Source organism: Streptomyces sp. 130, from assembly GCF_007096885.1.
Classification (GTDB): domain Bacteria; phylum Actinomycetota; class Actinomycetes; order Streptomycetales; family Streptomycetaceae; genus Streptomyces.
Genome location: NZ_VJNO01000008.1, coordinates 1 through 57,671 on the forward strand (window position 1 = coordinate 1; position 57,671 = coordinate 57,671).

General features: G+C 71.0%; 48 protein-coding genes and 2 pseudogenes (1 of these 50 running past the window's edge). 13 read left to right on the forward strand and 37 right to left on the reverse strand.

The features are described from left to right. The 15 genes from FKN01_RS09330 to FKN01_RS09400 form a co-directional block, all read right to left on the reverse strand. The coding region (locus tag FKN01_RS09330; protein WP_143618446.1) for a dipeptide/oligopeptide/nickel ABC transporter ATP-binding protein at positions 1-633 on the reverse strand (633 nt) is incomplete at its 3' end. Then, a complete protein-coding gene (locus tag FKN01_RS09335) occupies positions 623-1,600 on the reverse strand; it encodes an ABC transporter ATP-binding protein (RefSeq protein WP_143618448.1) in 978 nt (325 codons plus the stop codon). The genes FKN01_RS09330 and FKN01_RS09335, both read right to left, overlap by 11 nt. A 13-nt stretch (positions 1,601-1,613) precedes the next feature. Then, positions 1,614-2,588 carry an ABC transporter permease gene (locus tag FKN01_RS09340; protein ID WP_143618450.1) on the reverse strand — a complete coding sequence of 325 codons (975 nt, stop codon included), beginning with the start codon at positions 2,586-2,588 and terminating at the stop codon, positions 1,614-1,616. Continuing rightward, positions 2,581-3,504 (reverse strand): ABC transporter permease, encoded by a 924-nt coding sequence (locus tag FKN01_RS09345; RefSeq protein WP_143618452.1) that lies wholly within the window; start codon positions 3,502-3,504, stop codon positions 2,581-2,583. The genes FKN01_RS09340 and FKN01_RS09345 overlap by 8 nt, the downstream gene beginning before the upstream one ends. A gap of 99 nt (positions 3,505-3,603) precedes the next feature. After that, a complete protein-coding gene (locus FKN01_RS09350; RefSeq protein WP_143618454.1) occupies positions 3,604-5,235 on the reverse strand; it encodes an ABC transporter substrate-binding protein in 1,632 nt (543 codons plus the stop codon). 177 nt (positions 5,236-5,412) lie between these two features. Then, positions 5,413-6,558, reverse strand: coding sequence for an ABC transporter ATP-binding protein (locus FKN01_RS09355; protein ID WP_143618456.1), 1,146 nt, complete (start codon positions 6,556-6,558; stop codon positions 5,413-5,415). Then, the gene (locus FKN01_RS09360) at positions 6,551-7,609 is read right to left on the reverse strand and encodes an ABC transporter ATP-binding protein (protein WP_143618458.1); all 1,059 of its coding nucleotides are present in this window, start codon (positions 7,607-7,609) and stop codon (positions 6,551-6,553) included. The genes FKN01_RS09355 and FKN01_RS09360 overlap by 8 nt, the downstream gene beginning before the upstream one ends. 10 nt (positions 7,610-7,619) lie before the next feature. After that, a complete protein-coding gene (locus FKN01_RS09365; protein ID WP_143618460.1) occupies positions 7,620-8,567 on the reverse strand; it encodes an ABC transporter permease in 948 nt (315 codons plus the stop codon). After that, entirely contained in the window at positions 8,560-9,492 is a 933-nt protein-coding gene (locus tag FKN01_RS09370) for an ABC transporter permease (protein WP_143618777.1), read from the reverse strand. Before FKN01_RS09370 ends, FKN01_RS09365 begins: the two co-directional genes overlap by 8 nt. A 165-nt stretch (positions 9,493-9,657) precedes the next feature. After that, positions 9,658-11,301 carry an ABC transporter substrate-binding protein gene (locus FKN01_RS09375; protein WP_143618462.1) on the reverse strand — a complete coding sequence of 548 codons (1,644 nt, stop codon included), beginning with the start codon at positions 11,299-11,301 and terminating at the stop codon, positions 9,658-9,660. Between the two features lie 460 nt (positions 11,302-11,761). Continuing rightward, positions 11,762-13,669 carry a translational GTPase TypA gene (gene typA, locus FKN01_RS09380; RefSeq protein ID WP_143618464.1) on the reverse strand — a complete coding sequence of 636 codons (1,908 nt, stop codon included), beginning with the start codon at positions 13,667-13,669 and terminating at the stop codon, positions 11,762-11,764. Positions 13,670-13,891: 222 nt separating this feature from the next. Further along, the gene (locus FKN01_RS09385; protein WP_143618467.1) at positions 13,892-16,213 is read right to left on the reverse strand and encodes an ABC transporter family substrate-binding protein; all 2,322 of its coding nucleotides are present in this window, start codon (positions 16,211-16,213) and stop codon (positions 13,892-13,894) included. Between the two features lie 220 nt (positions 16,214-16,433). Then, on the reverse strand, positions 16,434-16,985 hold the full coding sequence (locus FKN01_RS09390; RefSeq protein ID WP_143618469.1) for an isochorismatase family protein: 552 nt from the start codon (positions 16,983-16,985) through the stop codon (positions 16,434-16,436). Positions 16,986-17,076: 91 nt separating this feature from the next. Further along, complete coding sequence (locus tag FKN01_RS09395) at positions 17,077-18,483, reverse strand: MFS transporter (protein WP_143618779.1); 1,407 nt, start codon at positions 18,481-18,483, stop codon at positions 17,077-17,079. An 11-nt stretch (positions 18,484-18,494) separates the two neighbouring features. After that, positions 18,495-18,947, reverse strand: a complete 453-nt coding sequence (locus tag FKN01_RS09400; protein WP_143618471.1) for a MarR family winged helix-turn-helix transcriptional regulator — start codon at positions 18,945-18,947, stop codon at positions 18,495-18,497. Positions 18,948-19,075: 128 nt separating this feature from the next. Between FKN01_RS09400 and FKN01_RS09405 the strand changes: the two genes are divergently transcribed. Both FKN01_RS09405 and FKN01_RS09410 read left to right on the forward strand, forming a co-directional pair. Further along, positions 19,076-21,172, forward strand: coding sequence for a TPM domain-containing protein (locus FKN01_RS09405; RefSeq protein WP_260696831.1), 2,097 nt, complete (start codon positions 19,076-19,078; stop codon positions 21,170-21,172). Between the two features lie 66 nt (positions 21,173-21,238). After that, on the forward strand, positions 21,239-21,952 hold the full coding sequence (locus tag FKN01_RS09410; protein WP_143618473.1) for a PspA/IM30 family protein: 714 nt from the start codon (positions 21,239-21,241) through the stop codon (positions 21,950-21,952). Positions 21,953-21,956: 4 nt separating this feature from the next. Here FKN01_RS09410 and FKN01_RS09415 read toward each other — a convergent pair whose 3' ends face one another. From FKN01_RS09415 to FKN01_RS33535, 4 genes and pseudogenes are all read right to left on the reverse strand, one after another. Continuing rightward, positions 21,957-24,521: a SpoIIE family protein phosphatase gene (locus FKN01_RS09415; protein WP_143618783.1), complete on the reverse strand. Its 2,565-nt coding sequence runs from the start codon at positions 24,519-24,521 to the stop codon at positions 21,957-21,959. Positions 24,522-24,715: 194 nt separating this feature from the next. Further along, on the reverse strand, positions 24,716-25,144 hold the full coding sequence (locus FKN01_RS09420; RefSeq protein ID WP_143618785.1) for an ATP-binding protein: 429 nt from the start codon (positions 25,142-25,144) through the stop codon (positions 24,716-24,718). A gap of 288 nt (positions 25,145-25,432) precedes the next feature. After that, the gene (locus FKN01_RS33070; RefSeq protein WP_260696840.1) at positions 25,433-25,825 is read right to left on the reverse strand and encodes an NUDIX domain-containing protein; all 393 of its coding nucleotides are present in this window, start codon (positions 25,823-25,825) and stop codon (positions 25,433-25,435) included. A gap of 15 nt (positions 25,826-25,840) precedes the next feature. Next, positions 25,841-26,362: pseudogene (locus tag FKN01_RS33535) on the reverse strand (PadR family transcriptional regulator); the annotation flags it as partial. 109 nt (positions 26,363-26,471) lie between these two features. Here FKN01_RS33535 and FKN01_RS09430 point away from each other — a divergent pair. Continuing rightward, positions 26,472-27,863, forward strand: a complete 1,392-nt coding sequence (locus tag FKN01_RS09430; RefSeq protein ID WP_143618477.1) for an MATE family efflux transporter — start codon at positions 26,472-26,474, stop codon at positions 27,861-27,863. A gap of 16 nt (positions 27,864-27,879) precedes the next feature. Here FKN01_RS09430 and FKN01_RS09435 read toward each other — a convergent pair whose 3' ends face one another. Beyond that, positions 27,880-28,080, reverse strand: a complete 201-nt coding sequence (locus tag FKN01_RS09435) for an SPOR domain-containing protein (protein ID WP_143618479.1) — start codon at positions 28,078-28,080, stop codon at positions 27,880-27,882. A 240-nt stretch (positions 28,081-28,320) separates the two neighbouring features. Beyond that, positions 28,321-29,073 carry a GntR family transcriptional regulator gene (locus FKN01_RS09440; RefSeq protein ID WP_143618481.1) on the reverse strand — a complete coding sequence of 251 codons (753 nt, stop codon included), beginning with the start codon at positions 29,071-29,073 and terminating at the stop codon, positions 28,321-28,323. Between the two features lie 202 nt (positions 29,074-29,275). On the opposite strand from FKN01_RS09440, the gene FKN01_RS09445 reads away from it, so the two are divergent. Further along, on the forward strand, positions 29,276-30,664 hold the full coding sequence (locus FKN01_RS09445; RefSeq protein ID WP_143618484.1) for a glycoside hydrolase family 18 protein: 1,389 nt from the start codon (positions 29,276-29,278) through the stop codon (positions 30,662-30,664). 57 nt (positions 30,665-30,721) lie between these two features. On the opposite strand, the gene FKN01_RS09450 is transcribed toward FKN01_RS09445, so the two are convergent. Further along, complete coding sequence (locus FKN01_RS09450) at positions 30,722-31,048, reverse strand: hypothetical protein (RefSeq protein ID WP_143618486.1); 327 nt, start codon at positions 31,046-31,048, stop codon at positions 30,722-30,724. Between the two features lie 484 nt (positions 31,049-31,532). On the opposite strand from FKN01_RS09450, the gene FKN01_RS09455 reads away from it, so the two are divergent. Continuing rightward, positions 31,533-32,252, forward strand: a complete 720-nt coding sequence (locus FKN01_RS09455) for a lytic polysaccharide monooxygenase (protein ID WP_143618488.1) — start codon at positions 31,533-31,535, stop codon at positions 32,250-32,252. Positions 32,253-32,373: 121 nt separating this feature from the next. On the opposite strand, the gene FKN01_RS09460 is transcribed toward FKN01_RS09455, so the two are convergent. From FKN01_RS09460 to FKN01_RS09470, 3 genes are all read right to left on the reverse strand, one after another. Next, entirely contained in the window at positions 32,374-35,844 is a 3,471-nt protein-coding gene (locus FKN01_RS09460) for a DEAD/DEAH box helicase family protein (RefSeq protein ID WP_143618490.1), read from the reverse strand. A 68-nt stretch (positions 35,845-35,912) separates the two neighbouring features. Next, complete coding sequence (locus FKN01_RS09465; RefSeq protein WP_143618492.1) at positions 35,913-37,151, reverse strand: restriction endonuclease subunit S; 1,239 nt, start codon at positions 37,149-37,151, stop codon at positions 35,913-35,915. Further along, positions 37,148-38,668 carry a class I SAM-dependent DNA methyltransferase gene (locus tag FKN01_RS09470; protein ID WP_143618494.1) on the reverse strand — a complete coding sequence of 507 codons (1,521 nt, stop codon included), beginning with the start codon at positions 38,666-38,668 and terminating at the stop codon, positions 37,148-37,150. The genes FKN01_RS09465 and FKN01_RS09470 overlap by 4 nt, the downstream gene beginning before the upstream one ends. 249 nt (positions 38,669-38,917) lie before the next feature. Between FKN01_RS09470 and FKN01_RS09475 the strand changes: the two genes are divergently transcribed. Next, entirely contained in the window at positions 38,918-39,118 is a 201-nt protein-coding gene (locus FKN01_RS09475) for a type II toxin-antitoxin system prevent-host-death family antitoxin (RefSeq protein ID WP_260696841.1), read from the forward strand. Then, positions 39,111-39,373: pseudogene (locus FKN01_RS33080) on the forward strand (type II toxin-antitoxin system RelE/ParE family toxin). The gene FKN01_RS09475 and the pseudogene FKN01_RS33080 overlap by 8 nt, the downstream one beginning before the upstream one ends. A 135-nt stretch (positions 39,374-39,508) precedes the next feature. Here the strand turns inward: FKN01_RS33080 and ychF are convergent. The 7 genes from ychF to FKN01_RS09515 form a co-directional block, all read right to left on the reverse strand. Further along, positions 39,509-40,597, reverse strand: coding sequence for a redox-regulated ATPase YchF (gene ychF / locus FKN01_RS09485; RefSeq protein ID WP_143618498.1), 1,089 nt, complete (start codon positions 40,595-40,597; stop codon positions 39,509-39,511). Positions 40,598-40,716: 119 nt separating this feature from the next. After that, positions 40,717-41,928 (reverse strand): GNAT family N-acetyltransferase, encoded by a 1,212-nt coding sequence (locus FKN01_RS09490; RefSeq protein WP_143618787.1) that lies wholly within the window; start codon positions 41,926-41,928, stop codon positions 40,717-40,719. Between the two features lie 70 nt (positions 41,929-41,998). Next, complete coding sequence (locus FKN01_RS09495; RefSeq protein ID WP_143618500.1) at positions 41,999-43,048, reverse strand: peptidase C39 family protein; 1,050 nt, start codon at positions 43,046-43,048, stop codon at positions 41,999-42,001. Between the two features lie 46 nt (positions 43,049-43,094). After that, a complete protein-coding gene (locus tag FKN01_RS09500; RefSeq protein WP_143618502.1) occupies positions 43,095-45,191 on the reverse strand; it encodes an iron ABC transporter permease in 2,097 nt (698 codons plus the stop codon). Further along, entirely contained in the window at positions 45,188-46,252 is a 1,065-nt protein-coding gene (locus FKN01_RS09505; protein WP_143618504.1) for an iron-siderophore ABC transporter substrate-binding protein, read from the reverse strand. The genes FKN01_RS09500 and FKN01_RS09505 overlap by 4 nt, the downstream gene beginning before the upstream one ends. Before the next feature lie 78 nt (positions 46,253-46,330). Then, a complete protein-coding gene (locus FKN01_RS09510; protein ID WP_143618506.1) occupies positions 46,331-47,194 on the reverse strand; it encodes an ABC transporter ATP-binding protein in 864 nt (287 codons plus the stop codon). A gap of 180 nt (positions 47,195-47,374) precedes the next feature. After that, positions 47,375-48,262, reverse strand: a complete 888-nt coding sequence (locus FKN01_RS09515) for an AraC family transcriptional regulator (RefSeq protein ID WP_143618508.1) — start codon at positions 48,260-48,262, stop codon at positions 47,375-47,377. 130 nt (positions 48,263-48,392) lie between these two features. Here FKN01_RS09515 and FKN01_RS09520 point away from each other — a divergent pair, with 130 nt between their 5' ends. After that, positions 48,393-49,046, forward strand: a complete 654-nt coding sequence (locus tag FKN01_RS09520) for a DUF6542 domain-containing protein (RefSeq protein WP_185992800.1) — start codon at positions 48,393-48,395, stop codon at positions 49,044-49,046. Between the two features lie 4 nt (positions 49,047-49,050). Here the strand turns inward: FKN01_RS09520 and ppgK are convergent, their stop codons facing one another. Then, positions 49,051-49,797: a polyphosphate--glucose phosphotransferase gene (gene ppgK / locus FKN01_RS09525; RefSeq protein WP_143618510.1), complete on the reverse strand. Its 747-nt coding sequence runs from the start codon at positions 49,795-49,797 to the stop codon at positions 49,051-49,053. 62 nt (positions 49,798-49,859) lie between these two features. After that, entirely contained in the window at positions 49,860-50,849 is a 990-nt protein-coding gene (locus FKN01_RS09530; protein WP_398931669.1) for a 4-hydroxy-3-methylbut-2-enyl diphosphate reductase, read from the reverse strand. A gap of 74 nt (positions 50,850-50,923) precedes the next feature. Here FKN01_RS09530 and FKN01_RS09535 point away from each other — a divergent pair, with 74 nt between their 5' ends. From FKN01_RS09535 to FKN01_RS09550, 4 genes are all read left to right on the forward strand, one after another. Further along, positions 50,924-52,297 carry an APC family permease gene (locus FKN01_RS09535; protein WP_143618514.1) on the forward strand — a complete coding sequence of 458 codons (1,374 nt, stop codon included), beginning with the start codon at positions 50,924-50,926 and terminating at the stop codon, positions 52,295-52,297. A 210-nt stretch (positions 52,298-52,507) separates the two neighbouring features. After that, positions 52,508-53,776 (forward strand): exodeoxyribonuclease VII large subunit, encoded by a 1,269-nt coding sequence (gene xseA / locus FKN01_RS09540; protein ID WP_143618516.1) that lies wholly within the window; start codon positions 52,508-52,510, stop codon positions 53,774-53,776. Between the two features lie 10 nt (positions 53,777-53,786). Further along, positions 53,787-54,023: an exodeoxyribonuclease VII small subunit gene (locus FKN01_RS09545; protein WP_143618518.1), complete on the forward strand. Its 237-nt coding sequence runs from the start codon at positions 53,787-53,789 to the stop codon at positions 54,021-54,023. 148 nt (positions 54,024-54,171) lie between these two features. Continuing rightward, positions 54,172-54,762: a malonic semialdehyde reductase gene (locus tag FKN01_RS09550; protein ID WP_143618520.1), complete on the forward strand. Its 591-nt coding sequence runs from the start codon at positions 54,172-54,174 to the stop codon at positions 54,760-54,762. 112 nt (positions 54,763-54,874) lie between these two features. Here FKN01_RS09550 and FKN01_RS09555 read toward each other — a convergent pair whose 3' ends face one another. Further along, positions 54,875-55,393, reverse strand: a complete 519-nt coding sequence (locus tag FKN01_RS09555) for a DUF4245 domain-containing protein (RefSeq protein ID WP_143618522.1) — start codon at positions 55,391-55,393, stop codon at positions 54,875-54,877. A gap of 144 nt (positions 55,394-55,537) precedes the next feature. On the opposite strand from FKN01_RS09555, the gene glpX reads away from it, so the two are divergent. After that, the gene (glpX, locus tag FKN01_RS09560; RefSeq protein ID WP_073862819.1) at positions 55,538-56,569 is read left to right on the forward strand and encodes a class II fructose-bisphosphatase; all 1,032 of its coding nucleotides are present in this window, start codon (positions 55,538-55,540) and stop codon (positions 56,567-56,569) included. Positions 56,570-56,654: 85 nt separating this feature from the next. Here the strand turns inward: glpX and FKN01_RS09565 are convergent, their stop codons facing one another. Continuing rightward, positions 56,655-56,999 (reverse strand): WhiB family transcriptional regulator, encoded by a 345-nt coding sequence (locus FKN01_RS09565; RefSeq protein ID WP_018519019.1) that lies wholly within the window; start codon positions 56,997-56,999, stop codon positions 56,655-56,657. A 165-nt stretch (positions 57,000-57,164) separates the two neighbouring features. After that, positions 57,165-57,671, reverse strand: the 3' portion of a protein-coding gene (locus FKN01_RS09570) for a DUF1707 domain-containing protein (RefSeq protein WP_143618524.1). The gene runs 162 nt beyond the window's last position; only the last 507 of its 669 coding nucleotides appear in the window; its start codon lies off the right edge, out of view — the gene reads right to left on this strand; it ends in the stop codon at positions 57,165-57,167.

Genomic DNA, 57,671 nt, shown 5'->3' on the forward strand with positions numbered 1-57,671 from the left:
GATGATCTCCGGGTTGAGCGCGAGGCCGCGGGCGATGCCGATGCGCTGGCGCTGGCCGCCGGAGAACTGGTGCGGGTAGCGGTTGATGTACTCCGGATTGAGTCCGACGACGTCGAGCAGCTCCTGCACCTTGCGGCGCCGGCTGCCCTTCGGGGCGACCTCGGGGTGGATCTCGTACGGCTCCCCGATGATGTCGCCGACCGTCATGCGGGGGTTGAGCGAGGTGTACGGGTCCTGGAACACCATCTGGATGTTGCGGCGGACGGCCTTGAGGGCGCGGCCGGACAGCTTGGTGATGTCCTCGCCCTTGTAGCGGATGGAGCCGGCCGTGGGCTTCTCCAGGTGCACGAGCAGCCGGGCGACCGTCGACTTGCCGCAGCCGGACTCCCCCACGACGCCCAGCGTCTCGCCGGCCCCGAGGTCGAAGGTGACCCCGTCGACGGCCTTGACCGCGCCGACCTGCTTCTTGATGAGGATGCCCTGGGTCAGCGGGTAGTGCTTGACGAGGTCGCGCACCTCCAGGATCGGTTCGCCGCCCGCGTAGGCGCTCTCCTGCCGCGACTTGGACAGCAGGGTGCGCGCCGTCTCGCCCTCCTCGCGGGCCTCCTTGCGCCCCGAGTGGTCAGCGTGCATCGAGCGTCTCCTTCCAGAAGTGGCAGGCGCTCTGTCGGTGCTCGGCCACGTCGTACAGCGGCGGCACGTCGGTGCGGCAGACGTCCTGGGCCATCGGGCAGCGCGGGTTGAAGGCGCAGCCGGGCGGGATGTTCAGCAGGTTGGGCGGCAGCCCCTTGATCGCGTACAGCTCCTGGCCCTTCTGGTCCAGGCGCGGGATCGAGGCCAGCAGACCCTTGGTGTACGGGTGGGCGGGTGCCTTGTAGATGTCGTGCACGGGCGAGGTCTCGACGATCCGGCCGGCGTACATCACGGCGATCTTGTCGGCGACGTCCGCGACGACGCCGAGGTCGTGGGTGATGAGGATCAGGCCCATGTTCAGTTCGCGCTGGAGTTCCGCGAGGAGGTCCATCACCTGGGCCTGGACGGTGACGTCGAGGGCGGTGGTCGGCTCGTCGGCGATGATCAGGGAGGGCTCCAGGGCGAGCGCCATGGCGATCATGATGCGCTGGCGCATGCCGCCGGAGAACTGGTGCGGGTAGTTGCCCACCCGCTCCTTGGCCGCCGGGATGCGGACCCGGTCCATCAGCTCGACGGCCTTGGCCTTCGCGTCCTTGCGGGACATCCCGCGGTGCACGACGTACATCTCGCCGAGCTGCTCGCCGACGGTCAGGACGGGGTTGAGGGAGGACAGCGCGTCCTGGAAGATCATGGCCATCTCCTGGCCGCGGATCTTCCGGCGCTCGTCCTTCTTCATCGTCAGCAGGTCGCGGCCCTTGAACAGGATCTCGCCCTGCGGGATCTTCCCCGGGGGCATGTCGAGGATGCCCATGACCGCCTGCGCGGTGACCGACTTGCCGGAGCCCGATTCGCCGAGCACCGCGAGCGTCTCGCCCTCGGCCACCGAGTAGTTGACCCCGTTGACGGCCTTCACGACCCCGTCCCGGGTGTGGAACTCCACGTGCAGATCGCGCACTTCGAGCAACATGGCGGCGGACTCCTCAGCGCAGCTTGGGGTCGAGGGCGTCGCGCACCGCGTCGCCGAGCATGATGAAGGCCAGCACCGTGACCGCCAGCGCGCCGGCGGGCCACAGGAGCATGTGCGGGGCGTTGCGGATGTACTGGGAGGCGGCGGAGATGTCGATGCCCCAGGAGACGGCGGGCGGCTTCAGGCCGACGCCGAGGAACGACAGGGTCGCCTCCAGCGAGATGTACGTGCCCAGCGCGATGGTCGCGACGACGATGACCGGGGCGACGGCGTTCGGCGCGATGTGCCGCAGCATCATCCGGCCGTTGGACGCGCCGAGGGCCCGGGCGGCCTGGACGTAGTCGTTGTGCTTGGCGGTGATGACGGAGCCGCGGGCGATGCGGGCGATCTGCGGCCAGCCGAGCAGGACGATGAAGCCGATCACCGGCCAGACGGTGGAGCTGGTCACCACGGAGAGGAAGACCAGGCCGCCGAGGACGACGGGGATGCCGAAGAAGATGTCGGTGAGCCGGGACAGGATCGCGTCCCACCAGCCGCCGAAGAACCCCGCGAGGCCGCCGAGGACGCTGCCGATCAGGGCGACGCCGAGGGTGGAGCAGATGCCGACGGTGACGGAGTTGCGGGCGCCGTACACGACCCGGGTGTAGACGTCGCAGCCCTGTCCGTCGAAGCCGAAGGGGTGGCCCGGCTGGGAGCCCTCCTGGGCCTTGCCGAGGTCGCAGTCGAGCGGGTCGCCGGACGCGATGAGCTGCGGCCAGATCGAGATGACCACCAGGAACAGGATGATCAGCGCGGAGATGATGAAGACCGGGTTGCGGCGCAGGTCGCGCCAGGCGTCGGACCACAGGCTCTGCGGTTTGGTGCCGGGGCCGGCGTCCCCGGGGCCGCCGGGGGTCTTCTCCAGGCTGTCGCCCTCCGCGAGCGCGAGGTCCGTCGGTCCGCCGGCTCCGGCGGCCGAGATCGCCTCGTCCGGTGTCTGCTCAGGCATAGCGGATCCTCGGGTCGAGTACGGCGTAGAGGAGGTCGACGATCAGGTTGGCCGCCAGGAAGACGAGCACCAGGACGGTGACGAAACCGACGACGGTCTGCGAGTTCTGGCGCAGGATGCCCTGGTAGAGCTGGTAGCCGACGCCGTGGATGTTGAAGATCCGCTCGGTGACGATCGCTCCGCCCATCAGCGCGCCCACGTCCGTACCGATGAAGGTGACGACGGGGATCAGCGAGTTGCGCAGCAGGTGCCGGATGACCACGCGGCGCCGCGGCAGCCCCTTGGCGGTGGCGGTGCGGACGTAGTCGGCGCGGGTGTTCTCGGCGATCGAGGTCCGGGTGAGCCGGGTGACGTACGCCAGCGAGACGGAGGCGACCACCAGGCCCGGGACGATCAGCTCGTCCAGCGGGGCCTCGGGCGAGACGGACGGCTTGATGACGCCCCACTCGACGCCCAGGAGCAGCTGGAGCAGCAGACCGGTGACGAAGGTCGGGACGGAGATCACGATCAGCGTCAGGATGAGGACGGTGGTGTCGACCGGCCGGCCGCGCCGCAGCCCGGTGACGACGCCGAGGCTGATGCCGATGACGATCTCGAAGACGATCGCGACGAGGGTGAGGCGGATGGTGATGGGGAATGCGGTGCCCATCAGCTCGGTGACCTCCTGCCCGTTGAACGCGGTGCCGAAGTCGCCGGTGAAGACGTTGCCCATGTAGGTGAGGTATTGCTGCCACACCGGCTTGTCGAGGCCGAACTCCGTGCGGAGCTGGGCGGCGGTCGCCGGGTCGCACTGGCGGTCGCCGCAGAGACCGGCGATGGGGTCACCCATCACGTTCACCATCAGGAAGATCAGCAGCGTGGTGCCGAAGAAGACCGGGATCATCTGCAGCAGCCGCCGGATCACATAACGTCCCATGCAGGGCTCCGGGGGTCGCGGGGACGGAGGCTTGAGGAGGCGGGGACGGGGAAGCCGGGCGGCCGGTGCGTCACCGCACGGGTCACCCGGCTCCGTCCCTTACTTGACCTTGATCTGCTCGTACACCGGGACGCTGAACTGGTTCAGCGAGACGTTGGTGACGTTGTCCGAGTAGCCGGCGCTGCCGTTCTGGTACCAGAGCGGGATGACGGGCATCTGCTGGACCATGACCTTCTCGGCGTCCTGGAAGGTGGAGACGGCCTTGGCCTTGTCCGACTCGGCGTTGGCCTTGTCCACGAGGTCGTCGAACTTCTTGTTGCTCCACTTGCCGTCGTTGGAGGAGGCGTTGGTGTAGTAGACGGGCTGCAGGAAGTTCTGGATGAGCGGGTAGTCCATCTGCCAGCCCGCGCGCCAGGCGCCGTGCAGCTTCTGCTGGGAGACCTGGCTGCGGAAGTCGGCGAAGGTGCCGACGGGGGCGCCCACGCACGCCTTGTTGTTGCCCATGACCTTGTTGATGCTGTTGCAGACGGCGTCGACCCATTCCTTGTGCGAGCCGGTGTCCGCGTTGTACGAGATCTTGAGCTGGCCGCCGGGGATGCCGCCGCCGTCCTCGATCATCTTCTTGGCCTCGGCGGCGTTGTACGTGCACTCCTTGCCGCAGAGCCCCTTCTTGAAGCCGCCGTCCTCGCCGAGGACCGGGGAGGTCCAGTCGGACGCGGGGGTGCGGGTCTTCTGGAAGATCTGGTCGGTGATCTGCTGGCGGTTGATCGCCATCGACAGGCCCTGGCGGACCTTGACCGCGCCGGGGGTGTCCCAGTTCTTGTCGTAGAACGGGAAGGCGAGGGTCTGGATGATGCCGGCCGGGGTGTTGATGTAGCGGTCGCCGAGGTCCGACGTGACGTTCTTGAGCTGCGAGGCGGGCACGTCGTCCACGAGGTCGAGGTTGCCGGCCGTCAGGTCGGTGTAGGCGGTGTTGTTGTCGGTGTAGACCTTGAGGTCGATGCCGCCGTTCTGCGCCTTGTCGTCCCCGGGGTAGTCGTCCCACTTGCGCAGGCTCATCGAGGAGCCCTTGGTGTACTTCTCGATGGTGTACGGGCCGTTGCCGACGGGCTTGGAGAGCCAGCCGGCGTGGTCGTCGAAGAACGCCTTGGGGAGCGGGGCGAAGGCCGGGTAGCCGAGGGTGTCGGGCCACAGCGAGAACTTCTGCGACAGCTTCACCGTGAAGGTCTTGTCGTCCACCACCTTGAGGCCGGACATGGTGGTGGCGCTCGCCTTGCCGGACTCGGGGTGGACGTCCTCGTAGCCGTCGATGTAGCCGAAGAAGTAGGCGTTCTTCTGGTTGTTCTCCAGCAGGGCGCCGTAGTTCCACGCGTCCACGAAGGACTTGGCGGTGATCTTCTCGCCGTTGCTGAAGGTCCAGCCGTCCTTCACCGTGACGGTGAAGTTCTGGTTGTCCTTGGTCTCGATCTTCTCGGCGAGCATGTTGGTGGCCTCGCCGGTCTTCGGGTCGTACTTCTTCAGGCCCCGGAAGATCATGTCGAGCACCTTGCCGCCCTGCACCTCGTTGGTGTTGGCCGGCTCCAGCGGGTTCTGCGGGTCACCCCAGGAGGAGCTGACGATCCCGTCGGCGCCGCCGCCACCGCCACCGCTGTCGCCCCCGCCGCAGGCCGTCGCCGCCAGCGCGACGGCCGTCGCACATGCGGCCCACTTGACGTGTGTGGCTCGGCGCATGGAGTGCCTCCTCGTTGTGCTCCGGCATACGTGAGGTCAAATATCACCTCATAACGCCATTGCCGCATGCACACACCGGCCATCCGGGGCACTCGTGACGCGCACCCCCGGCGGGGCAGAGCGAGGGGCGCCCCGGAACCGGTCGGTTCCGGGGCGCCCCTCGTCGCGCGCGGCTGGTCACGAGGCCGCGTGCACCACGTCCTTCTCCTCCGCGAAGTGGCAGGCCGACTCGTGGGCGGCCGGCGTCTTCGCGCCCTTGAAGCGCTCGGGGACCGCGAGGAGCGGCACCTCGGTGGCGCACTTGTCCTGGGCCTTCCAGCAGCGGGTGCGGAAGCGGCAGCCCGAGGGCGGGTTGGCCGGGGAGGGGACGTCACCGGAGAGGATGATCCGCTCGCGGCCCTCGCGGGCCTCCGGGTCCGGGACCGGGACGGCCGACAGCAGCGCCTGGGTGTAGGGGTGCGTCGGGTGGTCGTAGATCTCGACGTCCGTACCGATCTCGGCCATCTTGCCGAGGTACATGACGCCGACCCGGTCGGAGATGTGCCGGACGATCGACAGGTCGTGCGCGATGAAGAGGTAGGACAGGTTGAACTCGTCCTGGAGCTTCTCCATCAGGTTGACGACCTGCGCCTGCACCGACACGTCGAGCGCGGAGACCGGCTCGTCGCAGATGATGATCTCCGGGTTGAGCGCGAGGCCGCGGGCGATGCCGATGCGCTGGCGCTGGCCGCCGGAGAACTGGTGCGGGTAGCGGTTGATGTACTCCGGGTTGAGGCCGACGACGTCCAGGAGCTCCTGGACCCTGCGCCGCCGGTCGCCCTTGGGGGCCACCTCCGGGTGGATCTGGAACGTCTCGCCGATGATGTCGCCCACCGTCATACGCGGGTTGAGCGAGGTGTACGGGTCCTGGAACACCATCTGGATGTTGCGGCGCACGGCCTTCAGCGCGCGGCCGGACAGCTTGGTGATGTCCTGGCCCTTGTAGAAGACCTCGCCCGCGGTGGCCCGCTCCAGCGACATCAGCAGCTTGGCCACGGTGGACTTGCCGCAGCCGGACTCGCCCACGATGCCCAGCGTCTCGCCCGCGTACAGGTCGAACGAGATGCCGTCGACGGCCTTGACCGCGCCGACCTGCTTCTGGAACAGGATGCCCTGCGTCAGCGGGAAGTGCTTGACGAGGTTGCGCACCTGGAGGATCGGCTCCCCCTGCGTCACCGGCGCGTCGATGGCGGCTACGGCCTCCGCCTCGGACGCCGCGTCGACGGTCTCCACGTCGGAGACGTTGGGGGTGGCGTCCACGGACTCCTTCGAGATGTCAGCCATGGATCGTCTCCTTCCAGAAGTGACAGGCGCTGCGGCGGCCGGCCAGCTCGGTGCCGTCCTGCTCGGTCACCGGCTGGAGGGCCGGGATGTCCGAACGGCAGATGTCCTGGGCCATGGTGCAGCGCGGGTTGAAGGCGCAGCCCGACGGCACGTGCAGCAGGTTGGGCGGCAGGCCCTTGATCGCGAAGAGCTCCTGGCCCTTCTGGTCCAGGCGCGGGATCGAGGCCAGCAGACCCTTGGTGTACGGGTGCGCGGGGCGCTTGTAGATCTCGTGCACCGGGGCGGTCTCGACGATCCGGCCCGCGTACATCACGGCGATCTTGTCGGCGACGTCCGCGACGACACCCAGGTCGTGGGTGATCAGGATCAGGCCCATGTTGTACTCGCGCTGGAGCTCCGCGAGCAGGTCCATCACCTGGGCCTGGACGGTCACGTCGAGCGCGGTGGTCGGCTCGTCCGCGATGATCAGGTCCGGCTCCAGGGCGAGCGCCATCGCGATCATGATGCGCTGGCGCATACCGCCGGAGAACTGGTGCGGGTAGTCCGAGACCCGGGCCGCGGCGGCCGGGATCTTCACCTGGTCCATCAGCTCGATGGCCTTGGCGCGGGCTTCCTTCTTGGACAGGCCCTGGTGGACCCGGAACATCTCGCCGAGCTGGTAGCCGACGGTGAGGACCGGGTTCAGCGAGGACAGCGCGTCCTGGAAGATCATGGCGATCTTCTGGCCGCGGATCTTCCGGCGCTCCTCGTTGGACATCTTGAGCATGTCCTGGCCGCGGAAGAGGATCTCGCCCTTGGGAATCCTGCCGGGCGGCATGTCGAGGATGCCCATGACGGCCTGGGCCGTCACGGACTTGCCGGAGCCGGACTCACCGAGGACGGCCAGGGTCTCGCCGGCGTCCACGCTGTAGTTGACCCCGTTGACCGCCTTGGCCACACCGTCGCGGGTGTGGAACTCCACGTGCAGGTCACGGACTTCGAGCAGGGGACCGACGTGGTCGTCACCCCGGCGTGCGGACGGGACTTCGGCGGTCTTGTTGATGGTGGCCACGTTCGCCCTCCTATCGCGACTTCGGATCGAGGGCGTTGCGGACGGCTTCGCCGAGCATGATGAACGCCAGAACGGTGATGCTGAGCATGATCGACGGGTAGATCAGGATGTGCTGCGCCACCCGGATCTGGTTCGAACCGGTCGAGATGTCGATGCCCCACGAGATGGTCGGGTCGGCGAGGCCGAGGCCCAGGTACGACAGGGTCGCCTCGGCCGAGATGTACACACCCAGCGAGATGGTGGCGACGACGATCACCGGCGCCATCACGTTCGGCAGGATGTGCCGGAACATGATCCGGGTGGTGCTCGCGCCGAGCGCCCGCGCCGCCTGTACGTAGTCGGACGCCTTGGCGGTGATCACCGCGCCGCGCATGACACGGGCGATCTGCGTCCAGCCCAGGAACGCCAGGGCGAGGACGACGACCCAGACCTTGCGCTCGCTGAAGGACTGGAGCACGACCATCGCGCCGAGCAGGAAGGGCAGGCCCAGGAAGATGTTGGTGAAGCCGGAGAGGATCGCGTCGACCCAGCCGCCGAAGAATCCGGACAGCATGCCGATGAGGCTGCCGAACAGGGTCACCAGCACGGTGACGCACACGCCGACGGTGATCGAGGCGCGGGTGCCGTAGATGACGCGGGCGTAGACGCTGCGGCCCTGCCCGTCGTATCCGAGCCAGCCCTCCGAGCCGATCTTGCTCAGCTCCGGCTTCTTCAGGAAGTGCTTCCCGAGGTCCGCGTGGGTCGCCGAAGCCCCGGTGAACAGGCCGGGGAAGACGGCTATCACCAGGAGGACGACGATGAGGACCGACGACACCAGGAAGTACGGGTTGCGGCGCAGGTCGGCCCAGGCGTCGCCCCACAGGCTGCGCGCCTTGGCGGCCTTCGCGACGGAGGTCGGGTCCGTCACGGGGCCGTGGACGTCCTCGGGCGCGGGTGCGGTCTTGGTCACGTCAGGCATAACGGATCCTCGGGTCCAGGACCGCGTACAGCAGGTCGACGATCAGGGTCATGAACAGGTAGACGAGCACCAGGATGGTGACGAGGCCCACCAGGGTGGTGCCTTCACGCCGGGTGATCGACTCGACGATGGTGCCGCCGACGCCCTTGACGTTGAAGACGGACTCGGTGACGACCGCACCGCCCATCAGGGCGCCCAGGTCGGTGCCCAGGAAGGTGACGACGGGGATCATCGAGTTGCGCATGAGGTGCACACCGATGATGCGGCGCTTGGGGAGGCCCTTGGCGACGGCCGTACGCATGTAGTCGGACCGCAGGTTCTCGGCCATCGTCGTACGGGTCAGCCGGGCCACGTACGCGAGGGAGAGCGATCCGAGCACGATGGCCGGGGTCAGCAGCTCGCCCCAGGTCGTCTCGTTCGAGACGTTGGGGTCGATCCACCCGAGTTGGTCCGCGAAGACGGACTTCACGATGTGCGCCAGCACGAAGACGGGGATCGAGATGATCAGCAGCGTCAGGATCAGGACCACGTTGTCGGCCAGCCGGCCGGCGCGCAGGCCCGCGACCATGCCCAGGCCGATGCCGAGGATGATCTCGATGACGAACGCCATGCCCGCCAGACGCAGGGTCACCGGGAAGGCGTCGCCGAGCACGTCGGTGACGGGGCGCCCGCTGGCGATCTGGTCGCCGAAGTCGAAGTGAAGGAGCATGCCCTTCATGTAGTCCCAGTACTGCACCAGAATCGGCTGGTCCAGTCCGAGCTTGTGCCGCATCGCTTCCAGCGTGGCCGGGTCGGCACCCTTGTCCCCGAAGAGCCCGCGCACGGGGTCGCCGGGCAGCGTGTAGACCATCAGGAAGATCAGCAGCGTTGTCCCGAGGAAGACCGGGATCATCTGGAGCAGTCGTCGTGCGACATAGCGCCCCATCATGCCTCCATGTAATAGGCGGCGGCAGCCGACGGGCCCTCCCCCGCTCCGACTGCCCCTGTGGGTGGGTCGGTTGCGTGGAAGGGCCCCCCGGCCACTGCGAGCGGCAGGCGCGGAACCGTTCTTCTGCGGTCCCGCGCGTGCGCGCGGACTACGTCGGTGTGGTTACTTCTTGACTTCGATCTGCGTCAGGATCGGGTCGCCGTCCTGGGCGTAGTCGACGTTCTGGACCTTCTCCGAGTAGCCGGCGTTGACCTTGTAGTACCAGAGCGGGATGGAGGGCATGAAGTTCACCAGCTCCTTCTCGATCTTCTGGTACGCGGCGACGGACTCCTCCAGGGAGGCGGCGGAGTCGGCCTTCTTGATCTCCGCGTCCAGGCCCTTGTTCGAGAAGTCGCCCTGGTTGCCCGCGGCGCCGGTACGGAACAGGTCCGAGATGAAGTTGGCGTTCACCGGGTAGTCGAGCACCCAGCCGGAGCGGTACAGGGACTTGACCTGCTTGTCGTCACGCGCGTTGGTGTCGGCCTGGAAGTCGGCCTTCGAGTCGCCGGTGCACTTGACGCCGGTCGACTGCGTGATGCTGTTGCAGACCGCCTCGACCCATTCCTTGTGGCCGCCGTCGGCGTTGAACTGGATCGAGATCTTGTTGCCCGGGACGCCGCCACCCTCCTTGATGAGCTTCTTGGCCTTGGCGGGGTCGTACTTGGTGACGTCGCCCGTGGCGTCCTTCTGGAAGCCGAGGACGCCCTGGGCGACCCAGCCGGTGGCCGGCTCACGCGTGCCCTGGAGCACGGTCTTGGTGATGGTGTCGCGGTCGATGCCCATCGACAGGCCCTGGAGGACCTTCGGGTCGATGTTCTTCCACTGGTCGGTGTAGAAGGCGACGGCGATCGTCTGGATGGCCGAGTACGGCTTGTCCACGGCGCGGTCACCGAGGTCGGACCGGTAGACCGGGAGGTCCTTCGGGCCGATCTGGCGCAGCACGTCGACGTTGCCGGACTTCAGGTCCTCGTAGGCGGTCTCGAGGGTGGTGTAGTTCTTGAAGATCACACCGCCGTTCTTCGCCTTGTCGAGACCCTTGTAGTCATCGTTGCGGACGACCTTGATCTGCTTCTTGTGGTCCCAGCTGACGAACTTGTACGCGCCGTTGCCGACCGGCTTCTCACCGGCGGCCTTCGGGTCCGCGTAGAAGGACTCGGGCAGCGGGGAGAAGACCGTGTAGCCGAGCTTGTACGCGAAGTACGGCAGCGGGGCGTTGAGCTCGATGGTGAAGGTGTAGTCGTCCACCTTCTTCAGACCGGACATGACGTCCGACTTCGGCTTGGCCTTGGCGTCCTCCGGGTGGACGTCCGCGTAGCCCTTGATGTCGCCGAACCAGGACGCGTTGGTCTGGTTGTTCTTGATGTTGGCGGCCCAGTTCCAGGCCTTGATGTAGGACTCGGCCGTGACGGGGGTGCCGTCGTGGAACTTCCAGTCCTTCTTGAGCTTGACCGTCCAGAGCTTCGAGTCCTTGGTGTCGACGGACTCGGCGTTGATCATCTCAAGCTTGCCGGACGGGTCGTAGTCCACCAGCTGCGAGAAGATCGCGTCGGTGACGATGCTGCCGTTCGACTCCATCGTGTTGGCCGGCTGCAGCGGGTTCTGCGGCTCGCCGACCTCGACGGAGAAGATGCCGTCCGGGTTCACCGCACCCTTGGCGCTGTTCTTGCTGCCCTTGTCGGCATCGTCGTCGCCGCCACCGCAGGCAGTCGCAGCCAGGGCGATGATGGCCGCTCCCGCGACCCACTTGGCGCTCTTGGCACCACGCATGGGTTTCCTCCTCATGAGTCCACTTTTGACTACAAGAAGGGCACTGGGTTGATCACCGACACCCCTGACGGTGATCGTTTCAGTGCCCTTAGTGTGCTCGTGAGTCGGCGCACTCCCCACAGCGCGTGACCCATTGACCCGAGCTCAATGAAGCCAACTATTAAGTACGACTGGGCCGTAAACCACACTTAAAGGGTCTCGGTTTGACAACATCCGGCCCCCGCAGGGACCAAAATCCGGACAAAGCGATCCCAGACAGACACCCTCGAAACGGACTGTTAACACACGTTTCGGAGAGCAACCTCCGATAATCGGACGAAACTGTCTCGGATGCTGGACAGGCAAGCCGAAAACCGGTTGACCACGGCCGAGGGCCCCCACAGTGTCTGTGAGGGCCCTGGGCTACGGCAATGCCTGGAGCTGACGCATCGTCGGCCGGAAACGGCCTACCGGATACGGATCAGCCGTGCTTGGCGCGCGAGGCGGTGCGGCTGCGCTCCTTCTGGTCGAGGACGACCTTGCGGATGCGGACGGCCTCCGGGGTGACCTCGACGCACTCGTCGTCGCGGCAGAACTCCAGGGACTGCTCCAGCGAGAGCTTGCGCGGCGGGACGATCGCCTCGAACGAGTCGGCCGACGAGGACCGCATGTTCGTGAGCTTCTTCTCCTTGGTGATGTTCACGTCCATGTCGTCGGAGCGCGAGTTCTCGCCGACGATCATGCCCTCGTACACCTCGGTGCCGGGGTCGGTGAACAGCACGCCGCGCTCCTGGAGGTTCGTCATCGCGAAGGCGGTGACGGCACCGGCGCGGTCGGCGACGAGCGAGCCGTTGTTACGGGTCGTCAGGGTGCCGAACCACGGCTCGTGGCCCTCGTGGATGGAGTGCGCGATACCCGTACCGCGGGTGTTCGTCAGGAACTCCGTACGGAAGCCGATGAGGCCGCGCGACGGGACGACGAACTCCATGCGGACCCAGCCGGAGCCGTGGTTCGACATGTTGTCCATGCGGCCCTTGCGGACGCCCATGAGCTGCGTGACGGCGCCCATGTGCTCCTCGGGCACGTCGATCGTCATGCGCTCGACGGGCTCGTACGTCTTGCCCTCGACCTCCTTGGTGACCACCTGCGGCTTGCCGATGGTCATCTCGAAGCCCTCGCGGCGCATCTGCTCGACCAGGATGGCCAGCGCCAGCTCACCGCGGCCCTGCACCTCCCAGGCGTCGGGACGCTCGGTGTCCAGGACGCGCAGCGACACGTTACCGATCAGCTCGCGGTCCAGGCGGTCCTTGACCTGGCGGGCGGTGACCTTGCGGTCCTTGACCGCGGCCTTGGCGTCCGCGCCCTTGCCGGTGCCGCCCCGGCCGACCAGCGGCGAGGTGTTGGTGCCGATGGTCATGGAGATCGCGGGCTCGTCCACCGTGATCAGGGGCAGCGCGACCGGGTTCTCCGGGTCGGCGAGCGTCTCACCGATCATGATCTCCGGGATACCGGCGACGGCGCAGATGTCACCGGGGCCGGCCACCTCGGCGGGCTTGCGGGTGAGCGCCTCGGTCATCATCAGCTCGGTGATGCGCACGTTCTGGATCGAGCCGTCGCGCTTGATCCAGGCGACCGTCTGGCCCTTGCGCAGCTCGCCCTGCTCGACGCGCAGGAGCGCGATGCGGCCGAGGAAGTTGTCGGCGTCGAGGTTGGTGACGTGGGCCTGGAGCGGCGCGCCCTCCTCGTACGTCGGGGCCGGGACGTGCTCCAGGATCGCGGAGAAGAACGGCTCCAGGTTGGTGGAGTCCGCCGGGACGGTGCCGTCCTCCGGCTTGGTCAGCGAGGCGACGCCGTCACGGCCGCAGGCGTAGACGATCGGGAACTCGATCTGCTCCTCGTCCGCGTCCAGGTCGAGGAAGAGGTCGTAGGTCTCGTTGACGACCTCGTCGATGCGGGAGTCCGGGCGGTCCGTCTTGTTGATGCACAGGATGACGGGCAGGCGCTGCTGGAGCGCCTTGCGCAGCACGAAGCGGGTCTGCGGAAGCGGGCCCTCGGAGGCGTCGACCAGGAGCACGACCGCGTCCACCATCGACAGGCCGCGCTCGACCTCGCCGCCGAAGTCGGCGTGGCCGGGGGTGTCGATGATGTTGATGGTGATGACGTCGCCGCCATCCTTGGGGTGGTACTTCACGGCCGTGTTCTTGGCCAGGATCGTGATGCCCTTCTCACGCTCCAGGTCGTTCGAGTCCATCATGCGGTCGTCGAGCGACTCGGCGGCGTGCGCGGCGAACGAACCGGCCTGCTTGAGCATGGCGTCGACGATGGTCGTCTTGCCGTGGTCGACGTGGGCGACGATGGCTACGTTACGGATGTCGTGGCGCGTGGGCATGTGTGGCTTGCGCTTCTCTCGGATCGGGGATTCAGGCGCCTGGGTCGGTCTTGAGTCCTCGTACGCCCGCCGGGCGGACGCGCCACGGCTACTCCCATGGTACGGGGCGGTCGCTGCTGCGGCTTCCCCGGCAAGTTCCCGGGTCGATGGTGCGTACAGCTTTGCCCGCCGGTCTCCCGGCGGGCAAGGGGTCCGAGCTGCGTACGGGCGTGTGCGCCGGCGCTACTTCTTCCGCTGCGCCGGGGCGCCCGCCGCCTGCGGGGCCTTGTAGCCGATGTCCTGGTAGTGCGGCACCCCGAGGCCGAAGGCGCCGACGTTCACGAGCTGCCTGCCGGTGGCGACGAGCTGGGGGCGCTGGAAGAGCGGAATCGATCCGGCGGCGGCCCAGATCCGGGCGTCCGCCTGGCGCACGAGGTCCCGGGCGGCCTTCTCGTCCAGCTCCGAGACCGCCCGGTCGAAGAGCTGGTCGATGTGGTCCGTGCCGACGCGGGTGTAGTTCTGCTCGACGAGCAGCGAGCCGTCGGACGCGGGCAGCGGCTTGGCGAAGATCGGCCGGTCGTCGGTGGCCGGATAGGCGGTGGCGGGCCATGAGTACAGCGCCATGTCGTAGTCGCCGGAGGCCACGTGGTCGCGGAAGTAGCTGTCGTCGGAGACCTTGGTGATCACGGTGCGGATGCCGATCGTGTCCAGCATCGCGGCGATCTTCTCGCCGACGCTGCGCAGTCCCGCCGAGCCGGGCCCGGACGGCAGGACGAAGCGCAGGCTCAGCGGCTTGCCGTTCTTGCCGAGCGGACCGCGCGCGGGGTCGGCCGCCCCGGCGGGCGCCGCGGTGCCCGCCGGGGCGTAGGCTCCGGCGGCGCCTCCGGGCTGCCGGTCCTGGGCCCGGATCGCGTCCCGGACGTCCTCCGAGTTGCCCGTGGCCCCGAGGTGCCCGGCCTGGCGCAGCAGCGCGGCGCTCTGCGCGGCGGCGTCGGGGGCCGGGGCGAGGGCCGGGGTGCCGCCGGGCTTGTCGTCGCCGCCGACGATGTAGAGGCCGTCGTCGGCGGGCTCGCCCGGGGCCGCGCGGTCCGCCTTGCCGTCGTCCGCGTCCTGGCCGGCGTTCCCCTTCTTCTCGTCGGCCTCCTTCTCGCGCCTTTCGCTCTCGCTGCCGGCCTTGGTGCCCTCGGACCGGCTCAGGGCGCCCTCGCGCGTCCAGCCCGCGTCGGCGAGCAGCGCCTGCGCCTGCTCGGTGTCCTGCTTGCCGAGCGCGTCGCTGCCGTCCCGGTACGCGGGCTGCCCGGCGACGGCGAGATGGCTGCCGAGCGGCTGCGCGGGCAGCCCGAGCGGCCCCAGCACGGTGTCGGCCAGCTCCTGGCGGTCCAGGGCGCGGGCCACCGCCCGGCGCACCCGGTCGTCGGCGAGCGGCCCGGTCTCGCCGTTCAGCGCGAGCTGGGTGTAGGCGGGCTCCAGGGACTTGCGGACCACGTAGGCGCGCAGCCCGCTCTGCTCGGCGGCGTACGCCTCGGCGGCCCTGGCCTTGTCGTCCCGCGCCTCCTGCTCCTCCTCGGCCGCCTCCTCGTCGGTGCCGTGCGCCACGGCCCAGGAGCGCAGGGCGTCCGCCGGGCTCTGCGCGGCGCCGGGGCCGTGGGCGGGCGGTGCGCCGGCCGCGCCCTCGCGGGCCGCCTGGGCGATGCGGTGGGCGGTGGTGGCGTCGATGTCGGCGACGTCGACGGTGCCCTCGGCCAGCGCGTCGGTGCGGTCGTCGGGCTTGACGGCCTTGAAGACCAGCGAGTCCAGCTTGGCCCGGCCGCCCCACCAGCGCGGGTCGCGGGTCAGTGTGACGGTCCCGGCCTTCTTGTCCACCTCGCGCAGCCGGAACGGCCCGGCGGTCGCCTTGAGGGTGGTGCGCGCGCCGTCGTTGAAGGCGTCCGGAGAGCCCGTCACCTGCTTCGGGTAGAGCGGCGAGAACAGCGAGCGCCAGTCCGCGTACGGCTTGGCGAAGGTGACCTTGACCTCCAGGTCGTCGTGGCCGCGCTCGATCTTCTCGATGCGCTCGTACCCGGCGTTGCGGGCGGTCCAGAACGCGGAGTCCTTGCCGCTCAGGGCCCGCCACTGGGCGACGAAGTCCGGGGCGCCGATGCCCCGGCCGTCGCTCCAGACGGCCTGCTGGTTGAGCCGGTAGACGACGACCTGACGGGGCTCCGTCTCGGTCACCTTCGCGGATTCGAGGTAGGCCGGATCGAGCTGCGGCCGGCCCTGGGCGTCGAGCGGGAAGAGGGTCGGCAGCAGGGCGCCGGTGATCCGGGTGGTGGCGCTGTCGGCGTCCGCCTGGAAGGCGTTGAAGGTGGCGGGCAGCGCGTCGATCGCCCAGGTCACCCTGCCCCCGTCGGCGACCTGGGCGCGGGCGGCGCGGGCCACGTCCTGCGGTACGGCGGCGACGGCCGCGGTGTCCTCGTCACCGGAGCTGCATCCGGCCAGTACGGGGAGGGTGAGGACGCCTGCGGTCAGGAGGGCGGGGATGCGCCTCTTTCGGGCCGTCCCGCGCGGGACGCCGACGTGGGACATGGCTGATACCTCCGGGGACGGTCCGGCCCGCACCGGGAATGGGCCTGATTGAGCGTTTTTGGTGGCATTTGCAGTTGATCACACTGGTTCCGCCCCTCCACTGAAAACGCCCTCGCGCGGGAACGCCGCGCCGACACGGCGGGTACGCCCCGGAGCCCACCCGTACGGCGGAGCGCCGCGGCCCGGGGGGGCCGCGGCGCTCCGTCCCTTACGGGTCCGGTCAGCCGAGGAGCTTGACGATCTCGTCGGTCGTGCCGGTCTCGCCGAGGCGCGGGAAGATCCGCCGCACGCTGTTGTCGTGGGCCTCGCCGTTCATGTCGGTCATCGCGTCCGTGGCGAGGGTGACGTGGTAGCCGTGCTCGTGCGCGGAGCGGGCGGTGGACTCGACACCGATGCTGGTCGCGATGCCGGCCACCACGACCTGGGTGACGCCCCGGCGGCGCAGCTGGAGGTCGAGGTCGGTGCCGTAGAAGGCGCCCCACTGCTGCTTGGTGACGACGATGTCGCCCTCCGCCGGGCCCATCTCGGGCACGATATCGGCCCAGTCGGCGGCCGGCTGCCCGGAGCGGGCCGGGCCCTCGGTGCGGCCGGGGGCGCCGCCGGTGACGCGGACGAGGACGACGGGCAGGCCCTTGGCCCGGAAGGCGTCGGCGAGGGTCGCGGCGCGCGCGACGACGTCGGCGGCGGGGTGGGCGGTGGGCAGTGCGGTGATGCCCTTCTGGAGGTCGACGACGATGAGCGCGGTGCGGGGGTCGAGGACGGTGGCGGTCATGGTGGTGCTCCTTGAGGTGGTGTGTGCGGGGTGGTGCTGAGGGGGTGGTGCTTGTGGGGGTGGTGCCTGAAGGGATGGTGCTTGTGGGACGTCAGGTGCGCCCGCGCAGGGCGCGGTCGGTGACGGTGAGGACGATGAGCAGGACGCCCAGGACGGCGGCGACGGCGGCCATCAGGTGCAGTCCCCGGTCGCCGGCCGACTGTCCGTAGGCCAGGGCGATGAGGCTGGAGGCGGTGATCGCCCCTATGTACTGGGCGGTGCGCTGGAGGCCGGCGGCCGAGCCGACGGAGGCGGGCGGCGCGTACGCCTGCACGGCCGCCTGGTTGCTGGTGCCGATCAGCCCCTGCGGTACGCCGAAGCAGGCGCCGGCGAGCAGCAGGAGGGCGACCGGTGCGTCGCCGGACAGCAGGAACAGCATTCCGGCTCCGGCGGTGAGCAGGACGCAGGCCAGCACGAGCGGGCCCCGGATGCCCTTCGTACGGGCGCCGAGCAGCGAGCACACCAGCGCGGCGAGGGACATCGGCAGCATCAGGAGTCCGGTGTGCCCGGACGAGTAGCCCCGGGCCTCCTCCAGCCACTGGGTGAATCCGTACATCACGCAGTAGATCAGCAGGTAGCTGATGCCGTGCCGGAGGTACGTGCGCGAGAGCGCGCCGTTGCCCGCGAGCATCCGGAGGTCGATGAAGGGGGCGGGGGCCCGCAGCTGCCACCACACGAGGGCGGCGCCCAGCGCGGCGAAGGGCGCGAGCAGCCACCACATCGGGTGCGCGAGGTCGAGCAGGAAGAAGACCAGGACGGTGAGCGCGGTCGCGAACAGGCCGATGCCGAGCGGGTCGAGCCCCAGCCGGGGCGCCGGGCCGCCGGCCGCGCGGGCGCGGGGCGGGTCGGCGGGAATCCAGAGCAGGGCCGCGCCGAGGGCGATCAGCGCCACGGGCACGTTGACGGCGAAGATCCCGCGCCAGCCGGCCGTCATGACGAGCAGTCCGCCGAGCGTGGGCCCGACCGCCGCGCTGCCGAGCGCGGCGAAGGAGAGCCGGGCCAGCACCGGACGCGGGGCCGCCCGGCCGATCCGGGCCGACTCGTCGCGCAGCACCGCCATCGCGGCCGGGTAGGCCGCCGACGTACCGATGCCGAGCAGCAGCCGCGACACGATCAGCTCGCCGAATCCCTGCGCGAAGGTGCCGACCAGGCCGGAGGCGACGACCACGACGAGGCCGGCGAGGAAGACCCGGCGCGGCCCCAGGACGTCGGCGAGCCGGCCCAGCACGGGCTGGGCGACGGCGCTGGCGAGGTAGAGGACGGAGATCAGCCAGGCGGTGTCGGCGGCGCCCACGGAGAAGTGGTGCCCGATCGCCACCAGCGCGGTGGAGATCATGGTGGTGTTCAGCGGGTTGAGCAGCGAGCCCAGCAGCAGCGGAGCGGTGAGCCGGGCGCTGAAGCCGGGGTCGGGCACCGTCCGGTCCGGGCGGGCCGCCGCGCGTACCGCCCCGGGGAGCACCTCGCGAGCGGTCACGAACCGACCAGGCGTTCGATGAGGGCCACGGCCTCGGCGACCGTCCGCCGCTCGTGCCCGTCCAGCTCGGCGGCGACGGCCTCGGCCAGCCAGTTCCGCTTGGCGGCCCGGACCCGGGCGAGCGTGGTGCGCCCGGCGTCGGTGACCGACATGACGGACTTCCGGCCGTCGGCCGGGTCCGGCGCCCGCTCGACCAGCCCCTGCGCCTCCAGCGCACCCAGGGTCAGCCGCATGGACTGCGGGCGCACGAACTCGGCGCGGGCCAGGTCCGCGGTGGTCGCGGCACCCCCGTCGTCCAGCCGGGCCAGCACCGAGCGCTGGGTCGGCGTCAGCAGCGACTCCGCCGACGAGGAACGCAGCCGTCGCAGCAGCCGGCCGACCACGGCGGCCAGCTGGTCCGCCACCTCGTCGGCCGTGGGCTCGGGGACCGTCCCGGATGAGTGCGTCATACATTCACCGTACGAGAACAACAGGCCACCTTGCAAGGCAACCTGTCATTCTCCGGCGGCCTCCCCGCCCCACCCCTCGCGAACACCTCGTGTCGCGGTCATCCAGAGCTGGACATAACCTCACAAACGTGACGCCGCCCGTGAGCCGACACCTGATACCGGGCCGGGCCCTGCTCGCCGTCCTCCTGACGGTGTGCTGGCTGGCCCTGGCCCCCGCGCCGGCCGCCCGCGCCGACGACCCGGTCACGCTGTCCCGCGACGGGCAGATCACCGACAAGGTGGGCGCCCTGGGCGACCGCCGCCCCGAGGTGGTCACGGCCCTCGACCGGCTCTACGCCGGACACCGCCTCCAGCTCTTCGTGGTGTACGTGCGCGACTTCTCCGGGAACTCCGCGCGGGACTGGGCCGACGCGACCGCAGACCGCAACGGCCTCGGCCGCGACGACGTCCTGCTCGCCGTCGCCACCCATGCCCGGCAGTACGCCTACTCCGCCGACCAGGACGCCCCCCTCTCCGACGCGCGGCTCCGGGACGTGGCGAACACCGCGATCGAGCCGGCGCTGAAGGAGAACGACTGGGCGGGCGCCGCGATCGGCGCCGCCGACGGCTACGCCGCCGTCCTGTCCGGCGAGCCCGTGCCCACCCCGGCGATCACCCCCGGCGCCGCCGACCCGGGCGCCGGCTCGGGCGGCACCAGCACCGGCGACCTGCTCCTGCCCGTCGTCCTGCTCTGCGCCGTGGCGGCCGTCGCCGCGTACGCCTTCCTGCGGCGCAAGCGGCGCGCCACCACCCGCACGACACCCGGCACGGCCGGCTGGGGCGGCGGCGGCCCGGCGCCCGCCCCGCTGCCGGAGCTCGACGCGAAGGCGAAGGAGACGCTGGTCGCCACCGACGACGCGGTCCGCACCAGCGAGGAGGAGCTGGGGTTCGCCACCGCCCAGTTCGGGGAAGAGGCCGCCGCGCCGTTCGCCGAGGCGGTGGCCTACGCCAAGGGCGAGCTGACCACCGCGTTCCGGCTGCGTCAGCAGCTGGACGACGCGTTCCCGGAGGACGACGCGACGCGCCGGCGGATGCTGGACGAGATCCTCAGCCGCTGCGCGGACGCCGACGGCCGCCTCGACGCGGTCTCCGAGGACTTCGACCGGCTGCGCGAGCTGGAGCGCGAGGCGCCGCAGGCCCTGGCCGCCGCCGGGACCGCGCTCGGGGAGCTGACCGGCCGGGTCCCGGCCGCCGAGGCCGCGCTCGCCTCGATGCGCGAGCGGTACGCGGACCAGGCATCGGCCCCCGTCGCCGGTGACGCCGAAGAGGCCGGGGACCGGCTCGCCTTCGCGACCTCGTCCCTCGACCGGGCCCGGCAGGCGGTGGACGGCGGCGACCACGCGGCGGCGGCCGTCTACGTCCGGGCCGCCGAGGGGGCGCTCGACCAGGCGGGCACCCTCGTCGACGGCGTGGAGCGGCGCGCCCGCGAGCTGGACGAGGCGGCGGACCGGCTGACCGCCGCGCTGACCGAGCTGGACACCGACCTGGCCGACGCGGGCGGGCTGCTCGACGGCACGGCGCGGGGGACGTCCACCGCCGACCTGCGCGGCCGGATCGCCCGCGCCCGTGCGGTGGCCGGCGATGTGCGCGCGGAGCGGGGCGGCCGGTACGACCCGATCGACGCGCTGCGCCGGGTGGAGGAGGCGGACCGGGCGCTGGACGAGGCGCTGGCCGGGGCCCGCGAGCGGGAACGGGGCGACACCCGGGCGCGCTCGCTGCTCGACGGGGCGCTGCTCACCGCGCGCTCCTCGGTCGCCGCCGCCGCGGACTTCGTCACGACGCACCGGGGCGCGGTCGGCAGCACCGCCCGGACCCGGCTCGCCGAGGCGCAGCGCCGGCTGGAGCGGGCCGCCGCGCTCGCGGACACCGGCGACGCGCAGGCCGCCCTGGCCGAGGCGAACCGCGCGGACGCGCTGGCCGGCGAGGCGCGGAGCCTGGCCGAGCAGGACGTACACGGGTACGGGTACGGGTACGGCGGCCCCGGCGGCCTGGCGGGCGGAGGCGGCGGAGGCATGGGCGGCGCGGTGCTGGGCGGGATTCTCCTCGGCGGCCTGATGGGCGGGGGCGGCGGGCGCGGCGGCTTCCGGGGCGGCTTCGGGGGCGGCGGCTTCGGCGGGGGCGGCGGGCCCGGCAGCTTCGGCGGCGGGGGCACACGGGGCCGCCGGGGCGGCGGCGGACGCTTCTGACGCGGAGGGCTTCCCGTACAGCCGTACGCGTAACCCCACGAGCAGCACAACCCCACAGGAGACCCCATGAGCAAGCAGACCATCCTCGGCCGTGTCACCCAGCTGGCGAAGGCCAACATCAACGCGCTGCTCGACCAGGCCGAGGACCCGCAGAAGATGCTGGACCAGCTGATCCGCGACTACACCGCCAACATCGCGGAGGCGGAGCAGGCCGTGGCCGCCACCATCGGCAATCTCCGCCTGATGGAGCAGGACCACCGGGAGGACGTCGAGGCGGCCCGCGAGTGGGGCGGCAAGGCGCTCGCCGCGAGCCGCAAGGCGGACGAGCTGCGGGCGGGCGGCTCGGGACCCGAGGCGGACAAGTTCGACAACCTGGCGAAGGTCGCGCTGGGCCGGCAGCTCCAGGCCGAGAAGGAGGCCGGGACCGCGGAGCCGGCCATCGCCGCGCAGACCGAGGTGGTCGACAAGCTCAAGGCGGGCCTGGACCGGATGAAGGCGAAGCTCTCGGAGCTGAAGGCCAAGCGGGACGAACTGGTGGCGCGCGCCAAGTCGGCGCAGGCGCAGAACCGGATGATGGACGCGGTGAAGAGCATCGACGTCCTGGACCCGACCAGCGAGCTGAGCCGGTTCGAGGACAAGGTGCGGCGCGAGGAGGCACGGGCCCTGGGCAAGCAGGAGCTGGCGGCCTCCTCGCTGGACGCGCAGTTCGAGGAGCTGGACGCGCTGGGCGACAGCGCCGAGGTGGAGGCCCGCCTCGCCGCGCTGAAGACCACGAAGTGACGTCCTAGAACATGCTGAGCAGTTCCTCCACCGAGCGCTCGGCGGGCGGGCGCCCGTCCGGCAGCGGCAGCTCGAACCAGACGGTCTTGCCGCGCGGAGTCCGCCTGGCCCCCCAGGCCGCGCTGAGCAGCCCCACCAGCTGCAGACCCCGGCCGCCCTCGTCCGTGTCCCGGGCGCGTCGGCGCCTCGGCTGGACGAGACCGGCGTCCCACACCTCGCAGACCAGGGTGCGGTCGCGCAGCAGGCGGAGCCGGATCTCGCCCTCGCCGTAGCGCAGGGCGTTGGTGACCAGCTCGCTGACCAGGAGCTCCGTGGTGTCCACCAGGTCGTCGAGGCCCCAGCTGGTGAGCTGGCCCCTGGCCAGTTCGCGGGCGCGGCCGACCGAGCGGGGCTCGCGGGGCAGCCGCCAGTCGCCGACGGCCTCGGTGGGCAGGCCCTGGATGCGGGCCATCAGGAGCGCGATGTCGTCCTCGCCGTGCCGGGTGTGCAGCGAGCCGAGGACCCGGTCGCAGACGTCCTCCAGCGGCTGGGCCGGTTCGGTCAGGGCCTTGCGGAGGGCGGCAAGGCCCTCGTCCAGCGGGTGGTCGCGGGACTCGACGAGGCCGTCGGTGTAGAGGGCGAGGAGCGCGCCCTCCTTCAGCTCGACCTCGACCTCCTCGAAGGGTTCGCCGCCGACGCCCAGCGGCATCCCGGGGGGTACGTCGAGGAGCAGCGCGGCCTCGCCCGGCTCGACCACGGCGGGCGGCAGATGGCCCGCGTTGGCGAAGGTGCAGCGCCGGGTGACCGGGTCGTAGACCGCGTAGACGCAGGTCGCCAGATACACCTCGGAGAGGTCGGCCTCCCGCGACTTGTGCGCGGCGCGGGCGGGCCACTGGGCGCCCCCGCCGCCGGCCGCGGAGGCGGCGCCGGGGGCGCCGAGCCCCCGGGCGATCTCGTCCAGCGCGGACAGCACCTCGGCGGGTTCCAGGTCGAGCAGGGCCAGCGTGCGCACGGCGGTGCGCAGTTCGCCCATGGCCACGGCGGCGCGCAGGCCGCGCCCCATCACGTCGCCGACGACGAGCGCGGTGCGGTGCCCGGGCAGCTCGATCACGTCGAACCAGTCGCCGCCGACCTCGTTGGCGGTGTTGCCCGGCAGGTAGCGGCAGGCGATGTCGAGCCCGGCGGCCTCCGGATCGCCGGGGGGCAGCAGGCTGCGCTGGAGGATCAGGGCGCGTTCGTGCTCGCGGCGGTAGAGGCGGGCGTTGTCGATACAGACGGCGGCGCGGGCGGCCAGCTCGGTCGCGAGGGCCCGGTCCCGGTCGTCGAACGGCTCGCTGCCCTTCGTACGGGAGAAGCGGACGAGGCCCACCACGTTGTCGTGGGCGACCATCGGCACGGCCAGCGTGGACTGCACGAAGCCCCGGTCGTCGCCGGGCACGTCCTTCACCCGGCCGGTGCGCAGCGCCGCGGCGCACGGCGAGCCGAAGGGGTAGCGGTGGACGGAGCCGAGGGCTGGGGGCGCGGACGCGTCGCCCGGTGGTCCGGAGTCGGAGGCGCCGGGGGCCGGGTGGGGCAGGGCGTCGGACACGGCGCTGGCGAAGGCGACGCGGCGCAGTTCGGCGGAGCCGCCGACCGCCTCCTGGCTGAACGGGCTCCAGCCGCCGGGCGCCGCCTCGTCCCCGGTGAGCAGGGCCTGGTAGAGGTCGACGGAGGCCAGGTCGCAGAAGACGGGGACGGCGACGTCGAGGAGTTCGCGGGCGGTGGTCTCCAGATCCAGGGAGTTGCCGATGCGGGCGCCGGCCTCGTTGAGCAGGGCGAGGTTGCGGCGGGCGCTGGCGGCCTCGCGGGCGGCGGTGTGACGCCGGGTCACGTCGGTGGCGAGTCCGGCGATGCCGATGGGGCGGCCCGATCCGCTGTGCACCCGGTAGAGGTTCATCGACCAGTGGCGGCGCTCGGTGTCACCGGGGGCCGTACCGACGAGCTGGAGGTCGGTGACGGAGTTGCCCGTCGCCAGGACGCGTTCGAGCGTGGCGGTCAGGCGGTCGGCCTCGGCGCCGGTGAGGTAGTCGCCGACGGTGCGGCCCCGGTGGTCGTCGGCCCGGCCGCCGAAGACGGTGGCGAAGCGCTCGTTGGCCCGGACGACGGTGAGGTCGGTGCCGAAGAGGACGAACCCGAAGGGAGATTGGCCGAAAATCGCCTGCGAGGCGGCGAGGTCCGTCTCGATGCGGCGCAGGGCGCGGACGTCCACGACGATGCAGACCGCCGCCCGTTCGCCGGTGGCCGTCTCGCTGGGCATCACATAGATCTCGGCGAGCCCGTGCGCCCCGCCCTCCCCGGGCATCCGGAACGGGACGAGGCCCGTCCACTCCTTGCCGTCGAGCACCTCGCCCACCCTGCGGTGGCCCTCACCGCGGACCTCGCCGGGCAGGAACGCCTCGACGGGGTCCTTGCCCACGGCCTCGTGGGCGGCCACGCCGAAGAGACCGGCGGCCCGGCGGCTCCACTGCTCGATCAGCCCATCGGGCCCGATCGAGAAGGAGGCGACTCTGATGTAGTCGTAGATCGAGCCAGGCGGACTGCTCTGCCACACGACGTCGCCCGCTGTCCCAGGTATCTCGCTCACGCGACCGTCCCCTCCAGCTCACACACCGGACCGGTCATGCCCGCAGTATTCAGCACTACGGCCCCGTCCGGCACGGCGTTCACGATCACAGCACGGTCTCAGTCCCTTTCAGCCAGGTTCGGCCCCGACCTCCGGTGATCGCTGTGCGTCCCACCTCACTCCTAACCAGGCAGAGCCAGCTCGAACCACACCGTCTTGCCGGTCTTTCCCCGCCGGGTCCCCCAGCGCCGGGCCGCGCAGGCCACGAGCTGCAGTCCCCGACCGCTCTCCGCGTCGGGCCCCGCCGTACGTTCGGTGGGCGGATCGGGGAGGGGATCGGAGACTTCGACGAGGAGGCCGGACCGGGCGGCGGAGCGGTCCCCGTCCGGCTGGGGGCGCAGCAGCCGCACCCCGATGGGGCCGGGGGTGTAGCGCATGGAGTTGGTGACCAGCTCACTGACCAGCAGCATCGCTTCGTCACCGACGACGGCGTCGAGGCCCCAGTCGCGCAGGGTGTCGTGGACGGCGTGCCGGGCGGTGCGCACGGCACCGGGCACAGCCGGAAAGCTCCACTCGGCGCGATCGCCTTCGGTATCGGTCACGCCGATCACTCCCAGAGCCGGCAACGGTGACGCCCTGTCTGTGCGGGACAAACACCACATACCCGATATTCAGGAGCGAATACCGTCGGCCTCGACACGCGGGGCGTACGGGTGTACGGCGGCGCGCACGTACGGGTGCCCGGGAAGCGGGGGCGCACACCCCCGCCCCCACGCGCCGCATCTTGATCCGCCCCCGCCCGCCGCCATCTTGATCCGCCCCCGCGCGCCGCGCCTTGACCCGCTCCCGCGCCGCGCCTTGTTCCGCTCCCGCGCCGCGCCTTGACCCGCCCGCGCCGCTCAGGCGAGGTCGCCCGAGGCCCTGAGGTCGTCGAAGAGCAGCTGGTCGACGGGCGGCACGCGGTCGCGGTCGGCGTACGAGAACCACGCCACGTCCTCGATCTCGCTGCTGGCCCTCAGCTCGCCGCTGAACCCGGCGGTGTAGCAGGCCATCCGGACCACCGTGCCGTCCGGGAGACCGGGCCCGCCGGCCTCGTACGTCCCCACGTGCACGACGGACTCCGCGTCGATGCGGACCGTCAGCTCCTCCTCGATCTCGCGCACCAGCGTGTCGAGGTCGCTCTCGGCACCCTCCCGCTTGCCGCCCGGGATGTAGAAGACGTCCTTTCCGCGCGGGCGCGCGCACAGGATGCGGCCGTCCTCGATCCGCACCCACGCCACCGTGTCGATCAGCCCCGGTGCGCCCCCGCCCTCCAGTTCGCCGATCGCCTCGGCCAGCCACTTCTTCTCCTCGGTGCCCGTGGCGCGGGCGATGCGCAGCATTCCCTGCCGGAAGAGCGTGGGCGCCTCCTCGGCCCGCATCGGCTCGCCGTCCCGGTAGAAGAAGCTCGCGGGGGCGTCGAGGAACGCCTGCCGCCGGCGCAGGACCGCCGCCTGCCCGGCGCGGTCGGGGAGGTGGTGCAGGAAGGCGAGCAGCGTGAAGAAGCGCTGCCCGTCGGTGATCTCGGCCTCCTTGGGGTGCCCGAGCCGGGCGTGCAGCTCCTCGCGTCCGGCCTCGGTGAGGGAGAGGACCCGGCGGGGTGCGGACCCGGTGCCGGGTTCGGTGCGCTGGTCGACCAGGCCCGCCTTCACGAGGCGGGAAATGGCCGGATAGAGCGCCCCGTCACTGACCGCGCGGATGTGGCCGCTGAGGGCCTGGATGCGGGCCTTCAGCTCGTATCCGTGCAGGGGCTCCTCGGAGAGGAATCCCAGAATCGACAGCTCCAGCACGCGCCGAGCTCCTTGTTTCGTCCGTCACCCTGCTTGCCCGTCCGGCGCGCTCATGCTATCTCTTTCCGCTGCACCTCGATTCGAGGTACAGCGGAAAGAGGGGGCGGTCATGGAGGCGGTGGAGCACCGGCGCACGCTGGTGGCACTCGCGGGCCCGGTCTACGTCGAGCTCCTCGCGGGGGTCGCGGCCGGGATCATCAACATGGTCTGGGTGGCCCGGCTGGGCGGGGCGGCGGTCGCCGCGGTCGCCGCCGCCACCAACGTGGAGAACCTGCTGCTCGGCGTCATCCTGGTCGCCGGCTCGGGTACGACCGTGCTCGTCGCGCGGGCCAGGGGCGCGGACGACCCGGCGGCGCTGCGCTCGGCGGTGCGGGGCGGCTGGGCGCTATGGGCCCTGGTCACGCCGGTGGCCGCCGTGGGCGGATACCTCTGCCGCGCCCCGCTGGCCCGGCTCGTTCTCGGGACCGGCGAGGGCGGCGCACCGGCCCTGGCCGCCGGCTACTTCGCGATCGCGCTGCCGGGCATCGCGGTGTTCTTCGCGTCCCACGTGGTCGACGGCATCCTGAAGGGCGCGGGCGACACCCGCACCCCGATGCGGCTCGCGCTCCTCGCGAACGGCCTGATCCTCGGTCTGGACCCGTTGCTCATCCTGGGGTTCGGGCTCGGGGTGCGCGGCGCGGCGGTCGCCACGGTGCTGGGCCGGGCCGCCGCGCTCACCTGCGGTCTCGTGGCGCTGCGCCGCAACGGCGTGCTGCGGTGGGCCGCCGCCGCCCCGGCCGGTGCGGGCGGCGTGCGCGGGAGCCTGGCCGCGGACGCGCGCGGGACCGCCGCCACGGGCCTGCCCATGTCGGCGGAGTTCACCGCGCGGATGGCGGGGGCGCTCGCGCTCGTCGCCGTCGTCGCCCGGATCGGGGTGGACGAGGTCGCCGCGTACGGGATCGCGACGAAGGCGATGTACGTCGCGACGATGGCCTTCTACGCGGTGCGCCAGGCCGCCGCCATCCGCACCGCCCATCTGCTCGGCGCCGGACGCGACGCTCGGCGGGCCATCGGGCGGCAGGCCGTGCTGGTGGCCGGGGCGCTCGGCCTCACCGCCGCGACGGCGCTCCTCGTGGCCGCCCCCTGGATCATGCGGGCCTTCGGCAGCGAGGGGGCGGTGGCCGGGGCCGGGGCGCTCTATCTGCGCTGCGTGGGACCGTATCTGCTGCTGCTCGCCTGCTTCATCGCGCTCGGCGGTGTCTTCGAGGGCAGCGGCGCGAGCCCGGCCCTCGCCCGCGTCACCGCCTGCGGGGTCGCCGCCCAACTCGCGCTCGCGTACGCCATGTCGGGGTGGGGGCTGCCGGGCATCTGCCTGGCCATGGGCCTCTCGACGGCCTCGCAGTGCGCCGCCGTCGCCGCCATGTACCGGCGCACGGCGCGTCCGGGAGCCCCCCGGACTCCCGCCCCGGCAGCCGACGGGCCCTCACCCCGGAACGATTCGGGGAGCGCACCGGCGCATTAGCCCGTGCGCCGGGCCCCTACGACTGGGCGGCCTGCCCGACGCGCTCCACCCAGTACAGCTGTTTGTGCCCCCGGTCCTGCAACTTGTCGGCCGTCCGCTGGGCCTCGCCCTGCGTGGCGTACCTGCCCACGCGGTAGCGGTTGCCGTTGTCGTCCTGCCGTATCACCAGCCAGGGAAGCACGGCACCGCTGTCACTCATCGTGTTTCTCCCGAGCATCGCGCCCCTCCCCTGAACGATGTGCACGCTTCTAAGAAACTCCAGGAAACCCCGGTACGCATATGCCTGACCCTACGCCTGACCTTCACGCAACGGATACGTCTTTACACAAAGAGGCACGGATCCGGCCAGGAACGGACCAACGCCCCGGGGGCGCATTCTCGCGAATGCGCCCCCGGGGCGTTGCGGCGGGAGTGAGAGCGGGACATGACAATCAGGAAGCGGCGGGCCCGCCCCCGGTCACCTCACGGGGAGCCGGTACCCCACCCGGTAGCGGTCGGCCGGCACCACCACGTCGGCGGTTTCGACGGGCCGCCCCGAGGCGTAGAAGGTCCGCTCGACCACCATCACCACATGTCCGGGGACCCCGCCCAGCGCCAGGAGCTCCTCCGCGAGCCCCGGGCGCGCGCCCACCCGCTCGGCCACGTTGTCCACGATCACGTCGATGGCGGCCATCCGCTCGACGACCCCGCAGCCGCCCAGCGGGCCCTCCTCCGGCAGCATCACCGGCGTGCGCCCCGTGATGGCCAGGGGCTCCCAGGAGGTGGAGAGCATCACCGGCTCGCCCGCCTCCCGGAACACGTAATGCGTACGCATGACGCGGTCGTCCGGTTCGATCCCGAGGCGGGCGGCGATCTCGGCGCTCGCGCCCTCCTGCTCGCTGCGCGACTCCCAGGTCCCGCGCACCCCGTCCGCCGCCTGCTCCTGGCGGAACGGGCCCGCCCCCGCCTCGGGCCGGAAGCCGGAGCGCTCGACCATGCGGGGCACCGGCCGCTCGCGGACGTACGTCCCCGAACCGGAACGCCCCTCGACCAGGCCCTCAGCCATCAGGACTTTGCGCGCCTCCAGCGCGACGGTGTCCGAGACCCCGTACTCCTCGCGGATGCGCGCCTGCGACGGCAGGCGCGTATGCGGCGGCAGCGAACCGTTGACGATCTTCTCTCTCAGATCGCTCGCCACGCGCAGATAGGCGGGCTGCTCACCGAAAGCCACAGGCCACTCCCCAAGAGGTTGACGGACTGCGACAGCGTCGCAACCGTGGGTTCCGAATCGCAAGCGCAGGCCACAGTTTCACTCGAAGTGATGACATTCGGCGGGCCCGCGCATGGCTCGCGGCACCTCGGCCAGAACCCCTTTAAACCGCCTTTGCCAAACCCTTGACCATGTTTGGTCCAGACCAATAACTTCTGGCCTCATGCGTCGAAGAACCCTGTCTTCACTCGCCATCGCCGCCTGCGCTCTCACGCTCGCGGCCTCCCTCTCCCCCGCCGCCAACGCCTCCTCCGGGCACGGCAGTCACGGCGGCGACCGCAACCACCATGGCCCGTCCGCCGACTACAAGCGCGTCGGCTACTTCACCCAGTGGGGTGTCTACGGGCGCGACTTCCAGGTCAACGACCTGGAGACGAGCGGCACCGCGGCCAAACTCACCCACGTCAACTACTCGTTCGGCAACATCAGCGCGGACGGCAAGTGCTTCACCGGCAATGTGCCCGGCGAGGCCGACGCCTGGGCGGACTACGTCCGTCCGCTCGACGCGGCCAACTCCGTGGACGGGGTCGCCGACACCGACGACCAGAGGCTCGCGGGCAACTTCAACCAGCTGCGGGAGCTCAAGGCGAAGCACCCCGGCCTCAAGGTGATGATCTCGCTCGGCGGCTGGAGCTGGTCGACCCACTTCTCCGACGCGGCCCGCACCGCGGCGTCGCGCAAGGCGCTCGTCTCCTCCTGCATCGACCTGTACATCAAGGGCGACCTGCCGGTGGACGGGACACGCGGCGGTAAGGGCGCGGCGGCCGGGCTCTTCGACGGCATCGACATCGACTGGGAATGGCCGGGATCCGCCGGTGACACCGACACGGTGTACCGCCCGGAGGACAAGCGGAACTTCACCGCCCTGGTCCACGAGTTCCGCACCCAGCTCGACGCGTACGCGAAGAAGGCCGCCAAGGAACGCAAGGGCCGGCACCACGGCGCGAAGCCGAAGCACTACGAGCTCTCGGCGTTCGTCCCGGCGTCCCCCGAGAAGATCGACGCGGGCTTCGACGTGCCCCGCATCATGCGGGACTTCGACTTCGTGAACCTCCAGGGCTACGACTTCCACGTCTCCGGCGAGGCGAAGACGGCCCAGCAGTCCGCCTTGTACGCGAAGGGCGACTACAGCGTCGACCGGACCGTGCGGGACTGGCTGAAGCGGGGCGCGCCGGCGCGCAAGCTGGTGGTCGGCATGCCCTTCTACGGCCAGGGCTGGACGGGCGTCACCGGCGGCGGCGACGGCCTCGGACAGCCGGCGGCGGGCCCCGCCCCGGCGACCTGGGCGGCCGGTTACGAGGACTACAAGGCCCTGCGGAAACTGGCCGAATCCGGTACGTACAAGGTGCACCGCAACGTCCGCGACGGCAGCGCCTGGCTGTTCGACGGCACCACGCTGTGGACGTACGACGACCCCCAGGTGCTGCGCACCAAGACCGCTTACATCCGCGACCACCGGCTCGGCGGCGCGATGTTCTGGTCGCTGGACGGTGACACGGAGGACGGCGAGCTGATCACGGCCGTCGACCGCGGGCTCACCTCCCGCCGGTAGGAACACCTCATGAGGGGCGGCTGCCGGTGCGCGGCCGCCCCTCGGCCGTGCGTACGGTCACCAGTCGACGGTCTCCGTCCAGATGGACTGGATGTAGCCCGAGCCCCACGGGTTGGTGGCGACGGACGCCTGGCCGACCGGGGCCCAGTCGCCGAGGACGATCCGCTGCGGAAGGCGCGGGTCCAGGGCGTTGAGCACCGCGTGGACGCGGTGGTGGCCGGTGCCGCCCGTGCACAGGCTGGACATCGTGCTGCCGGCACCGCCTCCGTAGGAGACCGTGCAGCCGGTAGGTGCCGCCTGGGCGGAGGGGGCCGTCGTCAGCAGCGCGCCGACTGCGGTCATGGCGACGGCCGCGCCGCCCATCACACTGCGCTTCCCGAACATGAGACTCCTTGGGTCCGGTGGAGGGGTCCAGTGATGAGGATTCCGCCGAACGCTGCCCAGATTTGGTCCAGTCCAATCCCGGCGACGGGGCGCGGGTCCGGGTCCGGGCCACACGGGGTACGGGCGGAGCGCGACCGGACCGAGGGAGCGGCGCTCACCCGTACCCCTCGCACACCGGGCGCGAAGTGCCGGGCGGGGCCGCGCGGATCGCGATGACCCGACCGCAGACATGACACGCCGCCAAGATCCTTGTGTACAAGCCCTATTGACGACCACCCACCCTTGAGTATGGTCTAGACCTAAGGTGAGCCGCGGTCGCCCTGGGCGGCCGGCGGCGCGCGTGGGGCTGCGGGCGGCGCCCCCTCGCCACCGGCCGTACCCCTGCCCCCACCGTGCCGGCACCCCCCTCACGAGGCCGCTGCCCGGTGCGGGCGTGTCCGACCGCTGCCGTCACCCCGCGGCAGTCCCCAGCGAAGGAGTTGGCATGAACGCGAAGCGAAAACTGGCCCTCGTGCTCGGTGCGGGAGTCGCCCCCCTGCTCGCGGTGGTCCTGCCGGCCACCACGGCCAGTGCGCACGGCTACGTGTCCTCGCCGCCGAGCCGCCAGGCGCAGTGCGCCTCCGGCGTGGTCGACTGCGGCCAGATCAAGTACGAGCCGCAGAGCGTCGAGGGCCCCAAGGGCCTGAAGAGCTGCAGCGGAGGCAACGCGCAGTTCGCCGAGCTGGACAACGACAGCAAGGGCTGGAAGGCCACCCCGGTCGGCAGCTCCGCGGACTTCTCCTGGACGCTGACGGCCCGGCACGCGACGAGCACCTGGCAGTACTACATCGGCGGCTCGAAGATCGCGGAGTTCAACGACAACGGCGCCCAGCCCGGCGCCACCAAGACCCACCACGTGAACCTCAGCGGCTACAGCGGCCGCCAGAAGGTGCTGGCCGTCTGGAACATCGCGGACACCGCCAACGCGTTCTACGCCTGCATCGACCTCCAGATCGGCGGGGGCGGCACCCCCGGTGACGGCGGCGGTGACGGCGGGGACCCGGGCGACTGCACCGCCTCGGCGTGGGAGGCCGGCCGCGTCTACAACGGCGGTGACACGGTCTCGTACAACGGGCACACCTGGCGCGCCAAGTGGTGGGTCCAGGGCGACCAGCCCGGCACGACGGGCGAGTGGGGCGTCTGGGAGGACCTCGGCACCTGCTGACCCACACCTCTCCGCGGGGCCGGGGCCCCGCGGAGAGGTCGGTGCGGAACCTGCCGGGGCGGCTGGCACCGGGACCTTGCCGCCCCGGACCTCATGACAGCGAGGCGCTCGCCACCTGGTTCTATGCGGCGACGGCGGTGGCCCGGATGGACGTGATGACCGCCGCGATGGTGTCGATGTCCGCCTCCGTGAACAGGTCCTCCGGACCGCGCGGGGCAAGGGCACTGAACGGCGGGTCGTACAGCACAGCAACGTCGGCCATGCCGTTGCGGGCCACGTAGTCGACGAGCAGATCCACGTAGCGGAGTTGGGCGCCGGAAAAGGTCCGTCCCCGCCGGAACTCTTCGAAAGCGCTCCAGGCGGCCTCTCGCTCCAGGCCGGTCAGGGAGCGGAGGAAGATGCCGAGCCCTCCCTCGGAGTTACGCGTGCGATCGAGGTCGGCCTCGGTGCCGATGCCGGCTTCGAGGAAGATCCGTTCCAACTCCCTCAGGTCGGAGGTGGTGATCTGCCGGTTCCGGCGGATCTTCCGGATCGCCGGATGGTCTTCGTGCGCGCGCAGGTAAATCCTGAGTTTCTGCTCGAACCGGGTCAGGTCGGTGCCGATGACCGTGCCCTGCAACCGCGCGACCGTCAGCTCGCCCAGCTCGTCCTCGAAATCCGTGTAGACGATGTTTCGGCGGGTCTTCTCGATCAGCTTGACCAGACTGCGCAGCCGTCGCCGCATCGCCTCCAGCATCGGCGGGGTCACGTCATCCCACCAGTCGTCGCCGACGAGCTCGTCGATCAGCCCCTGCTGAGCCCGTACCGCCGGAATCGTGTACTGGTCCTGGAGCGCAGAGGCGATCTCCTGCACCTGTGCGCGCAGCCGGTCGTAGCCGGGGTTCGCGTTCACGACCGCGAGCTGCAAGCGCAGAGCGAGCAGGTCGAAGCGCTTGGCTTCCTCGGTGCTGTCGTCGTCGCGGAACGCCGTGGGAAGCCCGGCGAGGTGGTCCACGACCTGGGCGTGCGTCTCCTGCGTGAGCGCGAGCCAGGCGTCCAAGCCGGAGAAGGCATCGACGTACTCCCGCTCAGGACGCACCAGGAAGTTGTCCGGGTTCATGGCCGTGACTTCCTGGTGCAGCCGCTCGGCCAGCTCCTGCCGCAACCCTGCGGGGCTGTTCGTGCCGTCAGCGGCAGGCGGCCGCCCCTCAGCATGCCCGCCTTGGTCGGGCTGCTCCTCGCCGACGGCCCGCGGTGCGGGGTCCTTCGCGTCCAGGGCGAACAGCAGGTCCGCACGGCTGGTGAAGATGCGCTGCGCCAGAGACGGCCCAAGCTTCCCTTCGGCCTTCATCAGGCTCTGGTTGAAGAACTCGATGTTCCGGCAGAGGTCGAAGACGAGGAACCCGTCCTTGTCCCGGTTCGGGCCGAACAAGTTCGGGCACAGGCGTGTGCCGCGGCCTATCATCTGCCAGAACTTGGTCTGGGAACGCACCAGCTTGAAGAAGACCAGGTTCACGACCTCCGGCACGTCCACGCCCGTGTCGAGCATGTCGACCGAGATCGCTATGTGCGGCGCCTTCGCCGGATCGGAGAACTGGTCGATCAGGCTCTGCGCATACTCCTTGCGGTACGTGATGACCTGGGCGAACTCTCCCCGCAGGTGGGGGTAGTTGACATCGAATCGCTCGGCGATGAACTCGGCGTGGGCATGGTTCGCCGCGAAGATGATGGTCTTGCCGAGACGGTCTCCGCCCGCCACTCGGACGCCCTGCTCCATCAGGGTCGCGAGGGCCTTGTCCACCGTGTCGGCATTGAACAGGTACTTGTTGAGCTCCTCGGAGCTGATTTCGTCCGGGACGCTGCCGTCCTCGGCCCAGTCGAGTTCGTCCCAGCGCTCCTTCTCCTCGTCGGAGAGATCGGCGTACCTGATGCCGCCGCGCTGGAATTTCAGCGGCACCTCCACGGCCCGGGGTGGTACGAGGTAACCGTCGCCGACGGCCTCCTCAAGGCTGTACACGTCAGTCGGAACACCGTCCTCCAGCTGGAAGCGCCGATACGTGTTCCGGTCGATCTCGTCCTTCGGTGTCGCGGTCAGACCGACGAGCAGGGCATCGAAGTAGTCGAAGATCGCTCCGTACTTCTGGTAGATCGACCGGTGTGCCTCGTCCACCACGATCAGATCGAAGTACCCCGGCCCGAAGCGGCGCATCCCCGATTCGTCCACCTCGTTGATGAGGTTCATCAGCGTCGGGTACGTCGAGACGTACACCCGGGCGTTGGTGTTCTTCTCATCCAGAAGGTTCACGACGGGCGCGCCCGGCATCTGGTTCTTGAAGGCGTTCGCGGCCTGCTTGACCAGCACCTTGCGGTCGGCAAGGAAGAGCACACGCTTGACCCAGTTCGCCCGCATCATCAGGTCGGACAGCGCGATCACGGTCCGGGTCTTGCCCGAGCCGGTGGCCATCACGAGCAGGGCGTGCCGAGCCGCGTCGGACTCGAACGCTTCGGCCACCCGGCGAATCGCATGCGACTGGTAGGCGCGGCCGGCGATCTGGTCGTTGATCGGAAGCTTCGCCAGACTCTGCCGCCCGGCCCTGCGCTGCACCAGGAGCCGCAGCTCCTCCTTGGTGTAGAAGCCCTGGACCTCGCGCGGGGGGTAGTTCAGGTCATCCCAGATATAGGTGTGGTAGCCGTTGGTGTAGAAGATGACCGGGCGCTGCCCGAACTGCTTCTCCAGCGCGTCCGCGTAGAGCTTGGCCTGGTGCTGCCCCACCCTCGCGTCCTTCGTGGTGCGCTTGGCCTCCACGACCGCCAGAGGCTTCCCGTCGTTGTCCCACAGGACGTAGTCGACCCTGCCTCTGCCCGTCTTGGACACCGACTCCGGCAGGCCCGTGACCGGGAACTCCCGGTCGCTGGGCTGGTCCAACGCCCAGCCGGCCTCCTTCAGGAGCAGGTCGATGATCAGCGTGCGGGTCTCGGACTCGTTGTAGTCGTGCGTGTCGACGCGCGCCTCGTTGGCCGCCTTCGCGGCCTTGATCTCCGCGCGGAGGGTCCGCAACTCTGCGTCGAGGTCCTGGCTCTTCCGCCGCTCGGCCGCCAGCTCCTCCTGCTGCGCTGCGAACTGCTCCGCCATCTTCTTCAGCTCGGCCTGCTTCGCCAGTCGGACGCCGGCCGGCTCCGGTCGCGGTACCAGCGTCGGGGCAAAGGCCAGCCCGGGGGCGGGAAGGTGCGCCTGGTCCGTGGCGTAGGTGCGCGCCAGCCAGTACATGACGTGAAACAGCTCACCTACGACCCCCATCGCGTCGTTCGCCGACACCGGGGCCTTACGGTGGACGGCGGCGTTTCCCTGGCGCCGGATGACGGTCATCTTCGTCCGGATCGCTGGGCCCACGACCCGGACGAAGGTCGGCTCCGAGAGCATCGCCGCCAGGTCGTCCCGGTACGGGCGTCGCAACGCCTCGTCCACCTCGAACATCCAGGTCACCGCGAGCTCCACGACGCGCCGGGCATAGAACACCGCCGCCCTCGGATCCGCCACGGCCAGCCGCTCTGCGCGCATCGCCTCGCCGCAGAGATCAGGCCACTCGGCCTTGAGGAACCCGAAGTTGCTCACGTGGTGCCCTTTCCTGGTGCGGACGGAGTGTGGTGCCGGGCTGTGCAAGGGGGACGGCTCGGCAGCCGTCAGGTGGCGGGAACGGTGGCCTGCGACCACGGCTCGCCACGGAAGGCGCGCTGCCGGAGCGAGGCGAACAAGGCGTCGAGTTCGGCGAGATGATTCTGGTGCAGAAGTTTCATCGAGTCGATCTTTTTGACCTTCTCGGCGAATTCTTCCTGCACCGCGATGGGCGGCAAGGAAATCTTCAGTTCCTTCAGGTGACTGGGGCCGAAATTCAGCTGGGCAGACCCGGTGACCCGCCGGGTGATCTGACTCCGGAACTCCACGCCGTTCAGCCAAGACCGCAAGTAGTAGAGGTCGGAAACCCCGGGGATCGACTTGAACCGGATGGTGCTGGTATTCATGCACAGCGGAAGCAGCGCACCGTCAACGAAGGACCCGCGGGTGCGCAGCAGTCCGTCATCGTCGATGGAGATACCGGAGCTGGCGATGACCAGGTCGCCCGCATCCACGAGAAAATGGGAGTATCGCCCGTGCGCCTCCTCGGCAGAGATGTACCGATGAGTCTTGCCGAGGTTCAACTCCCCGTTCTTCTCGATGTTCCCGACGTTCAGCAGCTTGACGCCGCTCTCGACGAACTGCCACTTCCGGATCCCGGGACCCTCTTGAAACCAGAAGGCTTCGGGCAGCTCCATCTGGCGGCAGCCGGGGAGATCGGCGTGGAAGACGTCGAGGAAGATCGAGTGGGCAAGGCTGTCGAGGAGAGCGACGGCCTTGCGGCGCTTGGCGCGCAGCGCATCCACCTGGTCGAGCACCTGCACGATCCGCTTCTGCGCGGCGATCGGCGGCACCGCGACCTTCAAGCCGAGCAGCGCCTCCCGGCCGACAGTCGCCTGGTTCACCCACTGCCGGCACATTGATTTGAAGTGGCCCGCTTCGAAGCGACTCTGCAACCAGCGCGCGAGGAAACGCGGTTCCAGTCTCTCGCTCTCCACCCTGAGGCGAATGAAGTGATTACTGAAGGCGACGGGCTCTTCCAAGCCAGGGAAGTGAAGAGTTTTCCCCACCAGATCCGGGCTGTTCGTCGCATTGAACAGCACATCCCCCGCCGACAAGGTCGAGGAGGGCAACGCCGCATGATCCCGTGGAACGTACCGCTTGCGCGAGAGGTCGATTTCCCCCGTCCGCGTTACGTTGTTCATCCGCAGCTGGAAGACACCGTCGGGGTCTTCCTCACCGCAGGCGAATCCCGGCTTCGCCTCGGTGACCAGATCGGAGAGCGGCACTACTGGATAGGCGCTCATACCAGCAGCCCCTTCAGCTCGCTCATGCCCTGCTGGATCTCGGCCTCAAGGCTCGCCAGTTCGTCAAGGATCTCGGCCGGCGCTCGGTGCTCGGCCTCCTCGTAGACGATCTCCTTGTATCGGTTCAGGCTCAGGTCGTAGCCCTGCGCGGCGATGTCTGCCTTCGGGACGCAGAAGCTCTGCTCGGTGCGGTCACGCTGTTGCTCGCTGCCGTTGCGGAGCTGCCAGCGGCGCAGCACGTCGGGAAGGTTGTTCTTCTCGTGCTCCGCGTCGATCAGCCTGCCCGCCGCCGGGACGGGGCCGAGTTTGTCCTCGGACAGCATCGGCGAGCGCTTGTCGTCCAGACTCCAGCCATCGGCTGTGACCTCGTAGAACCAGACGTTGTCCGTGCCGCCGCTATTCGTCTTGGTGAAGAAGAGAATCGCCGTCGACACACCCGCGTACGGCTTGAAGACACCGCTCGGCAGCTTCACCACGGCGTCGAGCTTATGATCTTCGACGAGAATCTTCCGGAGTTCCTTGTGTGCCTTGGTGGAGCCGAACAGCACACCATCGGGCACGATCACCGCGGCACGGCCGCCCGGCTTGAGCAGGCGCAGGAACAGAGCCAGGAACAGCAACTCGGTCTTCTTCGTCTTGACGACCGCCTGCAGGTCCTTCGCCGTCGCGTCGTAGTCGAGGCTGCCCGCGAAGGGCGGATTGGCCAGGATCAGCGAGTACCGCTCAGCCTCTCCTGCCGCGCTCTCCGCGAGCGAGTCACGGTAGCGAATGTCCGGGTTCTCCACCTCGTGCTGGAGCATGTTCATCGAGCCGATCCGCAGCATGGTGCTGTCGAAGTCGAAGCCGTGGAACATGCTCTCGTTGAAGTGCTGACGCTGCGCCGGCTCCAGCAGAGCCTCGTGATGGGTCCGGCTGACGTACTCCGCCGAGGCGACGAGGAAGCCCGCCGTCCCGCAGGCCGGGTCACAGATCTCGTCCTTCGGCCCCGGGGCCGTCATCTCCACCATCAGGCGGATGATGTGGCGCGGCGTACGGAACTGCCCGTTGTGCCCCGCCGTCGCGATCTTCCCGAGCATGTACTCGTACAGGTCGCCCTTGACGTCCCGGTCACCGAGCGGGATCTCGTCGAGCATGTCGACGACCTTCGCCAACAGGTTCGGCGTCGTGATCGTGAACCGCGCGTCCCGCATGTGGTGGGAGTACGTCGAGCCCTCGCCGCCCAGGTGGCGCAGCCACGGGAACACTCCGTCTCGCACCAGGGTGAGCATGTTCTCCGGTGCCTCGTTGGTGAAACGGGACCAGCGCAGCCGGTCGGTCTCGGCGGTGTAGACCGGGTTCTCGATCGACCGGCCTGTGCGGTTGGCCTTGTTCTCCTTCGCCGTCTGGAGGTCGTCCAGGCGGCGGATGAACATCAGGTAGGTGATCTGCTCGATCACCTCCAGGGGATTCGAGATCCCACCCGACCAGAAGGCGTCCCAGACTCGGTCGATCTTGCTCTTCAACTCACCCGTAATCACAGCCGAAGGCTAACCGACCCCACTGACACGGCCCACAAAGTGCCGCTCCGCGACCGGGCCGGCACGGTCGGTGGCCCTCTCCCCCGGTGCAGCCGAAATCCACAGGTGGGTGACGGGCGAAGGCAGCGAGGGGACGGACATCGGAACGCCTCCCCCGGCCAGTGATCAACGAGCGTCCTTCACGGGCCCCCCGACTCTCACCTTCCGCATGCTGTCAGCGCAGCCCGGTGATACAGCGAAGCCTTCCCCATACTCTGCCGAGCCCCGCCCACGGTGATCACCCGCCGGGGCGAGCAGGTCGCCGCCGTCGTCTCCATCGAGGTGCTGCGCAACTACCAGAAGCGGGAAGAGCGCGAGATCAACCGGATCATCGACGAGCGCATGGCCAACCCGGCGCCCGGCATCCCGGTCGAGGATGTCACGAGGGAGACGCCGGCACGCGGTGAGTGAGTACGGAACCGTCTTCCGCCCCGAGGTGCAGTCCGAACTCCGGTTGATCCCGCGCGACATGGCGCAGCGCATCCTGGCCAAGCCGACCGGGCTGGAGGCCGACCCCCTCGGCTGCCACACCACCGCACTCGCGTCCCAGCCCGAACGGCGCCCCTGCGCGTCGACGACCACCACGTCGTCTACACCATCGACAACGGTGGACCGGTGGTCGGGGTCGTCCATATGGAACACCGCTCTACGGTTTACGACACCTGAGTGGTGCTGACCACCCGTCAGGACATCCATCACCCCCATCCGGCACGGTGACGGCGAAGGGGCCGGACTCGACAGAGCCCGACCCCTTCCGGCTTCGGCGTTTGACTCAACACCTCACGTGCGGCAATCGCACGACTACACGTTGAAGCGGAACTCCACCACGTCGCCGTCCTGCATCACGTATTCCTTGCCCTCCATGCGGGCCTTGCCCGCTGCGCGGGCTTCGGCCACCGAGCCGGCTTCCACCAGGTCTTCGAAGGAGATGACCTCCGCCTTGATGAAGCCCTTCTGGAAGTCGGTGTGGATGACGCCGGCCGCCTCGGGGGCCGTGGCGCCCTTCTTGATGGTCCAGGCGCGGGTTTCCTTCGGGCCTGCCGTCAGGTACGTCTGGAGGCCCAGGGTGTCGAAGCCGACGCGGCCGAGGGTGGCGAGGCCGGGTTCTTCCTGGCCCATGGACTGGAGGAGTTCCAGGGCCTCGTCGTCGTCCAGCTCGATCAGCTCGGACTCGATCTTGGCGTTCAGGAAGATGGCCTCGGCGGGGGCGACCAGGGCGCGCTGTTCGTTCTTGAAGTCCTCGTCCACCAGCTCGTCCTCGTCCACGTTGAACACGTAGATGAACGGCTTGGTGGTGAGGAGGTGGAGCTCGTGGAGGAGGCGGCCCTTCTCGGTGGAGGCTGTGATGCCCGCGTGGAAGAGGGTGTCGCCGGCTTCGAGGATCTTCTGCGCCTCCTCGACCGCGGCCAGGACCGCGACCTTCTCCTTCTGGAGGCGGGACTCCTTCTGGAGGCGCGGGATCGCCTTCTCGACCGACTGGAGGTCCGCGAGGATCAGCTCCGTGTTGATCGTCTCGATGTCGTCCTTCGGCGAGACCTTGCCGTCGACGTGGACGACGTTCTCGTCCTTGAACGCGCGGATGACCTGGCAGATCGCGTCCGACTCGCGGATGTTCGCGAGGAACTTGTTGCCCAGGCCCTCGCCCTCGCTCGCGCCCCGGACGATCCCCGCGATGTCCACGAAGTCCACGGTCGCCGGCAGGATCTTCTGCGAGTCGAAGATCTTCGCCAGGACGTCCAGACGGCGGTCCGGGACGCCGACCACGCCGACGTTCGGCTCGATCGTGGCGAACGGGTAGTTGGCCGCCAGCACGTCGTTCTTGGTCAGGGCGTTGAACAGGGTCGACTTGCCGACATTCGGCAGTCCGACGATTCCGATACTAGTACTCATGCCACAAACGTCCGCTCAGGATCAAGAAGGGTGGGGTCGGCCGCGGCGGCAGCCCAGGCGCGCCATCGTCCACGTGCGCGTATCACGGTACAGGGACCGGAGCGCGTAGCTCTCCTTGGTCAGAACCAGTGCAGGCAGTGCGGGGCGGGGTCGCTCGCGAACAGCGCGTCGGCGCGGGCGGCGGCGGCCGGGTCGTGGGACCGGATGTGGCCGGCCCGTACGAGTGTGCTCGGGCGGGTGCCGCCGAGGTAGACCGCGCCCAGGTCCCGTACGTCCAGCGACAGGTCGGGCCGCCGGTCCGTGGGCACGCACTCCGCCTCGCCGTCCCGGACGGTCAGCAGGTAGCGGCCGTGCTCGCCCAGGAAGGGGTCGTCGACGTCCAGGACGAGCTCCCCGTCCGTGCACCACCCGCGCTCCGTCAGCGCACGCGGTACGTCGAGGATGCGCACCCAGAGCCAGTCGGTGACGCCGCCGACCTCGCCGGCCCGGAGGTCCGCGAGCCGCCAGCGCAGCGGGTGCTCGGCCGGGACGTGCCGGAACACCACCTGGGAGACCAGGTCGTGGCCGAGGGCGTACCGGGCGAGGGCGGTGAAGGCCGCGTCGTCGGCGGCGATGGTCTCGTCCACCGTCAGGGTGCCGGAGTCCGTCGAGTAGCTCGCGTACCCGTCCGGCGTACCGTCCGCGTCCCGGTGTACGGCCACGTAGCGAGGTGCCCGGGAGACCGGCGGCTGGCCGGCGCCGAGGTCCCACCAGCGGTGCGGCCGGGACAGCGCGCCGGGCTGCGCGCGGCGGTACCGGTCGTAGACCGCTTCGAGGATGTCGCCGCAGTCGGCCCGCCGCAGGACCTCGACGGTGCCGGTGCCGTCCTCGGCCGCTCCGCCCCGCGGCTCCGCCCAGTCCGCCCGGTGCCGCGGCACCGTCAGCCGCGCCGTGGACGTCGCGGGGCCGTATCCGAAGCGGCCGTAGATCCCCGCCTCCGAGGCCAGCAGCACCGACAGGAACTCGCCCCGCTCCCGCACATCGGCGAGCTGGTGGCGCATCATCGCGCCGAGCACGCCGCGTCGCCGGTGCGAGGGCACGACGCCGACGGCGGTCACTCCGGCGGCCGGGACGGGTTTCCCGCCGGGCAGGGTGAGCTCGAAGGAGTACGCGGCGGCGGTGCCCACGGGCCTTCCGTCCGGTGCGACGGCGAACAGGCCGCGGTCCATCTCCAGCGCCGACCACCAGCGTCCGCCGTCCGCGACCGGGGTCTCCGGGAACTGCCCGAAGGCCGTGTGGACGGTCTCGACGAAGGCCTCGAAGTCCTCGTCGGTGGTGGGGCGGATCTCTATCACTGCCGCGTCTCCTCGGGTTACGGAAAGGGGCCAGGCTACGGGTGGTCCCGCGCCGGGCGCACCGGGATTACTCGTGGGCGGAGCGCAGCGTCACGGCCCCGCGAAAGCCCCCGGGCGCCATCCTCGACATCGCGTCCAGCGACGCGTCCGGCACCGGCAGGAGATGGGCGTCGACCCAGGTGTCCCCGGTCGCGCCGTTGGCCCAGGGGTCGTCGATCACCACGGCACCGGGCACGGTGCCGTGGCAGAGCACCCAGTGCGGCACCTCGAAGCCGTGCATCGCGGCGAGCGAGAGGAGCAGGAGCACGTGCTCCCGCCGGCCGATCGCCTCCCGGACCGCGCTCAGGGAGAGGTGGTCCGGGTCGACCGGGACGCCGATGCGCTCGGCCTCCGTACGGGACACCCGCTGGAGCAGCGCGCGCCACTCCTGGTCGCCCGGCGCGAGGTGGTCGAGCATGACCGGCCGGTCCGTGTCGAGGTGGACCGTCACCTGGGACGACGGCTGTGCCCGGCGCAGGGCGACGCCCAGGCCGACGGGCTCGCAGGCCATGAAGTTGGTCGCGTCGCGCCACAGCGTCAGCTCCGCCCGGCGGTCCAGCGCCTCGCGCGGCAGGAGGCCGGCGTGCGCCTGCGCGACGAGGGCGGCGACGGCCCCGCAGCTGAAGTGGGTGGTCTGCCCGTAGTACGGAGGCGGGGTCACCGTCCCGTCGTTCAGCCAGCGGACGTAACCGGCGGCCGGCCCGTTCGCCCCCTCCGACTGCGAGAGCGGCGGGCCGAGGGGCGTGAAGCCCGCGGCGGCGGCCTCCTGCGGTGTGACCGTCCACCCCTCCCACTTCAGCTGCACGAGCCCCCGGTCGCGCGCGTGGGCGGCGACGGCCTCGACGACGGCCGGTACGTCGCCCACGGCGTCCACGATCTTCAGGTACGCCGTGCCCGGGCGGGCGGTCACGAGCGCGGCGCCCGTCCACTCCGCGCCGTCACCGGGAACGGCGACGAGGCGCGGGGCGTGGGCGGAGCGGTCGACGGCGGCCCAGCGCTCGGCCACCTCCGCGGGTCCGGGCGGGGCCGGTGCGGCGCCGGGCTCGTACGGCATGACGATGCTGTTCACGGACGGCATGAACCCTTCTCGTAGGGACGACGGCATTCGAGTGCTCCGGAGGACGTCACGCGCGGGACTGCTTCAGCACCCACACGAAGTACGGCGCACCGACCAGCGCGATCATCAGCCCGGCCGGTACCTGGGAAGGGGCCGCGACGGTGCGCCCGAGCGCGTCCGCCACGCACACCAGCACCCCGCCGAGCAGCATCGCGACCGGGATCGCCCGGGCCTGCCGGGCGCCCACCAGGGAACGGGCGAGGTGCGGGGCGACGAGCCCGACGAAGCCGACGACACCGATGGCGATCACGCTGAGCGCGGCGAGCACCGCGGCGATCGCCAGGGCGGTGAACCGGGTGCGCTCCACCCTGACGCCGACGATGCGCGGGGTGTCCTCGTCGACGGCGAGCAGGTCGAGCCGTTCGCGCATGGCCAGCAGTACGGGGAGGGCGAGGGCCAGGGCGACGGCGACCGGGACGGTGTCGGCGAACGTACGGCCGTAGGTCGTGCCGGAGAGCCAGGTGAAGATGCGGGGGGTGTCGTACGGGTCGGCGCGCAGCAGCAGGAACGTGGTCACGGCGCTGAGGCCGTAGCCCACGCCGATGCCGATCAGGACGAATCGGTCGGGCAGGAAGCCCCCGCGCCAGGCCAGCAGGGCGATCACCGCGAAGGTGGCCAGCCCGGCCGCGACGGCGACCGCGACGAGCACCGTCCGTCCGCCGCCGAGCCCCGAGGTGACGACGCCCGCGGCGCCGAGACCGGCGCCCGCCGTGATGCCGAGGATGCCCGGCTCGGCGAGCGGGTTGCGTACGGTGCCCTGCACCACGCATCCGGCGAGTCCGAGCGCCATGCCGGCGAGGACGGCGGCGGTGACCCGGGGCACCCGGTCGTCGAGGGCGGCCCCGATCAGGTCGGGGGCGGTGCCCTGGAGCCAGAGGGCGAGGTCCCCGGTCTTCAGCCAGAGGCTTCCCGCCAGGGTGCCGACGAGAGCGGCCGCGGCCAGCAGGACCGCCGCGCCGGTCACGACGAGGAGGTAGGCGCGCCCAGACCGTGCGGCGACCCGGGCCCTCGGGGGCTGCTGGGCGCGGCCCGTGTCGCGCAGCCGGAGCGCGAGGACCACGATCACGACGGAGCCGAGCAGGGCGGTCGGCACCCCGGTCGGGATGGAGGCCGCCCCGTCCGCCCCCTGCACCGCGCGCAGGACCGCGTCCGCGAGCAGGATGAGCAGTGCGCCGAGCAGGCCGGCCGCGGGGATCAGGAGCAGGTGGCGGCGGAGCGCGCGGACGCGCCCGGCGATCAGGCGGGCCAGGACGGGGGCGCCGAGGCCGACGAACGCCATCGGGCCCGCCAGGGTCACCGCGGTGCTGGTCAGGAGGACCGCGCAGCCCACGGCGAGCAGCCGGGTGCTCCGGATCGGCACGCCGAAGGTGGCGGCGGTGTCGTCGCCCAGGTTCATCACGTCCAGCCGCCGGGACAGTGCCAGGGCGGCGCCGAGGACCACGACCACGAGGGGGATGGCGCGTACCGAGGCGTCGATGTTGAGCTGCGTGAGCGAGCCGCTGCCCCAGGCGTAGAGGCCGGTGGTGTTCTCCTTGAACAGGATGAGGAGCATCCCGGTCGCGGAGTCCAGGGCCATCGCCAGGGCCGATCCGGCGAGGATGAGGCGGGTGCCCGTGGTGCCCGCCGCCCGGCCCGCGAGGAGCAGGACGAGCACCGCCGCGACCAGGCCGCCGGCGAAGGCGACGACGCCCGAGGCCCACAGCGGTACGGAGAGGCCGAAGGCGGCGACGAGCGAGACGGCGAAGTAGGACCCGGCCGAGACCGCGAGGGTGTCGGGCGAGGCCAGCGCGTTGTGCGTGACGGACTGGAGGAGGGTGCCGGCGCAGCCGAGGGCGAAGCCCACCGCGACGCCCGCGAAGAGGCGCGGCAGCCGGGAGCCGGTGAGGATCTCGCCGACCGGCGCGCCGTCGGCGCTGTCCTGCTGCCCGGCGAGGTGGCGGATCAGGTCGCCGACGCCGACGCCCGACGTGCCCTGGGTCAGGTGCCACAGGCCCACCAGGACGGTCGCGGCGAGGAGGGCGGCCAGGACGGCCGCCCCGGCGGGAGCGCCGCCGCGGTCCTCGGGGGGACGGGCGGACGCTCCCTGTGCGCGTACGGCGCTCACTGCTTGTCGAGTACGTCGACGTAGGCGTCGATCGCCTGCTCGTTGGAGCGGGGACCGCCGGCGCCCCAGACCCGTGCCGGGAACGAGTGGGCGCGGCCTTCCTCGACGGCCGGGAGCTTCTTCCAGATCGGGTTCTTCCGCAGCGCGGCGACATAGCCGCCGGCGCCCTCGTCGTTGGCGTAGAAGAGGTTGGCGTCGCCCACCGCGACGAGGCCCTCGACGTCCGTCTGCGCGAGGCCGTAGGCGGGGTCGACTCCGCCGTCGCCGTGCTCCTTGTTGACGCTGCTGGTCCAGGCGGGCTTCAGGCCGAGTTCCTTGCCCAGCTCGGTGAAGAGGGCGCCGTCGCTGTAGGGGCGGACGGTGAGGTTGTTGCCCTCCAGCCAGCCGTCGAAGAACACGAAGTCCTTCGTCGGCAGGTCGGCGTCGGTGACCTGCTGCTTCGCCTTCGCGAGGTGGTCGTCGAACTCCTTGAGGACCTGGTCGGCGCGCTCGGTGCGGCCCGTGGCCTCGCCGATCATGCTGAAGACCTGGCGCATGTTCCCGATGGGGTCCTTCGGGTTCGCGCCGCGCGTGGCGAGCACGGGGACGCCCCGCTTCTCCAGCTTCTTGATCATCTCGTCCTTGGCGTCGAACGCCTCTACGACGATGAGATCGGGATCGGCCGCGTACAGGGTGTCCAGGTCGGGTTCCTCACGGGTGCCGATGTCGGTCACCCCGCCGGGCAGCTTCTCCGCGCTGACCCAGGTGCGGTAGCCCTTCGCGTCGGAGACGGCGGCGGGGGTGACGCAGAGGGTCAGCGCGTCCTCGACCTGCTGCCACTCCAGCACCGCGATGCGCTTGGCGGGCTTGTCGAGCTCCACCTGCCGGCCGACGCCGTCGGTGAGGGAGACCGGCCCGGTCGAGGTGGTGGTGGTGTCGTCGGCGCAGCTCTTCGACGCGGGGGCGGCACTGGCGCTGCTCTTGGCCGTGACGTCGTCGGCTTCGGTCGTACCGCAGGAGGCGAGGGCGAACAGGGCGAGCCCGGTCGTGGCTGCGGCCGTGAGGCGGCTGGCGCGGTGCATGGAGGGTCCTACTTTCTTGCATTTTCGAAGGGTGCGCCGGAGCGCCGCACGGCTGCTCCGGTCGGGGTGGCGGCCTCGTCAGGAGAGGTGGCGCCCGAGGGGGTCGATGCGCAGCCGTCCCGTACGCGGGTCGAGGGCGACGTCGACGCGGATGTCGTAGACCAGGCCGATGTTCTCGGCGGTGAGCACGTCGGCGGGGGCGCCCGCCGCGTGGATGCGGCCGGCGTGCATGAGGACCAGCGTGTCGGCGACCCGGGACGCCTGGTCGAGGTCGTGGAGCACGATGCCGACGGCGAGGCCGTGCCGCTCCACGAGGTCCCGGACCAGGTCGAGCGTCTCGAACTGGTAGCGCAGGTCCAGGTGGTTGGTCGGTTCGTCCAGCAGCACGACGCCGGTCTCCTGGGCGAGGCAGGCCGCGAGCCAGACGCGCTGCATCTCCCCGCCGGAGAGCTCCCCGACCTGCCGGTCCGCCATGTCCCGGACGCCGGTGACGCCCATGGCGCGGTCGACCGCGGCGCCGTCCTCGGGGGTGGGTCCGGCGAAGCCGCGCCGGTAGGGGTGGCGCCCGAAGGCCACGACCTCGGCGACCGTCAGCCCCTGGGGGGCGGGCCGTGACTGGGAGAACAGGGTGACCTCGCGGGCGAACCCGCGGGGGCTGAGCAGGGCCGCGTCGCGCTCGGCCGCTTCCCCGGGGCCGCCGAGGGTGACCCGGCCGCCGTCCACCTGGTGCAGCCGGGAGAGCGCGCGCAGCAGCGTGGACTTCCCGCTGCCGTTCGGCCCCACAAGGGCGGTCGCGCGGCCCGGCTCCAAGGTGACCGAGACGCCGTGGACGACCGGCTCGCCGCCGTAGCGCAGGACCAGGTCGCGCCCGTGGAGCGCGGCGGCCGGTGCGGCGGGGCCGTCCGGGAGACTTCCGGCACGGCGGAAGGGGCTTGTGAACATGAGGAGGTCCGGGGGATCGGAGGGGCGCGGAGTGGGGCACCCCCCGCCCGGCCCACACGGGCCGGGCCGCACGCTCGCCGGTGCGCGGGCAGCACCGTATACGGGCGTACGCGGGCAGCACCGGGCACGGCGAGCAACAACTAAGGGTTACCTAACTCGAAGAAGACTATATTCCGCTTGTCAGGCAGACAATCCGGTGTTCTCGCCACCCGATACGGAATTCCGGACATCCCGGGAGGCCGCGGCCACCGTCCCGGAGAACGCGCCGGGCGTGGTGCCCATGACGCGCCGGAAGGCGGCGATGAAGGAGCTGGGCTGCGCGTAGCCGAGCCGCTCGGAGACGGACATCACGTCGACGCCGTCGGACAGCAGCGTCAGCGCCCGGTGCACCCGCAGCATCTGCCGCCACTGCGCGAACGAGAGCCCGGTCGACCGGCGGAACGCGCGGGTGATCGTGCGGTCGCTGGTCCCCAGCCACCGCGCCCACTCCTCCAGTGAGCGGCCGTCGGCGGGATCGTCCAGCAGGGCTTCGGCGATGGCGTCGATCCGGGGGTCGCCGGGCAGCCGCAGCGCGAGCTGGTGCCGCGACGGCTCGATCACGTCGAACACGACGGCCTCCGCCCGCAGCCGGGCCGCCTCGTCGAGGTCCGTGCGCGACAGGTGGGTCAGCAGCGACACCAGGAGCGGGGTCATCGCGATCGCCTTCGGCTCCTCGAACGCGAACGGCGTGCGGTCGGGGGCGAAGAAGGCGCTGTGGAACCGCGCGCCCTCCGTCGCCCGGCCCACGTGCACCACTCCGGCGGGCATCCAGAGCCCGTGGCCCTCGAACACGGTGAAGACCCGGTCGCCCACCCGGGAGGTCAGCGTCCCGCCGCGCACCCAGACGAGCTCGTGCAGCCGGTGCGCGTGCTGGGCCCACTCCGTGGGGGCGGGGACGATCCGGAACTCCGCGACGACGGCGCCCGGGGCCGGCGCCCGCTCCGGGAGCGCCCCGGCCCGGCGCGTCACCGTGCCCGCCTCGCGCCGCCACAGCCCCGGGCTCACCTCGGGGGACGACGGCCGGACCATACGAGCGAGTCTAAGCGGCTGCCCCGGACCGGTTCCCGTTGCGCCGTGTGGCATCGAACTCATCGCCAAGGTCGGCCAAAGCGCGTGTCCCGCACCTGGTTCCGGCCTCCCCGCGACCTACGTTGTCCCGGTGGAGCAGCACAGGACACGTCCCCCGAAGCGCAGGCAGCCCCGGCAGGCCCCGTCGTCCCCGCTCGGGGCGGCCAAGGGAGCCAGGAAGGCCGGTGGCACGGGGGCCCTCGGTCACCGGGTGATCAGCGCGCCCGCCGGGCGGCCGGTCTCCCCCGTCGTGGCCGTCCTGCGCCGGCTGCCCAATCCCCGGCTCACCGGGATCGGCGCCGGGCTCTTCGCGGCCGCCGCGATGTTCCTGGTCGGGTGCCTGGACCGGCTGCTGTTCGGCGAGTCCCCGGTCGTGTTCGGCCTGCTGTTCCTGCCGGTCAGCGCGCTGACCGCGCTCTGGGTGCGGCCCGCGGACCTGGTGACCGCGCCGATCAGTGTGCCGATCGCCTTCGCGCTCGGCATCGTCCCCATCTCCGGCGGCACCGGCGGACTCGGCGGGCAGACGATGGCCGTCGTCACCGCGCTCGCCGTGCACGCGGGCTGGCTGTACGGCGGCACCCTCGTCGCGGGCCTCATCGCCTCCGTGCGCAAGGTGCGGCTCATGCGGGCCCGGCAGCGGCGCATGCTGCTGGCCGCGCAGACCGCGCGCCCGGCCGCGGCCGGGCCGTCGCCGGCCTCCCGCGCCGCGACGGCCCGTGCCCCGCGCAGGCCGTCGCAGCGCTGAGCGGTCACCCCGAGACCGCGGCCTTGGCGGCCATCGCCGCCCCCACGATCCCCGCGTTGTTCTGGAGCTCCGCCGGGACCATCTCCGCCCGTACGTGTTCGATCAGGGGCAGGAACTTGTCGGCCTTGCGGCTGATTCCGCCGCCGATGATGAACAGTTCGGGCGAGAACAGCATCTCGACGTGGGCCAGGTACTTCTGGACCCGGCGGGCCCAGTGGTGCCAGCCCAGGTCCTCGTCCTCCTTGGCCTTCGTGGAGGCGTGCTTCTCGGCGTCGTGGCCGCCCAGCTCCAGGTGGCCCAGCTCCGTGTTGGGGACGAGCCCGCCGTCGATGAAGAGCGCGCTGCCGATCCCCGTACCGAAGGTCAGCATGATCACCGTGCCCTTGCGGCCCCGGCCCGCGCCGAACGTCATCTCGGCGACGCCCGCCGCGTCCGCGTCGTTGAGCACGGTGACGGGGAGGCCCAGCCTGTCGCCGAGGAGCGTGCGGGCGTCCTGGCCGATCCAGCCCTTGTCGACGTTGGCCGCGGTGCGGGTGAAGCCGCCCGTGACGACGCCCGGGAAGGTGATCCCCACCGGGCCCTTCCAGTCGAAGTGGCCGACGACCTCGGCCACGCACCCGGCCACGTCCTCGGGCGTCGCCGGGTGCGGTGTCAGTACTTTGTGGCGCTCCCGCGCCAGGTCTCCGCGGTCCAGGTCCACGGGAGCGCCCTTGATCCCGGATCCGCCGATGTCCACGCCGAAGATCTCCATGTGATCCACGGTACGGGCACCGGCGCGCGCTCACTCCCGGAACGGCACGCGCAGGCCCCGGACTACTCGCCCTTCAGGGCCGCCGCCTCCGCGCGCAGGTCGCGGCGCAGCTCCTTGGGCAGCGAGAAGACGATCGACTCCTCGGCGGCCTTCACGATCTCGACGTCCTCAAAACCCCGCTCGGCCAGCCACGCCAGCACGCCGTCGACCAGCACCTCGGGCACGGAGGCCCCGGAGGTGACGCCGACCGTGGAGACGCCGTCCAGCCACGCCTCGTCGATCTCGTCGGCGCCGTCGACCAGGTGGGAGGCGCCCGCGCCCGCGCCGAGGGCGACCTCGACCAGGCGGACCGAGTTGGAGGAGTTCTTCGAGCCGACGACGATCACCAGGTCCGCGTCGGCGCCCATCTGCTTCACCGCGGTCTGGCGGTTCTGCGTGGCGTAGCAGATGTCGTCGCTCGGCGGCGAGATCAGCAGCGGGAACTTCTCCTTGAGCGCGCCGACCGTCTCCATGGTCTCGTCCACGGAGAGGGTGGTCTGGGAGAGCCAGACGACCTTCGACGGGTCGCGCACCTCGACGTTGGCGACGTCCTCGGGGCCGTCGACCAGGGTGATGTGGTCGGGGGCCTCGCCGGAGGTGCCGATGACCTCCTCGTGGCCCTCGTGGCCGATCAGGAGGATGTCGAAGTCCTCCTGGGCGAAGCGCACGGCCTCCTTGTGGACCTTGGTGACCAGCGGGCAGGTCGCGTCGATCGTGGCGAGCTTCCGCTCGGCGGCCTCCTGGTGCACGGTCGGGGCGACGCCGTGCGCGGAGAACATCACGATCGAGCCCTCGGGGACCTCCGCCGTCTCGTCGACGAAGATCGCCCCCTTCTTCTCCAGGGTCTGTACGACGTACTTGTTGTGGACGATCTCGTGGCGCACGTAGACCGGGGAGCCGTACTGCTCCAGGGCCTTCTCCACGGCGATCACGGCACGGTCCACGCCCGCGCAGTAGCCACGGGGAGCGGCGAGGAGGACGCGTCGGGGGGTCGTAGCAGTCATGCGTCCCATCGTAAGGCCGTATCGGACGGGCGCGGGGGGCAGCAGGTCGGGAGACTGATCTTGACGCGACCGATGGAGGGCTCATGGCCGACGGCGGTACGGCACCCCGCAGCGAAGGTTCCACGGAGAGGGCCCGGCTCCGGCGGACCCTCGGGTTCCGGGATCTGGTGGTCTACGGGCTGCTCTTCATCGCTCCCATGGCCCCCGTCGGCGTGTTCGGGACGCTGGACGCGAAGTCGGACGGGGCGGTCGCGCTGGTGTACGTCGCCGCGACCGTCGTGATGGCGTTCACCGCGTTCAGTTACGCGCAGATGGTGCGGGTCGCCCCGATGGCCGGGTCGGTGTTCGCGTACGCCCGCAAGGGGCTCGGCGAGGGGCCGGGGTTCATCGCCGGGTGGATGGCGATGCTGGACTACCTGCTGATCCCGGCGGTGGCGTACCTCTTCTCGGGGATCGCGATGAACTCGCTGGTCCCGGGTGTCTCGCGGTGGGTGTGGACGGCGCTCGCGGTGGTCGTGACGACGCTGCTCAACCTGTGGGGCGTGCGGGCCGCCGCCCGGGTCGGTTTCGCGGTGCTGGCGATGGAGATCGTGGTGCTGCTGGTGTTCGTGGTGTCCGCCGTGGTGGTGCTCGTACGGGACGGGGCGCAGCGCGGCTGGCTGTCGCCGCTCACCGGGGACTCCGGGTTCTCCACGACGGCGGTGCTGGGCGCGGTGTCGGTGGCGGTGCTGTCGTATCTGGGGTTCGACGCCATCGCGTCGTTCGCCGAGGAGGTGACGGGCGGCTCGGCGCAGGTGGCGCGGGCGGTGCTGTTCTGCCTGGTGCTCGCGGGGACGCTGTTCGTGGCGCAGGCGTATCTGGCCGCCCTGCTGGAGCCGATGACCTCGGCGCAGCTGACCGCCGATCCGGGGGCGCAGGGCTCGGCGTTCTACGACACGGTGGACGCCGCCGTGGGGACCTGGCTGCACGATCTGGTGGCGGTGAGCAAGGCGGTCGGGGCGGCGTTCGCGGCGCTGGCGGGGCAGGCGGCGGCCGGCCGGCTGCTGTTCGCGATGGCCCGTGAGCGGCGGCTGCCGGGGCTGCTGGCGCGGGTCGATCCGCGTTCCGGGGTGCCGAGGACGGCGATCCTGATCGCGGCCGTGGTGACGCTGGTGGCGGCGGTGTGGGCGGCGCGGCGCGACGACGGGCTCGACCACCTGGTCTCGATCGTGGACATCGGGGCGCTGACGGCGTTCGTGCTGCTGCACGCGTCGGTGGTCGGCTGGTTCGTGGTGCGGCGGATGGAGGGGGAGCCGAGCTGGTGGCGGCATCTGGTGGTGCCGGTGGTGGGCGCGGGGGTGCTGGTCGCGGTGATCGTGGAGGCGACGGGAAGCGCCCAGGTGGTGGGCGCCTGCTGGCTGGCCGTGGGTCTCGTGGTGGTCCTGGCACAGCGGGGACGACGGGGCGTGGCCGCGTAGGGCCTGGACGGGGTCTGGGGTCAGCGGGGCGGGGCCGCGTAGGGCCTGGACGGGGTCTGGGGTCAGCCGCGCGGGGCCGCGTAGGGCCTGGACGGGGTCTGGGGTCAGCCGCGCGGGGCCGCGTAGGGCCTGGCGTCAGCGGTCAGCGGGGCGGGGCCGCGTGTGCCGGGGCGGGTTCCGTTGTCGGTGCCGGCCGTTACGCTCGCTCGCATGGCTCTGAACACTTCTCCGGAAGCCCCGCTGCCCGTCGGTGACGTGTCGCGGCTCATCGGCGGCTGGATCGACCGGCTCGGTTCGGTCTGGGTCGAGGGCCAGATCACTCAGCTGTCCCGGCGGCCCGGGGCCGGGGTGGTGTTCCTGACGCTGCGCGACCCGTCGCACGACGTGTCGGTGAGCGTGACGTGCTTCCGGCAGGTCTTCGACCGGATCGCCGACGTCGTCTCGGAGGGCGCGCGGGTCGTCGTCCTCGCCAAGCCCGAGTGGTACGCCCCCCGGGGGCAGCTGTCGCTGCGGGCGACGGAGATACGGCCGGTCGGCATCGGCGAGCTGCTGGTCCGGCTGGAGCAGCTGAAGAAGTCGCTGGCCGCCGAGGGGCTCTTCGCCCTGGACCGGAAGAGGCCGCTGCCCTTCCTGCCCCAGCTGATCGGCCTGGTCTGCGGCCGGGCCTCGGCGGCCGAGCGCGACGTCCTGGAGAACGCCCGCCGCCGGTGGCCCGCCGTCCGCTTCGAGGTCCGCAACACCGCCGTGCAGGGGGTGCACGCGGTGAACCAGGTCGTGCGGGCGGTCAAGGAGCTGGACGGCATCCCGGACGTGGACGTGATCGTCGTGGCGCGCGGCGGCGGCAGCGTCGAGGACCTGCTGCCGTTCTCGGACGAGGAGCTGATCCGTACGGTCGCGGCCTGTCGTACGCCGGTGGTCTCGGCGATCGGGCACGAGCCGGACTCCCCGCTGCTCGACCTCGTCGCGGACGTGCGGGCGTCGACGCCCACGGACGCGGCGAAGAAGGTCGTCCCGGACGTGGGCGAGGAGCTGGACCGGGTGCGGCAGCTGCGCGACCGGTCGCTGCGCACGGTGCGCGGGCTGCTCGACCGGGAGGAGCGCGGCCTGGCCCACGCCCTGGGGCGGCCCTGCATGGAGCACCCCCAGCGGATGGTGGACGAGCGCGAGGCGGACGTCGACGCGCTGGCCGGGCGCGCCCGGCGGGTGCTGGGCCATCTGCTGGACCGGGCCGATTCGGAGCTGGCCCACACCCGGGCCCGGGTGCTCGCGCTGTCGCCCGCCGCGACCCTGGAGCGTGGTTACGCGGTGCTCCAGCGCGCCGACGGGCACGTGGTCCGGGAGCCCTCGGACGCGGGCGGGGCCGGGGAGACGCTGCGGGCCCGGGTGTCGGGGGGCGAGTTCGCGGTGCGGGTCGCGGAACAGCGGCCCCCGGGGTCTGCGCACAGGCCGGACGGGGGCCGGACGGATGACGACGCATAAGGTGGAGGACATGACGGACGACGGGACGGCGCCCGCCGCCGCGACGGGCCCGCTGGGCTACGAGCAGGCGCGCGACGAGCTGATCGAGGTGGTGCGCCGGCTGGAGGCGGGCGGGACCTCGCTGGAGGAGTCCCTCGCGCTCTGGGAGCGCGGCGAGGAGCTGGCGAAGGTGTGCCGGCACTGGCTGGAGGGCGCCCGCGCCCGGCTCGACGCCGCGCTGGCGGGCCCGGCACAGGACGAGGAGTAGCCGCTTGTTCCGGCTCTCCGGGTGAGCCTCCCCACTCCCGGTTTAGTTGAACATTAATGCACTTTCGCCGTACGGTGATCGTCGTGGCCGGACCGTCCGCGTCCGTGGCCCGATCCCCCCCGTGTACGTCCGGAAGGTAATACGCCCGATGTCCCTCGTTCTTGACCCCGCCGCCCAGGACCTCCTCTTCCGCGAGGCCCGCACCGCCAACACGTTCACCGACGAGCCGGTGACGGACGAGCAGGTCCAGGCCATCTACGACCTGGTCAAGTACGGCCCGACCGCCTTCAACCAGTCGCCGCTGCGCGTCGTGCTGGTGCGCTCCGACGAGGCCCGCGCGCGCCTGGTCCAGCACATGGCCGAGGGCAACCAGCCCAAGACCTCGACCGCGCCGCTGGTCGCGATCCTGGCCGCGGACAACGAGTTCCACGAGGAGCTGCCGGCCCTGCTGCCGCACTTCCCGCAGGCCAAGGAGATGTTCTTCTCGGAGCGCCCGGTCCGCGAGTCCGCCGCCTCGCTGAACGCCGCCCTGCAGGCCGCGTACTTCATCATCGGCGTCCGCGCCGCCGGCCTGGCCGCCGGCCCGATGACCGGTTACGACGCCGCGGGCATCGAGAAGGAGTTCCTGGACGGCGACCACAGCGTCCTGATGGTCGTCAACATCGGCAAGCCGGGCGAGGACGCCTGGTTCCCGCGCCTGCCGCGCCTGGCGTTCGACGAGGTCGTCAAGACCGTCTGAGCCGTCAGGACCGTCTGAGCCGCGGCCGTCGCGCACGGCCGGCCTGTACACGGGGAAGGCCCCGGAGCACTCGCTCCGGGGCCTTCCCCGTATCCGTGGCACCACCCGGCGGTCAGGACGTCTTCAGCGCCGCCGCCATCTCCGCCAGCCGCTCCGGCGGGGCCGAGCCGGTCACCACCGTCGTGGCGCCCTTCTCCTCGCGCACCAGCGCGTCGTACTTCGGGCCCTCCCAGCGCTGCCAGGTCCGCCCGGCGACCTCCTGGGTGCGCCCGGTGTCCTCGGCCTCCTGGCTCACCTGGGTGATGTAGGACTTCGCCGGGGCGGTGGACTGCTCCACCGCGACGTACTTGCCGTCCGGGTCGAGGAAGCCCAGGTGCCAGCTGTTGCCCTCGTCCCGCTCGTACGTGACCGAGGTGGGCTTCCAGCCCGCGGGCAGGCCGTCGGGGGCCGCCACCGGGTACGGGGCGGCGCGCCGCGCGGTCAGGAGCTCGACGCGGTAGTCGACCGCCTTGACCGGGTCGGCCTTGTCGTCGTGCGGGATGAAGACGTAGACGACACCCGCCACGGCGGCGATCGCCAACAACGACAGGATCATGTCCCGCACGGTCTGCTTGCCTTGCTTGCTTGCCACACCCCCATCGTCGCATCAGCCTCCATGCGTCCGAACCGGGGGCCACCCCCGCTCAAACGTGACCCGCTCTGCTCATTTTATCGGCCTGCGGTTAGAGTCAGATCACCCTCATCCGGTCGTCGCCGTACAGAAAGGTGCGCTCCGATGTCCGAACATCATCTGCCGTCCCAGCTGGAGGTCTCCCCGGAGGCCCCCGACCGCAACCTAGCCCTGGAGCTGGTCCGGGTCACCGAGGCCGCCGCCATGGCCGCCGGGCGCTGGGTCGGCCGCGGGGACAAGATCGGGGCCGACGGCGCCGCCGTGAACGCCATGCGGACCCTCGTGTCCACGGTGTCCATGAACGGCGTGGTCGTCATCGGTGAGGGCGAGAAGGACGAGGCGCCCATGCTGTTCAACGGCGAGCACGTCGGGGACGGCACCGGGCCCGAGGTGGACATCGCCGTCGACCCCATCGACGGCACGACCCTCAACGCCAAGGGCATGCCGAACGCGATCGCCGTCCTGGCCGCCGCGGACCGGGGCGCGATGTTCGACCCGTCCGCCGTCTTCTACATGGACAAGCTGGTCACCGGCCCGGAGGCGGCCGACTTCGTGGACATCAACGCCCCCGTCTCGGCGAACATCCGCCGGGTCGCCCGGGCGAAGAACTCCACGCCCGAGGACGTCACCGTCGTCGTCCTGGACCGCCCGCGCCACGACGGCATCGTCAAGGAGATCCGGGAGACCGGCGCCCGCATCAAGTTCATCTCCGACGGCGACGTGGCCGGCTCGATCATGGCCGCCCGCGAGGGCACCGGCGTGGACCTGCTCATGGGCATCGGCGGCACGCCCGAGGGGATCATCTCGGCCTGCGCCATAAAGTGCCTCGGCGGCGTCATCCAGGGCAAGCTCTGGCCGAAGGACGAGGCCGAGCGGCGGCGCGCCCTGGACGCCGGACACGACCTGGACCGTGTGCTGTCCACGGACGACCTGGTCAGCGGGGACAACGTGTTCTTCGTGGCGACCGGGATCACCGACGGCGAGCTGATGCGCGGGGTGCGCTACCGCTCGGAGACGGCGACCACGGAGTCCATCGTCATGCGGTCCAAGTCCGGCACCATCCGGACGATCAACTCCACCCACCGGCTGTCGAAGCTGCGGGCGTACAGCGCCATCGACTTCGACCGCGCGAAGTAGCACCGCGCACCCGACGGAAGAGGCGCCCCCCATGTGCGGTGGGGGCGCCTCTTCGTACGTACGGACACGGGGTCCGGCGGCCGGCTCAGCCCGCGGCCTTCAGCTCCACGTCGCGCCGTCTGCGCCGGGCCAGCGCCACGCGGCGCTCGGCGGCCGTGAGACCGCCCCACACCCCGTAGGGCTCGGGCTGCATCAGGGCGTGCTCGCGGCACTCCACCATCACGGGACAGCGCGCGCAGACCCGCTTCGCGGACTCCTCGCGCGAGAGCCGGGCGGCGGTCGGCTCCTTCGACGGGGCGAAGAACAGCCCGGCCTCGTCCCGGCGGCACACCGCCTCCGAATGCCAGGGCCCTGCCTGGTCCTCCCGAGCGGGGACCCGCTGCGGGGGGACGGCGGCGACCTGCAGGGGCTGATGCGGCAGTTGCAGCACGGTCCACTCCTGACGACGGCTTCGCGAGCGAGAGACGATGCAGCAGTCCCTACCCGCTGTGCGTGCGCCTATGCACTGAGTGGCACTCAGGTCCGTTCCGCGCATTTGCGGTCGAGTCCCTTTTCGGCCCGGGCGAATATGCCGCGCGCCGGGGCCGAAAGAGCGTCAGTGGCCGAGGTGTTTGCGCAGCCGGTCCTGCAGGTCCGCGATGAACTTGCCGCGTTTCGGCTTCGCCTCGACGCTGCCGAACACCGAATACCCGTTGACGACGACCACCGGCGCCTCCGGGTCGGCCGATTCCAGCGTGCGGACTTCGAAACTGCCGAAAACGCCCGTCCCGCTGCCGCGCATCGAAATGTTCTCGGGGACCCGGATCTCCACGCTGCCGAAGACCGATGTCGCGTTGATGACGGTGAGACGCTGTCCGAAAAGCGCCTCCGTCAGGTCGATTTCCACACTGCCGAACAGTGAGAAGGCGTTCGTGCGGGCGCCCACCCGCCACCGGCCCTTGCGGGTCGAGCTGCTGAAGATCGCGACGAGGTTGTCGGCGGGGCCGGCCGCGGGCCCGGGGTCGTGCGCGTAAGGCGTGCCCGCGGCGGCCCTGGGGGCGCCGCCCGGCGCCGGGAGGTCCCGTACGAGCGGTTCGAGCTCGCCGACGGTCTTGGCGCGGTA

What these genes read in the sequence shown, in the direction of transcription:
- FKN01_RS09340 (WP_143618450.1), bottom strand. Translation starts at nt 2,588, where the DNA reads ATGCCTGAGCAGACACCGGACGAGGCGATCTCGGCCGCCGGAGCCGGC.
- FKN01_RS09335 (WP_143618448.1), bottom strand. Translation starts at nt 1,600, where the DNA reads ATGTTGCTCGAAGTGCGCGATCTGCACGTGGAGTTCCACACCCGGGAC.
- FKN01_RS09510 (WP_143618506.1), bottom strand. Translation starts at nt 47,194, where the DNA reads ATGTTCACAAGCCCCTTCCGCCGTGCCGGAAGTCTCCCGGACGGCCCC.
- FKN01_RS09550 (WP_143618520.1), top strand. Translation starts at nt 54,172, where the DNA reads ATGTCCCTCGTTCTTGACCCCGCCGCCCAGGACCTCCTCTTCCGCGAG.
- xseA (WP_143618516.1), top strand. Translation starts at nt 52,508, where the DNA reads ATGGCTCTGAACACTTCTCCGGAAGCCCCGCTGCCCGTCGGTGACGTG.
- FKN01_RS09430 (WP_143618477.1), top strand. Translation starts at nt 26,472, where the DNA reads ATGGAGGCGGTGGAGCACCGGCGCACGCTGGTGGCACTCGCGGGCCCG.
- typA (WP_143618464.1), bottom strand. Translation starts at nt 13,669, where the DNA reads ATGCCCACGCGCCACGACATCCGTAACGTAGCCATCGTCGCCCACGTC.
- FKN01_RS09445 (WP_143618484.1), top strand. Translation starts at nt 29,276, where the DNA reads ATGCGTCGAAGAACCCTGTCTTCACTCGCCATCGCCGCCTGCGCTCTC.
- FKN01_RS09535 (WP_143618514.1), top strand. Translation starts at nt 50,924, where the DNA reads ATGGCCGACGGCGGTACGGCACCCCGCAGCGAAGGTTCCACGGAGAGG.
- FKN01_RS09530 (WP_398931669.1), bottom strand. Translation starts at nt 50,849, where the DNA reads ATGGGACGCATGACTGCTACGACCCCCCGACGCGTCCTCCTCGCCGCT.
- ppgK (WP_143618510.1), bottom strand. Translation starts at nt 49,797, where the DNA reads ATGGAGATCTTCGGCGTGGACATCGGCGGATCCGGGATCAAGGGCGCT.
- FKN01_RS09350 (WP_143618454.1), bottom strand. Translation starts at nt 5,235, where the DNA reads ATGCGCCGAGCCACACACGTCAAGTGGGCCGCATGTGCGACGGCCGTC.
- FKN01_RS09370 (WP_143618777.1), bottom strand. Translation starts at nt 9,492, where the DNA reads ATGGGGCGCTATGTCGCACGACGACTGCTCCAGATGATCCCGGTCTTC.
- FKN01_RS09455 (WP_143618488.1), top strand. Translation starts at nt 31,533, where the DNA reads ATGAACGCGAAGCGAAAACTGGCCCTCGTGCTCGGTGCGGGAGTCGCC.
- FKN01_RS09435 (WP_143618479.1), bottom strand. Translation starts at nt 28,080, where the DNA reads ATGCTCGGGAGAAACACGATGAGTGACAGCGGTGCCGTGCTTCCCTGG.
- ychF (WP_143618498.1), bottom strand. Translation starts at nt 40,597, where the DNA reads ATGAGTACTAGTATCGGAATCGTCGGACTGCCGAATGTCGGCAAGTCG.
- FKN01_RS09345 (WP_143618452.1), bottom strand. Translation starts at nt 3,504, where the DNA reads ATGGGACGTTATGTGATCCGGCGGCTGCTGCAGATGATCCCGGTCTTC.
- FKN01_RS09545 (WP_143618518.1), top strand. Translation starts at nt 53,787, where the DNA reads ATGACGGACGACGGGACGGCGCCCGCCGCCGCGACGGGCCCGCTGGGC.
- FKN01_RS09355 (WP_143618456.1), bottom strand. Translation starts at nt 6,558, where the DNA reads ATGGCTGACATCTCGAAGGAGTCCGTGGACGCCACCCCCAACGTCTCC.
- FKN01_RS09390 (WP_143618469.1), bottom strand. Translation starts at nt 16,985, where the DNA reads ATGACCGCCACCGTCCTCGACCCCCGCACCGCGCTCATCGTCGTCGAC.
- FKN01_RS09410 (WP_143618473.1), top strand. Translation starts at nt 21,239, where the DNA reads ATGAGCAAGCAGACCATCCTCGGCCGTGTCACCCAGCTGGCGAAGGCC.
- FKN01_RS09505 (WP_143618504.1), bottom strand. Translation starts at nt 46,252, where the DNA reads ATGCACCGCGCCAGCCGCCTCACGGCCGCAGCCACGACCGGGCTCGCC.
- FKN01_RS09375 (WP_143618462.1), bottom strand. Translation starts at nt 11,301, where the DNA reads ATGCGTGGTGCCAAGAGCGCCAAGTGGGTCGCGGGAGCGGCCATCATC.
- FKN01_RS09400 (WP_143618471.1), bottom strand. Translation starts at nt 18,947, where the DNA reads ATGACGCACTCATCCGGGACGGTCCCCGAGCCCACGGCCGACGAGGTG.
- FKN01_RS09495 (WP_143618500.1), bottom strand. Translation starts at nt 43,048, where the DNA reads ATGCCGTCCGTGAACAGCATCGTCATGCCGTACGAGCCCGGCGCCGCA.
- FKN01_RS09385 (WP_143618467.1), bottom strand. Translation starts at nt 16,213, where the DNA reads ATGTCCCACGTCGGCGTCCCGCGCGGGACGGCCCGAAAGAGGCGCATC.
- FKN01_RS09365 (WP_143618460.1), bottom strand. Translation starts at nt 8,567, where the DNA reads ATGCCTGACGTGACCAAGACCGCACCCGCGCCCGAGGACGTCCACGGC.
- glpX (WP_073862819.1), top strand. Translation starts at nt 55,538, where the DNA reads ATGTCCGAACATCATCTGCCGTCCCAGCTGGAGGTCTCCCCGGAGGCC.
- FKN01_RS09465 (WP_143618492.1), bottom strand. Translation starts at nt 37,151, where the DNA reads ATGAGCGCCTATCCAGTAGTGCCGCTCTCCGATCTGGTCACCGAGGCG.
- FKN01_RS09450 (WP_143618486.1), bottom strand. Translation starts at nt 31,048, where the DNA reads ATGTTCGGGAAGCGCAGTGTGATGGGCGGCGCGGCCGTCGCCATGACC.
- FKN01_RS09515 (WP_143618508.1), bottom strand. Translation starts at nt 48,262, where the DNA reads ATGGTCCGGCCGTCGTCCCCCGAGGTGAGCCCGGGGCTGTGGCGGCGC.